The 57,671-nt window shown below is 72.0% G+C and carries 40 protein-coding genes, 8 tRNA genes and 1 riboswitch (1 of these 49 running past the window's edge); of the genes, 23 read left to right on the top strand and 25 right to left on the bottom strand.

The window, feature by feature from the left end; genetic code table 11:
• Nucleotides 1–418 precede the first annotated feature (418 nt).
• On the bottom strand, nt 419–973 hold the full coding sequence (locus tag ACIG0D_RS17330; protein ID WP_166000162.1) for a MarR family winged helix-turn-helix transcriptional regulator: 555 nt from the start codon (nt 971–973) through the stop codon (nt 419–421).
• 122 nt (nt 974–1,095) lie between these two features.
• Here ACIG0D_RS17330 and ACIG0D_RS17335 point away from each other — a divergent pair, with 122 nt between their 5' ends.
• On the top strand, nt 1,096–2,370 hold the full coding sequence (locus tag ACIG0D_RS17335; protein ID WP_399801953.1) for an MFS transporter: 1,275 nt from the start codon (nt 1,096–1,098) through the stop codon (nt 2,368–2,370).
• A 61-nt stretch (nt 2,371–2,431) separates the two neighbouring features.
• Here ACIG0D_RS17335 and ACIG0D_RS17340 read toward each other — a convergent pair whose 3' ends face one another.
• Together ACIG0D_RS17340 and ACIG0D_RS17345 are read right to left on the bottom strand one after the other, a co-directional pair.
• Nucleotides 2,432–4,093, bottom strand: coding sequence for a SpoIIE family protein phosphatase (locus ACIG0D_RS17340; protein WP_399801284.1), 1,662 nt, complete (start codon nt 4,091–4,093; stop codon nt 2,432–2,434).
• Nucleotides 4,094–4,337: 244 nt separating this feature from the next.
• Complete coding sequence (locus ACIG0D_RS17345) at nt 4,338–5,705, bottom strand: NAD(P)/FAD-dependent oxidoreductase (RefSeq protein ID WP_399801287.1); 1,368 nt, start codon at nt 5,703–5,705, stop codon at nt 4,338–4,340.
• A 400-nt stretch (nt 5,706–6,105) separates the two neighbouring features.
• Here ACIG0D_RS17345 and ACIG0D_RS17350 point away from each other — a divergent pair, with 400 nt between their 5' ends.
• Together ACIG0D_RS17350 and ACIG0D_RS17355 are read left to right on the top strand one after the other, a co-directional pair.
• The gene (locus ACIG0D_RS17350; RefSeq protein ID WP_399801290.1) at nt 6,106–6,846 is read left to right on the top strand and encodes a TetR/AcrR family transcriptional regulator; all 741 of its coding nucleotides are present in this window, start codon (nt 6,106–6,108) and stop codon (nt 6,844–6,846) included.
• Between the two features lie 340 nt (nt 6,847–7,186).
• Nucleotides 7,187–9,163 carry a sigma-70 family RNA polymerase sigma factor gene (locus tag ACIG0D_RS17355; protein WP_399801293.1) on the top strand — a complete coding sequence of 659 codons (1,977 nt, stop codon included), beginning with the start codon at nt 7,187–7,189 and terminating at the stop codon, nt 9,161–9,163.
• 58 nt (nt 9,164–9,221) lie between these two features.
• Here ACIG0D_RS17355 and ACIG0D_RS17360 read toward each other — a convergent pair whose 3' ends face one another.
• Nucleotides 9,222–12,491: a BTAD domain-containing putative transcriptional regulator gene (locus ACIG0D_RS17360; RefSeq protein ID WP_399801295.1), complete on the bottom strand. Its 3,270-nt coding sequence runs from the start codon at nt 12,489–12,491 to the stop codon at nt 9,222–9,224.
• A gap of 359 nt (nt 12,492–12,850) precedes the next feature.
• Nucleotides 12,851–14,950 carry an asparagine synthase-related protein gene (locus ACIG0D_RS17365; RefSeq protein ID WP_399801298.1) on the bottom strand — a complete coding sequence of 700 codons (2,100 nt, stop codon included), beginning with the start codon at nt 14,948–14,950 and terminating at the stop codon, nt 12,851–12,853.
• Between the two features lie 812 nt (nt 14,951–15,762).
• Here ACIG0D_RS17365 and ACIG0D_RS17370 point away from each other — a divergent pair.
• The 4 genes from ACIG0D_RS17370 to ACIG0D_RS17385 are packed head-to-tail and all read left to right on the top strand — an operon-like array spanning nt 15,763 to nt 20,760.
• A complete protein-coding gene (locus tag ACIG0D_RS17370; protein WP_399801301.1) occupies nt 15,763–17,187 on the top strand; it encodes an MFS transporter in 1,425 nt (474 codons plus the stop codon).
• A gap of 54 nt (nt 17,188–17,241) precedes the next feature.
• A complete protein-coding gene (lhgO, locus tag ACIG0D_RS17375; protein WP_399801304.1) occupies nt 17,242–18,480 on the top strand; it encodes an L-2-hydroxyglutarate oxidase in 1,239 nt (412 codons plus the stop codon).
• A gap of 47 nt (nt 18,481–18,527) precedes the next feature.
• Nucleotides 18,528–19,334, top strand: a complete 807-nt coding sequence (gene trmB, locus ACIG0D_RS17380; RefSeq protein ID WP_365761643.1) for a tRNA (guanosine(46)-N7)-methyltransferase TrmB — start codon at nt 18,528–18,530, stop codon at nt 19,332–19,334.
• A gap of 40 nt (nt 19,335–19,374) precedes the next feature.
• Nucleotides 19,375–20,760 (top strand): PrsW family intramembrane metalloprotease, encoded by a 1,386-nt coding sequence (locus tag ACIG0D_RS17385; RefSeq protein WP_399801306.1) that lies wholly within the window; start codon nt 19,375–19,377, stop codon nt 20,758–20,760.
• A 116-nt stretch (nt 20,761–20,876) separates the two neighbouring features.
• On the opposite strand, the gene ACIG0D_RS17390 is transcribed toward ACIG0D_RS17385, so the two are convergent.
• Both ACIG0D_RS17390 and ACIG0D_RS17395 read right to left on the bottom strand, forming a co-directional pair.
• Entirely contained in the window at nt 20,877–21,920 is a 1,044-nt protein-coding gene (locus ACIG0D_RS17390; RefSeq protein WP_399801309.1) for a M23 family metallopeptidase, read from the bottom strand.
• An 11-nt stretch (nt 21,921–21,931) separates the two neighbouring features.
• A riboswitch (cyclic di-AMP (ydaO/yuaA leader) is annotated at nt 21,932–22,113 on the bottom strand.
• Nucleotides 22,114–22,440: 327 nt separating this feature from the next.
• A tRNA-Met gene (locus ACIG0D_RS17395) sits at nt 22,441–22,514 on the bottom strand.
• Between the two features lie 100 nt (nt 22,515–22,614).
• Between ACIG0D_RS17395 and ACIG0D_RS17400 the strand changes: the two genes are divergently transcribed.
• A complete protein-coding gene (locus tag ACIG0D_RS17400; RefSeq protein ID WP_399801312.1) occupies nt 22,615–23,751 on the top strand; it encodes a dihydrofolate reductase family protein in 1,137 nt (378 codons plus the stop codon).
• Between the two features lie 42 nt (nt 23,752–23,793).
• On the opposite strand, the gene ACIG0D_RS17405 is transcribed toward ACIG0D_RS17400, so the two are convergent.
• From ACIG0D_RS17405 to ACIG0D_RS17435, 7 genes are all read right to left on the bottom strand, one after another.
• Entirely contained in the window at nt 23,794–27,291 is a 3,498-nt protein-coding gene (locus ACIG0D_RS17405) for a M48 family metalloprotease (protein WP_399801314.1), read from the bottom strand.
• Nucleotides 27,288–27,893, bottom strand: a complete 606-nt coding sequence (locus ACIG0D_RS17410; RefSeq protein ID WP_399801316.1) for a hypothetical protein — start codon at nt 27,891–27,893, stop codon at nt 27,288–27,290. The genes ACIG0D_RS17405 and ACIG0D_RS17410 overlap by 4 nt, the downstream gene beginning before the upstream one ends.
• 225 nt (nt 27,894–28,118) lie before the next feature.
• A tRNA-Lys gene (locus tag ACIG0D_RS17415) sits at nt 28,119–28,191 on the bottom strand.
• A gap of 167 nt (nt 28,192–28,358) precedes the next feature.
• The gene (locus ACIG0D_RS17420; protein WP_399801319.1) at nt 28,359–29,861 is read right to left on the bottom strand and encodes an amino acid permease; all 1,503 of its coding nucleotides are present in this window, start codon (nt 29,859–29,861) and stop codon (nt 28,359–28,361) included.
• Between the two features lie 151 nt (nt 29,862–30,012).
• The gene (locus ACIG0D_RS17425; protein WP_399801322.1) at nt 30,013–32,262 is read right to left on the bottom strand and encodes a DEAD/DEAH box helicase; all 2,250 of its coding nucleotides are present in this window, start codon (nt 32,260–32,262) and stop codon (nt 30,013–30,015) included.
• 286 nt (nt 32,263–32,548) lie between these two features.
• A complete protein-coding gene (locus tag ACIG0D_RS17430) occupies nt 32,549–33,103 on the bottom strand; it encodes a hypothetical protein (protein ID WP_399801325.1) in 555 nt (184 codons plus the stop codon).
• A gap of 162 nt (nt 33,104–33,265) precedes the next feature.
• Entirely contained in the window at nt 33,266–33,616 is a 351-nt protein-coding gene (locus ACIG0D_RS17435) for a metallopeptidase family protein (RefSeq protein WP_189696131.1), read from the bottom strand.
• A gap of 106 nt (nt 33,617–33,722) precedes the next feature.
• Between ACIG0D_RS17435 and ACIG0D_RS17440 the strand changes: the two genes are divergently transcribed.
• The 5 genes from ACIG0D_RS17440 (at nt 33,723) to ACIG0D_RS17460 (ending at nt 36,692) form a co-directional block, all read left to right on the top strand.
• Complete coding sequence (locus ACIG0D_RS17440; RefSeq protein ID WP_399801327.1) at nt 33,723–35,318, top strand: metallophosphoesterase; 1,596 nt, start codon at nt 33,723–33,725, stop codon at nt 35,316–35,318.
• A gap of 80 nt (nt 35,319–35,398) precedes the next feature.
• A tRNA-Glu gene (locus tag ACIG0D_RS17445) sits at nt 35,399–35,471 on the top strand.
• 53 nt (nt 35,472–35,524) lie between these two features.
• Nucleotides 35,525–35,599, top strand: a tRNA-Asp gene (locus ACIG0D_RS17450).
• Nucleotides 35,600–35,628: 29 nt separating this feature from the next.
• Nucleotides 35,629–35,702, top strand: a tRNA-Phe gene (locus tag ACIG0D_RS17455).
• A gap of 510 nt (nt 35,703–36,212) precedes the next feature.
• Nucleotides 36,213–36,692, top strand: coding sequence for a hypothetical protein (locus tag ACIG0D_RS17460; RefSeq protein WP_399801329.1), 480 nt, complete (start codon nt 36,213–36,215; stop codon nt 36,690–36,692).
• A 600-nt stretch (nt 36,693–37,292) separates the two neighbouring features.
• Here the strand turns inward: ACIG0D_RS17460 and ACIG0D_RS17465 are convergent.
• On the bottom strand, nt 37,293–37,577 hold the full coding sequence (locus tag ACIG0D_RS17465) for a hypothetical protein (protein WP_399801331.1): 285 nt from the start codon (nt 37,575–37,577) through the stop codon (nt 37,293–37,295).
• A gap of 618 nt (nt 37,578–38,195) precedes the next feature.
• Here ACIG0D_RS17465 and ACIG0D_RS17470 point away from each other — a divergent pair.
• The 4 genes from ACIG0D_RS17470 (at nt 38,196) to ACIG0D_RS17485 (ending at nt 43,078) form a co-directional block, all read left to right on the top strand.
• Nucleotides 38,196–38,429 (top strand): hypothetical protein, encoded by a 234-nt coding sequence (locus ACIG0D_RS17470; protein ID WP_399801333.1) that lies wholly within the window; start codon nt 38,196–38,198, stop codon nt 38,427–38,429.
• 84 nt (nt 38,430–38,513) lie between these two features.
• Nucleotides 38,514–42,458, top strand: a complete 3,945-nt coding sequence (gene hrpA / locus ACIG0D_RS17475; protein ID WP_399801336.1) for an ATP-dependent RNA helicase HrpA — start codon at nt 38,514–38,516, stop codon at nt 42,456–42,458.
• A 93-nt stretch (nt 42,459–42,551) separates the two neighbouring features.
• Nucleotides 42,552–42,626: transfer RNA gene (locus tag ACIG0D_RS17480), tRNA-Asp, on the top strand.
• Nucleotides 42,627–42,889: 263 nt separating this feature from the next.
• The gene (locus tag ACIG0D_RS17485) at nt 42,890–43,078 is read left to right on the top strand and encodes a DUF6274 family protein (RefSeq protein WP_399801338.1); all 189 of its coding nucleotides are present in this window, start codon (nt 42,890–42,892) and stop codon (nt 43,076–43,078) included.
• 449 nt (nt 43,079–43,527) lie between these two features.
• On the opposite strand, the gene bldC is transcribed toward ACIG0D_RS17485, so the two are convergent.
• The gene (bldC, locus tag ACIG0D_RS17490; protein WP_003949541.1) at nt 43,528–43,734 is read right to left on the bottom strand and encodes a developmental transcriptional regulator BldC; all 207 of its coding nucleotides are present in this window, start codon (nt 43,732–43,734) and stop codon (nt 43,528–43,530) included.
• Nucleotides 43,735–44,250: 516 nt separating this feature from the next.
• On the bottom strand, nt 44,251–45,105 hold the full coding sequence (locus ACIG0D_RS17495; RefSeq protein ID WP_399801341.1) for a hypothetical protein: 855 nt from the start codon (nt 45,103–45,105) through the stop codon (nt 44,251–44,253).
• Between the two features lie 224 nt (nt 45,106–45,329).
• On the opposite strand from ACIG0D_RS17495, the gene ACIG0D_RS17500 reads away from it, so the two are divergent.
• A complete protein-coding gene (locus ACIG0D_RS17500) occupies nt 45,330–46,421 on the top strand; it encodes a Leu/Phe/Val dehydrogenase (protein ID WP_399801344.1) in 1,092 nt (363 codons plus the stop codon).
• Between the two features lie 315 nt (nt 46,422–46,736).
• Entirely contained in the window at nt 46,737–46,982 is a 246-nt protein-coding gene (locus ACIG0D_RS17505) for a DUF3073 domain-containing protein (RefSeq protein WP_166000202.1), read from the top strand.
• 69 nt (nt 46,983–47,051) lie between these two features.
• On the opposite strand, the gene purM is transcribed toward ACIG0D_RS17505, so the two are convergent.
• The 8 genes from purM to purS all read right to left on the bottom strand — a co-directional run bounded on the left by purM (nt 47,052) and on the right by purS (nt 55,968).
• A complete protein-coding gene (purM, locus tag ACIG0D_RS17510; protein WP_399801347.1) occupies nt 47,052–48,119 on the bottom strand; it encodes a phosphoribosylformylglycinamidine cyclo-ligase in 1,068 nt (355 codons plus the stop codon).
• Nucleotides 48,120–48,163: 44 nt separating this feature from the next.
• Nucleotides 48,164–49,693: an amidophosphoribosyltransferase gene (gene purF / locus ACIG0D_RS17515; protein WP_399801350.1), complete on the bottom strand. Its 1,530-nt coding sequence runs from the start codon at nt 49,691–49,693 to the stop codon at nt 48,164–48,166.
• A 61-nt stretch (nt 49,694–49,754) separates the two neighbouring features.
• Nucleotides 49,755–50,555 carry an META domain-containing protein gene (locus tag ACIG0D_RS17520; RefSeq protein WP_399801353.1) on the bottom strand — a complete coding sequence of 267 codons (801 nt, stop codon included), beginning with the start codon at nt 50,553–50,555 and terminating at the stop codon, nt 49,755–49,757.
• A 54-nt stretch (nt 50,556–50,609) separates the two neighbouring features.
• Nucleotides 50,610–51,407, bottom strand: a complete 798-nt coding sequence (locus tag ACIG0D_RS17525) for a sterol carrier family protein (protein ID WP_399801356.1) — start codon at nt 51,405–51,407, stop codon at nt 50,610–50,612.
• A gap of 10 nt (nt 51,408–51,417) precedes the next feature.
• Nucleotides 51,418–52,659, bottom strand: coding sequence for a hypothetical protein (locus ACIG0D_RS17530; protein WP_399801359.1), 1,242 nt, complete (start codon nt 52,657–52,659; stop codon nt 51,418–51,420).
• Between the two features lie 113 nt (nt 52,660–52,772).
• Nucleotides 52,773–55,031 carry a phosphoribosylformylglycinamidine synthase subunit PurL gene (purL, locus tag ACIG0D_RS17535; protein WP_399801361.1) on the bottom strand — a complete coding sequence of 753 codons (2,259 nt, stop codon included), beginning with the start codon at nt 55,029–55,031 and terminating at the stop codon, nt 52,773–52,775.
• On the bottom strand, nt 55,028–55,708 hold the full coding sequence (purQ, locus tag ACIG0D_RS17540) for a phosphoribosylformylglycinamidine synthase subunit PurQ (protein WP_365761683.1): 681 nt from the start codon (nt 55,706–55,708) through the stop codon (nt 55,028–55,030). Before purQ ends, purL begins: the two co-directional genes overlap by 4 nt.
• On the bottom strand, nt 55,705–55,968 hold the full coding sequence (purS, locus tag ACIG0D_RS17545) for a phosphoribosylformylglycinamidine synthase subunit PurS (protein WP_030251612.1): 264 nt from the start codon (nt 55,966–55,968) through the stop codon (nt 55,705–55,707). Before purS ends, purQ begins: the two co-directional genes overlap by 4 nt.
• A 311-nt stretch (nt 55,969–56,279) precedes the next feature.
• Between purS and ACIG0D_RS17550 the strand changes: the two genes are divergently transcribed.
• From ACIG0D_RS17550 to ACIG0D_RS17565, 4 genes are all read left to right on the top strand, one after another.
• The gene (locus tag ACIG0D_RS17550; protein ID WP_399801366.1) at nt 56,280–56,597 is read left to right on the top strand and encodes an Lsr2 family protein; all 318 of its coding nucleotides are present in this window, start codon (nt 56,280–56,282) and stop codon (nt 56,595–56,597) included.
• Nucleotides 56,598–56,750: 153 nt separating this feature from the next.
• Nucleotides 56,751–56,822, top strand: a tRNA-Gly gene (locus ACIG0D_RS17555).
• An 80-nt stretch (nt 56,823–56,902) separates the two neighbouring features.
• Nucleotides 56,903–56,978: transfer RNA gene (locus tag ACIG0D_RS17560), tRNA-Gly, on the top strand.
• Nucleotides 56,979–57,147: 169 nt separating this feature from the next.
• Nucleotides 57,148–57,671, top strand: the 5' portion of a protein-coding gene (locus ACIG0D_RS17565) for an ABC transporter ATP-binding protein (protein WP_399801368.1). It continues 448 nt past the right edge of the window; only the first 524 of its 972 coding nucleotides appear in the window; the start codon lies at nt 57,148–57,150; its stop codon lies off the right edge, out of view.

Below are 57,671 nucleotides of genomic sequence, written 5' to 3' on the forward strand. Positions count from 1 at the left end.
TGCGTTTCCGACTCTATCAGATCTTTTCTCGATCCGATTTCCTCGGTGCTTTCCAGGTTCCCGCTCTCGCGTTTCCCTTTCCGGCGGTTCCGACTCTATCAGATCCTTTCGGGCCTGACTCCCAGTCAGAGGGGGATTGCCTTCCCGGCTGTTGGGCCGTTCCGACGTCTCAAACTTTAGCGGATCCGTCCGGCGATTCCCAATCGGGCCGCCGAGTCCCTATTCGAATTGAATTCGGGCACGCCGAAATCGACCCCGTCGGGAGATCCTGCCTGTGTTTGAGGGTGCCGCTCTCGCGGCGGAAGTGTCGTCGCAGAACCGTTCCGGCTCCCTGACAACCCGAAGAACCTTACGGATCGGCCAGGGGGGTGTCAAGTACCCCCTGTCAAGATCTTTTCCGACCTCGGCGGTGGCCGCGTCAGTCCAGGTCGGAGAGGCGTCCGCCGGCGTCCGGCTGGGCGTGCTCGACCCGGCGCAGGAGCCGGGTCAGGACCTCGCCGAGGGCGGTTCGCTCGGCGGGGGTGAGGTCCTGCAGCAGGTCTTCCTCGAAGACCGTGGCGAGGCGCATGGCCTCCAGCCACTTCTCGCGGCCCTCGGGGGTCAGCTCGACGATCACCCGGACGCGGTTGTTCTCGTCCCGCTCCCGGGTGACCAGACCCTCGGCGACCATGCGGTCGATCCGGTGGGTCATGGCGGCCGGGGTGAGGCCGAGGCGCTTGGCGAGGTCGCCGGGGCCCATGCGGTACGGGGCGCCGGAGAGGACGAGGGCCTTCAGGACCTCCCACTCGGCGTTGCTGATGCCGAGAGCGGCGGTCTGCCGGCCGTAGGCGACGTTCATGCGGCGGTTCAGCCGGGAGAGAGCCGAAACGATCTTCTCGACCTGGGGGTCGAGGTCCTGGAACTCGCGCTGGTACGCGGCGATCTGTTCTTCGAGTGTCGGCTCGGCGCCGAGTGTGCCGGGGATGTCGCCCATGGGCGCAGTATCGCACGACGTTGCTTTGCCTTGAAGTCCTTCGATGTGTACTCTTTAGCTTCGAAGTTTAGTTTCGAAGTCTTCACGTCTAACTAGTGAGAGAGGTGAACGTGACCAGGGCGATGGGCGCTGCGATGCGCCGGATCCATGTGGGCAACGCACTCAGCGCGTTCGGGCTCGGCTTCACCGTCCCCTACCTGTACGTCTATGTGGCGCAGGTGCGGGGGCTCGGTGCTGTGACGGCGGGGCTGGTCCTCGCCGTGTTCGCCGTGGCCGCGCTGATCGTGCTGCCGTTCGCCGGGCGGGCGATCGTGCGGCAGGGCCCGCTTCCGGTGCTGCAGACCGCCCTGGTCACGGCCGCCGTCGGTGCGCTGGGCCTCGGGCTCGCGGGTGGCGCGGCGAGCGTGCTCGCGGCGGCTGCGCTGCTGGGGGCCGGGCAGGCCGTGATGCAGCCGGCGCTGGCCACGATGATCGTGGACTGCTCGTCGGCGGAGACGCGGTCGCGGGCGTTCGCGACGCAGTTCTTCCTGCAGAACCTGGGCCTGGGTGTCGGTGGTCTGATCGGCGGGCACCTCGTCGACACCACGCGCGTCTCCTCTTTCACCCTGCTGTTCGCGATCGAGGCGGCGATGTTCCTGCTGCTGGTCGTGGTGATGGCGACGGTGCGGATGCCGCACTCGCCGCGGATCGAGAGCGCGCCGAAGCAGACCGGCAAGGGCAGCTGGCGGCAGCTGCTCGGGAACCGGGCGATGGTGCAGCTCTGTGTGCTCGGGTTCGTGCTGTTCTTCGCCTGCTACGGGCAGTTCGAGTCGGGTCTGAGCGCCTACGGTGTCGAGGCCGCCGGGATCTCCACGTCTGCGCTGGGCACCGCGCTCGCGGCGAACACCGGGATGATCGTGGTCGCGCAGTTCCTGGTGCTGCGGTTCGTCGAGCGGCGCCGGCGGTCGCGGGTGATCGCGGCCGTGGGTCTGATCTGGGCCGTGGCGTGGCTGGCGGCCGGGTACGCGGGGCTGGGGCACGGCAGCCAGGAGATGGCGACGGCCGCCTTCGTCTCGACGTACGCGCTGTTCGGGCTGGGTGAGGCGATGCTGTCGCCGACCGTCGCGCCGCTGGTCGCGGATCTGGCGCCGGAGGGCCTGGCCGGGCAGTACAACTCGGCGTTCGCCCTGGTGAAGCAGCTGGCCCTGGCGGTCGGCCCGGCGGTGGGCGGCCCTATGGGAGCCTCCCTGCACGCGCCGTACATCGTGACCTTCCTGCTGTTCTCGCTCGGCATCAGCGTGCTGGCGATCCGTCTGGGACGGCGGCTCACCGAGGCGCAGGACCAGCCGTGGCTGGTCCGGAACCGGGTGGTCGCGCGCGGCGGGTCGGCGGCGGAGCCGGTGTCCGCGGAGGCGTGAAAGTAAGAGTGCGGTCGGGGCGCCGGCCGGGTGCGTGGGGCACCCGGCCGGCGTTTCGCTGTCAGGGGGTGCGGGGCAGGGCGAACTCGCACCAGACCGCCTTGCCCCCGCCCGGGGTCCGGCGACAGCCCCAGCTGGAGGCGATGGTCGCGACGATCGCGATGCCACGGCCGGACTCGTCTCCGGGTTCCGCGCGGCGGCGGCGCGGGAGGTGGTCGTCGCCGTCCGTCACCTCGATGATCAGGCGGCGGTCGGTGCGGCGCAGCCGCAGGCGCATGGGTGGGGTGCCGTGCTGGAGGGAGTTCGCCACCAGCTCGCTCGCGGCCAGGACGCCGAGGTCGTGCAGATCGGCCGGGAAGCGCCAGCTGGTGAGGACGCCGGAGGCGAAGGCACGCGCGCGGGGGGCCGCTTCGACGCCACCGAGGAGTTCCAGGGCGGCGTTGCGGAAGAGTTCGGCGTCGGGGCCGGTGCGGGCCGGGTGCTGGAGGACGAGGACGGCGACGTCGTCGTCGTGGTCGGCGGTGACGCCCGCGGTGCGGACCAGGCGGTCGCAGACGACCTGGGGGGTGCCGGTGGCGCCGGCGAGGGCGCGTTCCAGGGCGGCGATGCCCTCGTCGAGGTCGGCGTCGCGGCGTTCGACCAGGCCGTCGGTGTAGAGGACGGCGGTGGAACCGGGGCCCAGGGCGATCGAGCCGGAGGAGTGCATCCAGCCGCCGGTGCCGAGCGGTGGGCCGGTGGGTTCGTCGGTGCGCTGGACGGTGCCGCTCTCGTCGCGGACCAGGATCGGCAGGTGGCCGGCGGAGGCGTACACCAGCCGTCCCTCGTTGGGGTCGTGGATGGCGTAGACGCAGGTGGCGATCTGGTTGGCGTCGATCTCGGTGGCGAGGCCGTCGAGGAGTTGCAGGACCTCGTGCGGAGGGAGGTCGAGGCGGGCGTAGGCGCGTACGGCGGTGCGGAGCTGGCCCATGACGGCCGCCGCTCGGACGCCGCGGCCCATGACGTCGCCGATGACGAGGGCGGTGCGGCCGCCGCCGAGGGTGATCACGTCGTACCAGTCGCCGCCGACGGCCGCCTCCGTGCCGCCGGGGTGGTAGGTCGCGGCGATCCGCAGGTCGTCCGGTTGTTCGAGTTCCTGGGGGAGCAGGGAGCGCTGGAGGGTGACGGCGGTCTCGCGCTGGCGGCGTTCGCTGGCGCGCAGGCGTTCGGCGGCCTCGGCGTGGTCGGTGACGTCGGTGGCGAAGACGAGGACGCCGCCGCCGCTGCTGTCGCCTTCGCGGACCGGGGTGCAGGTGAACGTGTACGAGCGGCCGTCGGGGGCCTTGCGGGACTTCAGGGTGCGGGGCTTGCCGCTGCGCAGGACCTGGTCCAGGAGGGGCAGCAGGCCCAGTTCGCGCAGTTCGGGCAGGGCCTCGCGGGCGGGTTCGCCGGGCGGGCGGGTGCCGAAGGCGGTGGCGTACGCCTCGTTGACGTACGCCAGGCGGTGGTCGGCGCCGTGGACGAGGGCGACCAGGGCGGGGACGCGGTCGAGGACCTCGCGCACCGGCAGTTCGTCGACGGCGGGGACGGAGAGGGACTCGTCGGTGAGGTGTTCGGCGCGGGCCGCGGGGACGGAGCCCTCGCCTCGGCCCTCGCCCCACCGGTCCGGGGTGACCGTGGGTTCGGTCCGCGCTGCGGCGCGGCGCTGCGTTCCGGGGAGCCGGGCGCTCCAGCGCGTGAAGTTCACGAATCCTTGCCTCGTGTAGTCGTCGTCGGCCGGCTCCGGACCCGGCCCGGTCCTCCGGGGGCGGCACGGTGGTGACCGCGGGGGGACACCGCCCCTGGGAAGTGCAGCACTGGGAAAGCCTCGTGGGTTCGGCGGGCAGGGCGGGCGGCGGCCCGCTCTGTCGGCGTGGACCAGTCTGGCAGTGTGGCCGACCGGACCGACATCCGTCAGACGCCTGGGCCGCCGCGGGAGTTCCTCGCTGCGGTCAGGACGACCCCTTCGGGTCGTGGGGACGTTTTCCCCCGGCCGCGAGTTCGAACTCCGCACGGGGATGTTCGAGTGATCCGAGGGAGACGATCTCCCGTTTGAAGAGGCCGGCGAGGGTCCATTCGGCGAGGACGCGCGCCTTGCGGTTGAAGGTGGGCACGCGGCTGAGGTGGTAGGCGCGGTGCATGAACCACGCGGGATAGCCCTTCAGCTTGCGTCCGTAGACATGGGCGACGCCCTTGTGCAGGCCGAGGGAGGCGACGGAGCCGACGTACTTGTGGGAGTACGTCTCGAGGGGTTCGCCGCGCAGGGACCGCACGAGGTTGTCGCCGAGGACGCGGGCCTGGCGGACGGCGTGCTGGGCGTTGGGGGCGCACTCGGCGCCGGGGTCGGCGGCGGTGACGTCGGGGACGGCGGCGGCGTCGCCCGCGGCCCACGCGTGCGCGTGCCCGTCGACGGCCAGCTCGGCGGTGCACTTCAGGCGGCCCCGCGTGGTGCGCGGAAGGTCGGTGGCGGCGAGCAGGGGGTGGGGTTTGACGCCGGCCGTCCAGACGACCGTACGGGTGGGGAAACGGCTGCCGTCGCTGAGGACGGCGATCCGGTCGGCGCAGGACTCCAGGCGGGTGCCGAGGAGGACCTGGATGTTGCGGCGGCGCAGTTCGGTGACCGCGTAGCGGCCCATCTCCTCGCCGACCTCGGGGAGGATGCGGTCCGAGGCCTCGACGAGGATCCACTTCATGTCCTCGGGGCGGATGTTGTGGTAGTACCGCGCGGCGTAGCGGGCCATGTCCTCCAGCTCGCCGAGCGCCTCCACGCCGGCGAAGCCGCCGCCGACGAAGACGAAGGTGAGGGCCGCGTCGCGGATCGCGGGGTCGCGGGTGGAGGAGGCGATGTCCATCTGTTCGAGGACGTGGTTGCGCAGGCCGATGGCCTCCTCGACGGTCTTGAAACCGATGCCGTGGTCGGCGAGACCGGGGATGGGGAGGGTGCGCGAGACGGAGCCGGGGGCGAGGACCAGTTCGTCGTAGTGCAGTTCCTCGGGGGGTGCGGCCCGCTCCTCGGTGGCGAGCGTGGTGAGGGTCGCGGTGCGCTCGGCGTGCCGGACGGACCGGGCCTCGCCGACGACGACGCGGCAGTGGGGCAGGACGCGGCGCAGGGGTACGACGACATGGCGCGGGGAGATGGCGCCGGCGGCCGCCTCCGGGAGGAACGGCTGGTACGTCATGTACGGGTCCGGGGTGAGGACGGTGATCTCCGCCTCGCCCCGCTTCAGTTCGTGTCTCAGCTTCCGCTGGAGGCGCAGGGCCGTGTACATCCCGACGTAGCCGCCGCCGACAACGAGAATGCGCGCACGTTCCTTCACCATCCCATGACGCACCCGGCGCCTGCGTTTGTCCACAGGCCCGGCAATTTGTGTGACAGGGCACGCGGCGGGCCCCGGGTTGGCCGAATCACCCGCGTGCGGGGCAGCCGCGCAGGTCAGGGGGTGTGAGCCGGGGACGGTAGGGGGGTGGAACCGGGACGTATACGGCCCGTACTCCGATCGGGGGGCGCTCTGTGCGGAACCTGCCCCTTCTGAATTGACTGTCTCTCAACTATGTTCGTCTCTCGACGGGGTGTAGGGGGAAGCCTCTCGTGTCCGCGACGGGCGGGCTCGACGGGCGGGCTCGACCGGCCGGCTCGATGGTTCGGGCGGTTCCACTCGCTCCGGCATCCAATGGCGGGGAGAGTCTCCGGGGGGAGACGTCATTACCGGGGGATTTCTTATGCACATTCAGGACTCTCGTTGGTCTTCCGCGTCGGCCGTCGCATCCGGCGGCGCGGTGAGCGCGGCGATGGGCGGCGGACGCGCGGACGGCGCGCGCACGACACCGCTGCGCGTGGACGCACAGCGCAACCTGGAGCACGTACTGCGCGCGGCACGTGAGGTCTTCGGCGAGCTGGGGTACGGCGCGCCGATGGAGGACGTGGCGCGGCGCGCACGCGTCGGTGTGGGCACGGTCTACCGGCGCTTCCCGAGCAAGGACGTCCTGGTCCGGCGGATAGCCGAGGAGGAGACCGCGCGGCTGACCGATCAGGCGCGGGCGGCACTCGGGCAGGAGGACGAACCGTGGTCGGCGCTGTCCCGCTTCCTGCGGACGTCGGTGGCGTCGGGCGCGGGGCGGCTGTTGCCGCCGCAGATCCTGCGGGTCGGGGTCGCGGACGAGGCGGACGAGGCGCGGGTGCCGCAGCAGCGGTCTCAGCCCGGCGGTGGTGAGCTGCGGCTGGTGCCGGAGCAGCCGGCGGCCGAGGACGACGCGGGCGCGGCGGCGCTGCTCGCCGTGGTGGGCCAGCTCGTGGAGCGGGCCCGCGCGGCGGGTGAGCTGCGGCCGGACGTGTCCGTGTCGGACGTGCTGCTGGTGATCGCCACGGCGGCACCGTCCCTGCCGGACGCGGCCCAGCAGGCGGCGGCTTCGGCACGGCTGCTGGACATCCTGCTGGAAGGGTTGCGGTCGCGGCCGGCGTGACGGTCGTCCCGGTGGGTGACCGAGCGGGCCGCCCCGGGTGACTCGACGAGGTGACAGGGGCGTGGGTGCCGTGCCGCCCGCGCCCCTCACCGGCCACCTGGACAATCGGCGCATTCGGGGCACTGGGTGCGTCCTCGCGTCCGGGAACGTCCAGAGACGTCCAGAGTCGTCCAGAGACGCCCAGGGAGCATTCCCCGAATGGGTGACCGTCAGTACCGATCCGGTGCAAGTGCGCTCGGACGAGTGGATGACGTCTCCCGCCAGGGATGGGCCGAAATCCGGTATGGCACGCTGACGCGGTGGCCGGGACGGGTCGGGCAGGCGGCGGGGGCTTTCCGCGATGAGTGTTGACGGGCGGGACGGGTCGCTGGGTGGCGACGATCCCGAGGACGGCGGGCCGCTTCCGCCCCAGGTGCCCAGCCAGGGCGGGGGCGCGAGACTTCCGTCGGCGGGCCGCCCCGCGGAGGGGACCGTACCGGCGCAGCGGGACCGGCGCGACGGCGGCGGCATCCTGCCGCCGCCGCGGGAACTGCCGCCCTCCGACGCCGAGCTGATCGACCGTATGCGGTCCGGTGACGACACGGCGTACGAGGAGCTGTACCGGCGCCACGCGGACGCCGTACGCCGTTACGCGCGCACCTGCTGCCGCGACGCCCACACCGCCGACGACCTCACCGCCGAGGTCTTCGCCCGGATGCTCCAGGCGGTGCGCGGCGGCTCCGGCCCCGAGCACGCCGTACGCGCCTATCTGCTGACCAGTGTCCGGCGCGTCGCCGCGAACTGGACCGACTCCGCCAAGCGGGAGCAGCTCGTCGACGACTTCGCCGTGTTCGCCGCGCAGGCCGCGCGGGTCTCGGAGATGTCCGGCACGACGGCCTCCCCCGGCTCCTTCGGTGCCGGTCTCGACCTGGGCGCCGACGTGCGGGCGATGCACGAGGCCGAGCAGTCGCTCGCCATGCGGGCCTTCCACTCGCTGCCCGAGCGCTGGCAGGCCGTGCTGTGGCACACCGAGGTCGAGGACGAGTCGCCGAGCGAGGTCGCCACCCTCTTCGGGCTCGACGCCAACGGCACCCGCGTGCTCGCCAGCCGCGCCCGCGAGGGCCTCAAGCAGGCCTACCTCCAGGCCCATGTCTCCGCCACCCTCACCGCCGACGAGGAGTGCGCCCGCTACGCCGACCAGCTCGGCACCTACGCCCGCCGCAAACTGCGCACCCGCGCGGAACGGGGCCTGCGCAAGCACCTGGAGGAGTGCGCCAAGTGCCGGGTGGCGGCCGGCCAGATCGAAGAGGTCGCCGGCGGCATCCCGGCCGTCGTGCCGGTGGCCGTCATCGGCTGGTTCGGCGCCGCCGGGTACGCCAAGGCGGCCGGACTCGTCGCGGGCGGCGCCGGAGCCGGCGCGGCGGGGGCCGCGGGCGCGGCCGCGGCGGCTGGGGGCTCGTCCGGCGGGGCGGGCGCCGTGGGCTCTTCCGGCGGGGCGGGCGCCGTGGGCGGCGCGGCAGCCGAGGGCGTGGGTGCCCCGGTGAAGGCCGGTGTCGCGGCCGGTGTGGTCGCGGTGGCCGCCGCGGCCGTCACGCTCGTGCTCGTGGGCGACGACAGCACGCCCAAGAAGCCGGTGGCGAAGCCGCCCGTGTCCGCGCCGGCGCCCCAGCCGGAGCCGCCGTCCCCGGCCCCGCCGAAGAGGCCCGCACCGCGGCCCACGGTCATCGCGCCCGTGGCCGCCCCGTCACCGGTGCCGAGCCCCACCCCGACGCCCATGCCAACGCCGACCCCCACGCCCGAGTCGAGCCCGACACCCACCGCGAGCTCGACTCCCCCGCCCACCCCGAGCCCGACTCCCCCGCCCACGCCCAGCCCGACTCCGACGCCCACTCCGCCGCCCGCGCCGGTGGTCTACCAGTGGAACGAGCTGGCGTACGACGTCAGCGGCGACGGCACCGGGCCCGAGATGCGGATCGGCGAGAGCGGCTGGGTGTGGCAGCGGCAGGGCCTGTCGATCGGCGGTACGACGTACGCGCGCGGGGTGACCGTCCACAGCCGGTCCTCCGTCACCATCGACCTCAACCGTGACTGCTCCTCCTACGAGGCGCTGGTCGGCGTCGACGACATGACGCTGAAGCTCGGCAAGGTGTACTTCTCCGTCTACGCCGACGGCGTACCGCTGTGGAGGTCCGGGATGGTCAAGGGCGGTGACCCGGCCGTCCCGGTGTGGGTGAACCTGGCCGGGCGGGACACCGTACGGCTGGTGGTCGAGCCGCACGCCCCCCTGGACCACGTGGCGGTCGCGGACTGGGCGGAGTCGAAGTTCACCTGCTTGTAGAAGTTCACCGGCTCGTAGAAGTTCACCGGCTCGTAGAAGTTCACCGGCTCGTAGAGGTTCACCGGCTCGGAGGGGTCCGCGCGGGGCGGGTGGCGGTGGCCTCGTCGAGTTCGCCGGCGATCTGCTCCAGGGTGAGGGCGGCGCCCCGGGCGCATTCGGAGGCGTAACGCTCCGGGCCGAGCGCGGCGCGGGCCGCGGCCTCGGTCCGGTCGGTCTCCGCGCCCTCCGGCCGCGGGCGGGGCAGGCCGCCGCGCAGCCGCTCGCCGGCCGCGAGAAAGCGGGCCGTGCGCGGGTGGTCGCCGAGCCGTCCCAGCAGGTTCGCCGCCTCGTCGACGATGCTCCCCGTGACCGTCTCGGCGCAGTGCTCGGCCACCGCGCGGCGCAGGGCGCGGGCCAGCTTCGGCAGTGCGCTCTCCGGGCCCTCCTCGGCGGCCGTGATCATCGCGTCCAGCAGGTGCAGCGCCGCGATGAACTGGGGCGGGGGCGTACCTCGGGAGATCTGCTCGCGGATCGTCCCGCACAGCTCGCGCGCGCGGACGGTGTCCCGGTCGTCCAGCGCCATGTAGGCCCGCAGCAGCGACACGAACGCCCGGGCATCCGCCACCCAGTAGCGGTCGGCGGCCTCGTCCGCCTCGGTCAGGGCGGCCTCGGCGGCGCGGCGGTCGCCCGAGCGGTAGGCGATCTCCGCGAGGCGGGCGATGAGGAACGGCGTCTCGGCGTACGCCCCGACCTCGTGGGCGAGGCGCAGCGCCTCCCCGTACTCCTCGCGGGCCGCGGTGAACCGGCCGCGCGCCATGGCCGCCTCGCCCGCCGCACTGCACACCTGCGCCCGCATCCAGCGGTCGCCGACGCGCCGGCTGAGGACGCGCAGCTCGGCCAGGTCCTCGTCCACCCCGCGCAGCCCGCCGGAGGAGTCGACGACGATGTGGGTGCGGAGCATCAGGGCGACGCCCAGCTCCCAGTCGCCGCCGTACTTCCGGCAGTTGGCGACGGTCGCGTCCAGGACCTCGCGCAGGTCCGCGCCGAGTCGCTGGAAGACGGTCAGCGGCCAGACGATGCCGGGCATCCGCGCGGCGTGGGGACCGCCCCGCTCGTAGGCGGCCCGCAGGCGGGCGACATGGCGCTCGTAGCGCGGGGCGGCCGTCCGGTCGCGCGGGTCGGTCTCCGAGGTGAGGAACAGGTGGAACATCCGCAGGTCCATGCGGAGGGCGTGCAGGGAGTGCCGTTCGTCGTCCGGCGGGGCCTCGGCGAAGGCGTCGGCGTCGTCGGGGGTGTCGGGCGGTGTGCTCAGGAGGAGTACGCGGTTCATCCAGTGGGCGCCCTCGTGGCGGTAGTTGCGCAGCCACCAGAACCAGCCCATGGCGAGGGCGATGGCGGCGGCCTCCGCCTCGTCGCCGGCCGTCGTCGCGCGGTGCAGGGCCGCGCGGATGTTGTCCAGCTCGGTCTCCAGGCGGGAGATCCACGGCAGCTGCTCGGCGGAGCGCAGCCGCGGATCGGCCTCCTCGACGAGTGAGCGCACCCACGCGCGGTGCCGGCGCTCGGCGGCGGCGCGCTGCCCGGGGGCCTCGGCGGCGCGCTCGGTGGCGTACTCGTGGATGGTCTCCAGCAGGCGATACCGCATGCCCTCGGCGCCCTGCCGCGCGGCCGGGGCCGCCACGACCAGGGACTTGTCGACGAGCGCACCCAGCAGGTCCACCACCGGGCCGCTGCACACGGCCTCCGCCGCGGCGAGGTCCCAGCCGCCCGCGAAGACGGACAGCTCGCGCAGCACCGTCCGCTCCCGCTCGTCGAGCAGGTCCCAGGACCAGTCGACGACCGCGCGCAGGGTCTGCTGGCGGGGCAGGACCGTGCGACTGCCGGAGGTCAGCAGGCGGAAGCGGTCGTCGAGGCGGTCGGCGATCTGCCGGGGGGTGAGCATCCGCAGCCGGGCGGCGGCCAGCTCGATGGCGAGGGGCAGGCCGTCGAGGCGGTGGCAGATCTCCGTGATGGCCTCCTCGTCGCCCAGCAGCGCGTCGGCGTCGGGACGGACGGCCGCCGCGCGCTCCGCGAAGAGGCGCCGCGCCTGGGCGGGGGCGAGCGGGTCGACCGGGCGCACCGACTCGCCGGGGACGCCCAGGGGTTCGCGGCTGGTGGCGAGGATCGTGAGCCCGGGGCAGTGGGTCAGCAGGGTTTCGGCGAGGTCGGCCGCCGCGCCGATGACGTGTTCGCAGTTGTCGAGGATCAGGAGTCGGCTGCGCGTGGCGCAGTGCTCTACGAGCAGGGCGACCGGGTCGTCCTGCGGGGTCGCCAGGTCGTGCGTCATCAGCGTGGTCTCGCGCAGACCCAGCGCGTTGACCACCGCACCCGGCACCGCCTCCGGCCGGTCGAGCGGGGCCAGCTCGACCAGCCACGCCTGGGGGAGCCCGGCGGCGGCCTCCTCGGCGAGACGGGTCTTTCCGGAGCCGCCCGGTCCGGTGAGGGTGACCAGGCGGGCCCTGTGCAGTTCGGAACGGATCGCGCCGAGTTCGAGTTCCCGGCCCACGAAACTCGTCAGCCGGGGGCGGAGGTTGCCGGTGGGTTCGGGGCGGGGCGGGCTGAGCTGGGGCACGGCCGCGGGCGGCGTCCCGCCGTCTGTGCCTCCCAGCAACTCCTGGTGCAGGGCACGAAGTTCCGGCCCCGGATCCATGCCCAGCCCCTCGGCCAGCGCGCGCCGGGCCGTCTCGTAGGCGGCGAGGGCCTCGGCCCCGCGGCCGGTGTCGCGCAGGCCGCGCAGCAGGAGGGCGTGCAGGGTCTCGTCGTACGGACGGGCCTTGGTCAGCTCGGTCAGCTCGGGTACGACGTCCTGGGCGCGCCCCAGGCGCAGGTCCGCGTCGATCCGCGCGCGGACCGCCTCCAGCCGCAGTGTCTCCGGGCGGGTGGCGGAGGTTCGGTCCGGGAGGTCGGCCAGGGCGGGGCCGCGCCACAGGGCGAGCGCGTCGGCCAGGTCGTGGGCGGCGGCGGCCGGATCACCACGATCGAGGGCGTTCGTGCCCTGCCGGACCAGCCGTTCGAACACGAACAGGTCGACGTCGTCCCGGTCGGCGGCGAGGCGGTACCCGCCCGGCTCGGACACCACGGCACCCTTGCCCACGGCGCGGCGCAGCCGCCCGACCAGGGCCTGGAGAGCGGCCTGGGCATCCTGCGGCGGATCGTCCGCCCAGACCTCGTCGATCAGGGTCTCCGGCGTGACCACCCGCCCGGCCCGCGCGGCAAGCGCGGCGAGCAGGGCACGCACGCGTGGGCCCCCGACGGGTACGACGTCACCGTGGTCGTCCTCCGCCTGGGTGACGCCCAGGATTCTGTACCGCACCGGATCATTGTCGCCGGGGGGCGGGGGCGGGGCATCGGGATTCGAGCGGGAGCGCGTGCCGCGGGGGCGGGAGGTTCGCCTGGCGGCGGGCCTGTGGGGGAGCGGCGCTTCGCTCAGCAGCCCGCCTGTGGGGGCGCGGCGGCGTGCCTCTGTGATGCGACGGAGCGGGCCGGCTTGCCCGACGGGCTGAGAAGGTTGCCGTGTGGCAGTCAGGCACGACGGCCTGTTCACGCGCCCAACCGACACCCCGGCACAGCGCCCACGCGCGCGTGCCGCCCCACTGCCTCAGCAGGAAGCCGCGCGCCGCCCCACTGCCTCAGCCAGGAAGTGCGCTCGCCCGCAAGTCGGTCGTCCGCCGCTCAGGCCCGCCGCCCCGTCGCCCCCGCCCCCAATGCCCCCCGCTGCGGGACGATGCCCGCCGGGACCGCGCGGGCGCGGGCCGGGGTGCCGGTCCAGCAGGTGCCGCGGCGGGCGAGGAGGCGGCGGAGCCAGAGTTCCAGGGAGACGAGGTCGGCGAGGCCGTCGAGGGGCAGGGGCTCGCCCTCGGCGGCGCGGCGCAGGGCCTTGCGGACCACGCGGGCCTCGACCAGGCCCGCCTGGGCCAGCAGGGGGGTGTCGAAGAGGTTCATCAGGGAGTCCGCGGCGACGCGCAGCCCGGTGCGGGCGGCGGCCGCCGCCGGGGCCTGGGAGGTGGCGCCCCAGCCGGGCGGCAGCTCGGCGACCCCGGCCCCGGTCAGGACGGAGCGCAGGATCGCGGCGCGCGCCCCCGGCTGTACGCGCAGCGCCTCGGGCAGTTCGCGGCACGCGCGGACGACCTGGTTGTCGAGGAAGGGTGTGTGCAGGCGCTGGAAGCGGACCTCGGCGGCCTGTTCCAGGACGCGGACGTCGGCGGCGGTGCGGGCGAGGGCCGCGCGGGCGCGGAAGTCCCCGGGGCGCAGACCGGGTCCGACGGCGGAGCGCTGGAGCACGCCCTGGAGGCGAACCGATACTTCGGCCAGTGCCTCGCCGGTCAGCCAGCGCGCCGCGGGGCCGGGTCTGGCCCAGGTGAGCGCGGCGAGGGACGCCTCGGCGGCACCTCCGGGGTCGTCGAAGCACCGCTCCATGAGCCGTTCGGCGAGTCCTTCGACGCCCGCGCGGTAGGGCGTACGGGCGAGGCGGCGGGCCGCGGCGTACACGCGCGCGGGGACCAGCACCGAACCGTCCGCCTTCGCGAGGGCGGCCACCGGGCGCACCAGGTGCCGGCGGCGGCGGTCCATCAGGAGGTCGGCGAGGCGCGCGGGATGGGCGTCGAGGACCTGGCGGGCGCCGTAGCCGGTGAGATGGTCCGCGCTGCCCGCGGCGAGCCGGGCGCGGTGCCGGGCTGCCGACACCAGGCAGGAGCTGGGCTCGTCGGTCAGCGGGCCGTCCAGTTCGGCGTACGGCAGGGTCTCCTCGCCGCCGGTCACCACCACGTGGTGCAGCCGGGGCCCGGCGGCGAGCGCACCGGCCCGCTCCAGCTCGGCTTCCCGTCCGCTCACGGTCAGGTCGTTGAAGGTGACGGCCAGCAGCCGCTCCCCGGCTCCGGTGCCGTGCCCGAGGACGGTGCCGGGCATGCCGGGCAGGCCGGCCGCGAGCAGGGCGAGGGTCGCGGAGGCGGGCCCGCCGGAGAGGTCCGCGCCGATGCCGGGCACGGGCATGCCCCGCGCGGCGCGCCGTTCCGCGGGGCCCATGCCGGGCACGGGCCCGGGGTCGATGTCGGCGCCGGGCACGTGCCGCGGCGCGGAGAGCCTGGCGCGCACCGCCTCGACCAGGGCGTCGCGGACGGCGTCCACCGCGCGGTCGGGATCGGCCGGGGGCGCGGCCACCGCGAGGGAGGCGACCGGCTCGTACCCGGCGATCTCACGCGCACCGGCGCGCAGGATGAGCGCATGCCCCGGCGGAATGCGCCGCACGCCGTCGTACGGCGTGGACTCCTGCACCGCGGCCGGTACGTCGGGGGCCGCCAGCAGCGCGGCGAGGTGCCCGAAGTCGAGGTTGGCCTCGACGAGGTCGGCGAGCGGCAGCGCGGCGGTGGCGTAGGCGGTGCCGCCGGCCCAGGGGGTGTGGAAGACGGGGCGGGCGCCCGCGAGGTCGCCGCAGACGGTGATGCGGCGCCCGACCTGGACGACCGCCGTGTAACTGCCCGGCCAGGCGGTCAGATGCCGCAGGGCGCCGCCGCGCGCGGCGAAGAGTCCGACCCGCAGCTGCTCGTCGGTGGCGCCGCAGGTGCCGAGGACGGCGATACGGGTCTGCGGGTCTGCGGTGACCACCCGCACCTCGTCGGGGCGCCAGTCGCCGACCGCCCAGAGCGGATCCGGGTCGCCCCACAGGAGTTGGGAGCCGACCGGGTGCAGGGTCTCGCCGTCGTACCCGGTGGCGCCCGCCGTGCCGGTCGCGGCGGCGCCCGCGGCGGTGCTGCTCCAACCCACCAACCACCGCATCGACGCCTCCACAGGCTGTGGACAACCAGTGCACCGCAGGAACCGGTTCACCATGCTGCCACGAAGGACGCGCCGGGGAGCGACGGCGGAGCCGCTTGCGATCCCCTGAATGCGCCCCACGCGCCCTGGCATGCGCCGCGGGAACGTGCCCAGGCCTCATCCCGACGACCGGGCTCCCCAGGGAGGTTGGCACCCGCGCAGGAAGCGCTCGGGACGCACCGGCAGAGGGAGACCCCGACGGGCTGCACACGCGGCCTTGTTGGACCGGCGAGGAGATCACGACCCCGGCGGCGCGAATGCGCCCCCGATACGCCCCCCACAAACCCTCAACGCGCCCTCAAACCACATGGTCGTTGCAGGGATCATCGCTCTTACGAGGGGTCGAATTTCGGCCATTCCAAGACCACGAAACTCTCTCGGCCCGCGCGCCGTGCACGCTCCGTACAGGCTCTGCGCATTGCCGGGTGGGCGCACGGCCCGGGAAACGGAACTCGCCCCCGGGCCGGACCGCCGCCCGCGGGGATGTGAGGCGGCGGTGTCCCCCAGCCCACTGGTCAGTACAGCGGGCCGACCCACGCAGGAGCCATGGAACCGCTCCCGAGATGGCCGGAGAAGAGCGCACGGACGGGCGCACGGCCACACACCGGGAGCACGTCGCAACGGTGCGTACAGGGCCCGCACTTCCGTACGGACCACAATCCCGCCATCCGGAAGAATGCCCCTTAACGCTTGGGATGCGGCGAACTACGCTGGGTTTACGAATGCCGCGTGGTTATGCCATCGCGGCAGCCGTCTGTGTCGAGGGGTGGCGCATGTCCAGGGAGCAACGCGGGCCGAACGAAAAGCTCGGCGCCGTTCTCGCCCTCGCGGGAATCAGCAACGCGGGACTCGCCCGCCGCGTCAACGACCTTGGCGCACAACGCGGGTTGACGCTTCGGTACGACAAGACGTCGGTGGCCCGCTGGGTGTCCAAGGGCATGGTCCCGCAGGGTGCCGCACCGCACCTCATCGCGGCCGCCATCGGCCAGAAGCTCGGCCGCCCGGTGCCGTTGCACGAGATCGGCCTGGCGGACGCGGACCCCGCGCCCGAGGTCGGCCTCGCCTTCCCCCGGGACGTCGGCCAGGCGGTGAAGTCCGCGACCGAGCTGTACCGCCTCGACCTCGCCGGCCGCCGCGCCGGCTCCGGCGGCATCTGGCAGTCGCTGGCGGGCTCCTTCGCGGTGAGCGCCTACGCGACGCCCGCCTCGCGGTGGCTGATAACCCCGGCCGACAGCTCGGTGGCGCGCGAGGCGAACCCCGCGGAGGGCTCCGGCGCACCGATCAAAGTCGGCCACAGCGATGTGCGGAAACTGCGCGAGGCCGCCGAGGACGCCCGCCGCTGGGACTCCAAGTACGGCGGCGGCGACTGGCGTTCCTCCATGGTCCCCGAGTGCTTACGCGTGGAGGCCGCCCCGCTCCTGCTGGGCTCCTACTCCGACGAGGTCGGCCGCGCCCTGTTCGGCGCCGCCGCCGAACTCACCCGTCTCGCGGGCTGGATGGCCTTCGACACCGGCCAGCAGGAGGCAGCCCAGCGGTACTACATCCAGGCCCTGCGCCTGGCCCGCGCGGCGGCCGACGTCCCCCTCGGGGGATACGTCCTGGCGTCGATGTCGTTGCAGGCCACCTACCGCGGCTTCGGTGACGAGGGCGTGGACCTCGCCCAGGCGGCCCTGGAGCGCAACCGCGGTCTGGCCACCGCCCGCACCATGAGCTTCTTCCGCCTCGTCGAAGCCCGCGCCCACGCCCGCGCGGGAGACGCCCAGGCGGCCGGCGCGGCCCTGAAGGCGGCGGAGAGCTGGCTGGAGCGCGCCCGCCCCGGCGACCACGACCCGTCCTGGCTGGCCTTCTACTCCTACGACCGCTTCGCCGCCGACGCGGCCGAGTGCTACCGCGATCTGAAGGCCCCCCGCCAGGTCCGCCGCTTCACCGAGCAGGCCCTGTCGAAACCCACCGAGGAGTTCGTGCGCTCGCACGGCCTGCGGCTGATCGTCGGCGCGGTCGCCGAACTGGAGTCCGGCAACCTGGACGCGGCCTGCGCCCAGGGCGTCCGGGCGGTCGAGGTCGCCGGGCGGATATCGTCCGCGCGGACCACGGAGTACGTGAAGGACCTCCTGCACCGCCTGGAGCCGTACGGCGACGAGCCGCGCGTCGTGGAGCTGCGCGAGCGGGCCCGCCCGCTGCTCATGGCCCCGGCGTGAGACCGGTCGCACAGCGGCCCGCCTCCCGGGTTTGAGGGCATTGTCAGTGGCGCAGTGCACTATCGAAGCCGGGAGGTGGAGCAGGTGCGGAAGATCGCCTACGACTGTGACGTGCTGGTGATCGGCGGCGGGATCGTCGGCCTGTCGACGGCGTACGCGATCACGCGCCGGGCGCCGGGCACGCGGGTCATGGTGCTGGAGAAGGAGGCGGGCCCGGCCCGGCACCAGACGGGCCGCAACAGCGGCGTCATCCACAGCGGCATCTACTACCGCCCCGGCTCCCTCAAGGCGCGGTACGCGGTCCGCGGCGCCGCCGAGCTGGTCAAGTTCTGCGCCGAGTACGACATCGCGCACGCCGTCACCGGCAAGCTGATCGTCGCCACCGACCGCGCCGAGCTGCCCCGCCTGCACGCCCTCGTGCAGCGCGGCCGGGAGAACGGCATCCCCGTGCGGGAGCTGGGCGCGTCCCAGATCGCGGAGTTCGAGCCGGAGGTGCGCGGCCTCGCCGCCATACACGTCGGCACGACCGGCATCTGCGACTTCACCGGCGTCGCCCACCGGCTGGCCACCGCGTCCGGCGCGGAGATCCGGTACGGCGCGAGGGTCGTCCGGGTGGACCGCCGCCCGGAGCTGGGCGTGGCCGTGGAGACCGCCGACGGCGCGGTCGTGCGGGCCCGCGTCCTGGTCAACTGCGCCGGGCTGCACTGCGACGAGATCGCCCGGCTGGCCGGGGACGACCCACAAATGCGGATCATCCCGTTCCGCGGCGAGTACTACGACCTGCGCCGGCCCGAGCTGGTGCGCGGGCTGGTCTATCCCGTGCCCGACCCCGCCTTCCCCTTCCTCGGCGTCCACCTCACCCGCGGTATCGACGGCAGCGTCCACATCGGCCCCAACGCGGTCCCCGCCCTGGCCCGCGAGGGGTACGGCTGGGGCGTCGTCCGGCCCCGCGAGCTGGGCACCACCCTGGCCTGGCCCGGAGCCTGGCAGCTGGCCCGCCGCCACTGGCGGTACGGGGCGGGGGAGCTGCACCGGTCGGTGTCCAAGGCGGCGTTCACCGAGGCCGTCCGCAGACTGCTGCCCGCCGTCACCGAGGCGGACCTCGCGCCGGCGGCGGCGGGCGTGCGCGCGCAGGCGGTGCTGCGCGACGGGACGCTGGTCGACGACTTCCTCATCCAGGAGGCCCCCCGCACGGTGCACGTCCTCAACGCCCCCTCCCCCGCCGCGACGGCGTCCCTGCCCATCGGCCGGGAGGTCGCCCGCCGGGCCCTGGCAGCCCTGGAGGAGCGCTGAGCACCACACCGGTTCCGGCCACCCGACCCCGTAGACTCGATGCCACTGTGTCTGACTCCCTGAACGCCGCCCCCGCCCCCCGCCGCCCCAAGGGTGCGCCCCGGTTCCCCGAGGGTCCCCAGGCGGACCCCGCCGGCTCGCACTTCGAGCGGCGCATCCGGAGCTTCCAGCCGAGGCGGAGCCGGGTGACCGCGGGGCAGGCGGACGCGCTGAGGCGGCTGTGGCCGAAGTGGGGATTCGACATCGACGGCAGCCGGGTCCTCGACCTCGCCGAGCTGTTCGGGAACGACAACCCCGTCGTCCTGGAGATCGGCTTCGGCATGGGCGAGGCCACCGCGCAGATGGCCGCCGCCGACCCCGGCACCAACATCCTCGCGGTCGATGTGCACACCCCCGGCCAGGGCAACCTCCTCGGCCTCGCCGACCGGGGCGGCCTGACCAACATCCGCGTGGGCAACGGCGACGCCATCATCCTGCTGCGCGAGATGCTGGCCCCCGACTCCCTCGACGGTCTGCGCGTCTACTTCCCCGACCCGTGGCCCAAGAAGCGCCACCACAAGCGGCGGCTCATCCAGCCGGCGTTCCTGAGCCTCGCCGCGACCCGGCTGAAGCCCGGCGCGATCCTGCACTGCGCCACCGACTGGGAGCCGTACGCGGAACAGATGCTCGAGGTGCTCACCGCGCACCCGGACTTCGAGAACACCCAGGCCGACGGCGGTTTCGCGCCCCGCCCGGAGTTCCGTCCGCTCACCCGTTTCGAGGGTCAGGGACTGGACAAGGGTCATGTCGTGAACGACCTGCTCTTCCGCCGCGTACCACACACAACGTCAGCTCAGCCTCCCGCCGACGCCTGATCCACCGCGGGCGGCTCCGTCCCTCGTAAGGGTCAATGCCGTGGCCAGCAGTCCCCCGTACCCCACGCCCCCCGGTGCCTCCGTCCCCGTCGCGGGGGCGCCCCGGCCCGCGCACTGGTGGCAGCGCCCCTGGGTGCGCTACGGCGCGCTCATCACCCTGCTCGCGCTGTCCGGGCTCGTCATCCTCGCCCTGGTGCGCGAGGAGACCGGCACCGAGGGGTTCCTGGTCGGTCTGGGCCTGGCGGTCCTGCCCGTCCCGCTCCTCATAGCCGCGTTCCGCTGGCTGGACCGGGTGGAGCCGGGCCCCTGGCGGAACCTGATCTTCGCGTTCGCCTGGGGTGCCTGCGCCGCGGCGCTGATCGCGATCGTCGCCAACAGTTTCGCGACCCAGTGGATAGCGACGGCGACCGCCGACCCGGCCGGCGCGGACACCCTCGGGGCGACCGTGATAGCGCCGGTCGTGGAGGAGTCCGCGAAGGCCGCCGCGATCCTGCTGCTCTTCCTCTTCCGCAGGCGGGACTTCACCGGGATCGTCGACGGCGTGGTCATAGCCGGGGTGACCGCGACCGGGTTCGCGTTCACCGAGAACATCCTCTACCTCGGCACCGCCTTCGGCACCGACCAGCTCTCCGGCGACAGCGGCATCGCCTCCGTCACCGCCGCCACCTTCTTCGTGCGCGTCGTGATGTCCCCGTTCGCGCATCCCCTGTTCACCGTCTTCACCGGCATCGGCTTCGGTATCGCCGCCCTGTCCGGGCCCCGCCAGCGGATGCGCCGCCTGCTGCTGCCGCCGTGCGGCCTGCTGCTCGCGATGGGCATGCACGCGCTGTGGAACGGCTCGGCGAGCTTCGGCGGCTACGCGTTCCTCGCGGTGTACGCCGCGTTCATGGTGCCCGCGTTCGGGCTGCTGACCTGGCTCGTGATCTGGACCCGGCAGCGGGAGCTGCGCACCGTGCGCGACGAGCTGCCCGCGTATGTGGCCGCCGGCTGGCTGGGCCCGGCGGAGCCCTTCGCGCTCGGCTCGATGCGCGCCCGCCACCTGGCCCGCGACTACGCCCGGCACCACCTCGGCAAACCGGCGGCCCGCGCGGTCACCGAGTACGAGTCGTACGCGACGTCGCTGGCGTTCCTGCGGCACCGGGGGCGCAGCGGCCGGGCCGGCGCGGACTTCGTCCTGCGGGAGCGGGAGCTGCTGCACGAGCTGTGGCGGCGCCGCGAGGTGGCCCGCCCGGCGCTGGAGTACGCGGCGCGCGTGACGGCCCCGCCGGTGCCGGTGATGATGCCGTGGCCGATGCCGGGCCCCGCGGGTCCGTACCCGGGGCACCGGCCGCCGTACCCGCAGTACCGCCCGCCGCATCCCGTGCAGCGGACGCCGCACACCGCGCACCCGGCGCCGTACCCGGCCTACAACCCGTACCGGACGTGACCGGTCGGCATGCCGACCGGCAGCCCTGACGTCGGGGGGTTGCCGTCAGGACCGCCGGGGACCGGAAGAGGAACCGGGGTTCGGAAGAGAAAGAAGGAGAGGGAGCGGGCGTCCGCTCAGGGCGTGAGGCCCTTGCTCCGCAGCCAGGCCATCGGGTCGAGCGCGCCACCGGCCCCGGTGTGGACCTCCATGTGCAGATGCGCGCCGCTGACGTTGCCCGTGGCGCCCACGCGGCCGATGACCTCGCCCGTGGTGACCTTCTGGCCCACGCTGACGCCGATCGACGACTGGTGGGCGTAGAGGATCTCGGTGCCGTCCTCCAGGGTGAGGACGGTCTTGTAGCCGTACGGCCCGTCCCAGCCGGCTTCGGTGATGGTGCCGGAGTGCACGGCCTTGATGAGGGTGCCGGTGGGCGCGGCGAAGTCGAGGCCGGTGTGGTAGCCGGAGGACCACATGGCGCCGGCCTGGCCGTAGCTGGCGGTGAGGACGTAGGAGGAGGTCGGCAGCGTGTACTGCTTGGCCAGCTCGGCCAGGCGCTCCGCCTCGGCCTTCTTGCGGGCCTCTTCCTCGGCGGCCTTCTTCGCGGCGGCGGCCTTGGCCTCCGCCTCCTTCTCCGCCTTGGCGGCGGCCTCGGCGGCCTCCTTCTCGGCGGCGGCCAGCGCCTCGGCGGCGGCCTTGGACTCGACCTGGTCCTGCTGCTGCTCGGCCTGCGCCATGATGCGGGCGCGCAGCGCCTCGCCGGCGTCGGTGGTGCCCTGCCCGGAGTCGGCGGCGGTGACCCCGATGCTGCTGAGCGGGGTGGCGGCGGCCTCGGGGGCCTCGGCCTCGGTGTCGTCGGAGATGAGCGAGCCGACGTTCGGCAGGTCGGGCATCGAGATGGACACCGGCGGCTTGCCGGTCTGCGCGGTGGCCATGCCGCCCGCGCCGACGGCGGCTATGACACCGACGCCCAGGACGGTGGAGCTGCGGGCGAGTCCGCCGCGCTGCTTGGTGACGCGATGCCGGCCGCGTACGGGGCGAATGGATTCCGCAGTGGGGTTCCATTCCTCCCACGGGCCCTCGTCGGTGCGCTGATCGCCGTACACGAAGGTGTCGGCGGGGTCGGCGGTGCGCTGGCCGGGCACGAACGGGGCCCCGGGGGCAGGCCGGTTGGACGCCACGTGGGCGTACTCCTTTCCTTCCTTCTCGCCTACCGGGTTAGCTGACGGGTTCGGAGCAGGAAGGTCTCCTACGCGCGTAAACAAGCCGTGCCCTGAGCGGTTTTCAGCCGCGTGTGGACTCGACCCCTTACGCCCGATTCACCCCAAGGTGGTGGTTCCCCGGTTCCCTCACGGGATTCGGCGCGTGCGCACGGAGCCGCCTCTTGTGACGGCTGGGACGACCGCGCTGCGTTATCGGACGTTAATAGAACCAGGGGGTGATTTCCAAGCCGTTCCGCTTGATCATTACGGTTCGCCGGGTGGACGTAGTGCCCACGAGCGGCGAAAACCGGGCGAGTTGACCCTCACTCAGAATCACTTCAGCAGCGTTCTCGTTTTTGATGGTGACTCAGATGTTATGCGGAGTGGGGTTGCTCGTTTACTCCCGGTGACAGCGGAGGGCCGCCGTACGGCGAGCAGGGCCGCCGAAAACACTCAGGGCCGGAACCCATCTTCATGGATTCCGGCCCTGAGCCTTCAGTAGCGGGGACAGGATTTGAACCTGCGACCTCTGGGTTATGAGCCCAGCGAGCTACCGAGCTGCTCCACCCCGCGTCGTTGACACCAGTGTACGCCATGCGCGGGACCCCTCGCGCCAGAGGTAGTTTCCCTGGAAAGCGAACCAGGATCCCGCCGTCTCCAGATGGGTGCGCCGATGCCCTACCCGTACGTCCTGCTCTCCGCCGCCGTCTCCCTGGACGGCTGTCTGGACGACACCGGCCCCGAGCGTCTGCTGCTGTCCGGCCCCGCCGACTTCGACCGGGTCGACGAGGTCCGCGCGTCCGTCGACGCGATCCTGGTGGGCGCCGGCACGATCCGCGCCGACAACCCTCGGCTGCTGGTCTACTCCGCCGAGCGCCGCGCGGCCCGGACGGCGGCCGGGAAGCCGGAGTACCCGCTGAAGGTCACGGTCAGCGGCTCGGGCGACCTGGACCCGCAGGCGCGGTTCTGGCACACCGGCGGGGAGAAGATCGTCTACACCACCCCGGAGGGCGCGGAACGCCTGCGGGCGTCGGGCATCACGGACACGGCGTACGTCGTGCCGCTGGACGGCGACTGGGACTGGCGCACGGTCCTCGCGGACCTGCACGACGTCCGCGGCGTACGGCGGCTGATGGTCGAGGGCGGCGGGACGGTCCACACCCAACTCCTCCAGCAGGGCCTGGCAGACGAGCTCCAGCTCGCCCTCGCGCCCCTCTTCGTCGGCGATCCGGAGGCGCCCCGTCTGTTCGGCCCCGGCCCCTACCAGCCGGGCCGGCTGCGTCTGGTGGAGACCCGCCCGGTCGGTGACGTGGTCCTGGTGCGCTACCAGCCGACCGCTCCCGGCACGGGCACGACGGCGGTGGCCGCGGACCACCACTGGCTGGCCCAGGCCTGCGCCCTGGCGGCGCAGTGCCCGCCCTCCGCGTCCGCCTTCAGCGTCGGCGCGATCGTCGTCGCCGCGGACGGCACGGAACTAGCCCGCGGCCACTCCCGGGAGGGCGACGACCCGGTCGTCCACGCGGAGGAGGCCGCCCTGGCGAAGATCGACCCCGCGGACCCGCGGCTGCCCACCGCCACCGTCTACAGCAGCCTGGAGCCCTGCACCCGCCGCGCCTCCCGGCCCCGCCCCTGCGCCGGTCTGATCCTGGACGCCGGCGTCCGCAGGGTCGTCACGGCGTGGCGGGAGCCCGACACCTTCGTGGCGGACGCCGACGGCGTCGGGGCGCTCACGGCGCGGGGCGTGGACGTCGTGGTGCTCCCCGAGTACGCCGAGACGGCCCAGGCGCCGAACCGCCATCTGCTGAGCTGACCCGACCCGCGGACCGTCACCGCGCCCGGTCAGCACGCCCGGTCACGAGCCCGCCCCCTCCTTCCCCTTCCCTCCGGGACGGAGGACGTCGTACAGCGCCAGCGACAGCGCCATGTACCGGTCCGCCGCCGTGGCCAGCTCGCTGAGGCCGCGCTCGGTGACCGGGTCCGATCCGGCGGCCAGGCCGCTGCGGCAGATGCCGCCGCCGCGCTGGGCGAGTTCGGCGATCGCCGCCCAGTCGGCCGCCTCGGGGACGTCGACCGGCGGAGCGGGCAGGCGCGCGGCCTGTGCCCCGTCCACGGACCAGAAGGCGCACACCGGGGCGTACACATCCTGGGGATAACCCCGCGCGGGCGGATGCCGGGCCAGCGCGTCCCGCAGGGCGCGGTAGTCGGCCGCGTACGCGTTCATCGCGGTCTGGCCGCCCCGCTCCAGCCAGTCCCGCAGCCGCTCCCGCTGCCGCGCCTTCTCCCGCGCCTGGGCGCCCTGCCTGCCCTGCGCGGTCGACGGGTCCGCGAACGCCTCCAGCTCCCGCTGGCCGCTGAGCAGCAGCACCGGTGCCAGGCAGGCCACGACGACGTACGCCCGCCGCAGCGCCAGGCGCCGCCTCCGGACCCGGGGCGGCAGCGGCGGCAGCGCCCGCAGCGCGAGCACGACCGGCACCGTCAGCGCGGCGGCGGGTACGGCCAGGGCCGACAGCCGGGGCAGCAGCATCAACCGGGTCAGGTCCCACACGGGCCCCGGTCGCGGCTCGCAGCCGGCCCACAGCGTGGTCAGACCGGGCACACAGCCCTCGGCCGCGGTGAGTGCCGTCGCCGTGAGGGTTCCGGCGAGCAGGCTCAGCGCCGCCGCGCCGACGGCCCGCGCGGGCCACCAGCCGCCCCGGGCCCGCAACGCCACCACCACGGCCGTGACCGCCGCCGCCGTGACCAGCGCCACCGCCGTCCAGAGCATCACCTCCGGCAGCCAGCCACCGCGCAGCGCCTCGGCCTTCGACGGCCGCACCCCCGACAGCACCGCCCGGCACACCACGACCGCGACGACCGCGCCCCCGGCGCACACGGCGGCGGCCGGCAGCCGGCGCCGCGCGGGCCTCACCCGTTCCCCGGGTACGGACGCGCGGCGGCCGTACGACCGTTTCCGCCGGCCCCACCGGATCCGCACCGGACGCCGGCTCACCGCCGCCATCAGCAGCGCGGTGACCGTCACGGCGTAGAAGCCGAGGCCGAGTCCGTGCGGGCCGAGGTGGAGATGGACCATGAGCCATCCGGCCCGGCTCTCCCACACGCAGGTCGAGACCACCGCCTGCGCGCCCGGCACGCAGCCGTCGGCGGAGGCGAGGACGAAGGCCGCGGCCAGGCCGGTCATCAGCACCGAGCCGCCGACCGTCAGGGCCAGCGCCAGCCGGAGCCGCCGCGTCGTCGCGTACACCGCGCCGGTCGTGACCGCGACCGCCGTCAGGACGGCGAGGAGGCTGAGCGCCGACACCTGGGTGATCCAGGCCGCGCCCCGGTACCCCGCGGGCGGCCGGGTGTGGTGCAGCCACATCCGGGTGCCGAGCAGCACCAGGACGGTCAGGGCGCCGCCCACCGCCACCCGGGTCAGCAGCCACCGCATCGCGGGGACGGTCCCGTCGAGGCCGGGCCACGGGCCCCGCGGCCGGGCCCGCCGCAGCCACGGCGCCGGGCCGGAGCCCTGCGGGCGGGCCCAGACGACGAGCGGGAACAACCAGAGGACGGTGCCGCCGACGTGGACCATCGGCGACGAGGTCGCGGGCGGCACGTACGCCAGCCACTTCAGCACGGTGAGATACGGCATCTGCTCGGGCGGCGTCCCGGGATACATCCGGCCGAGCAGGCCGTCCCAGTCGACCCCGGCGAGGAAGTCGCCGCCCACGAAGAGATGGCCCCGGGAGGCCCACCAGGTGAACCAGCCGCCGTAGACCACCAGCAGCGCGGCCGTGCCGATCAGATGGCTGGGCACCAGGGAACGGCCCCGGCAGGTCGTCACCCACAGCTCGGCGCACTGTGCGGCCCACCACAGCAGGACGGCCGACCCGGCGACCAGGACGAGCAGCACCTGGGGCGCGGGCGGCAGCCAGCCCGTGCCCGCGTGCTGGAAGGTCAGCAGCTCGCCGAGGCCCAGCCCGAGCCCCAGCCACAGACCGGCCCGCAGCCCCGACGGCACGCGCAGCCCGCAGGCCACCGCGTACGCCACCGCCCGCCATACGGCGACCCCGGCGATCCCGGTGACGAGCGCGGCGGCCGTCCACTCGGGCAGGTCCGAGGCCCACGACGTCCCGGACCCCGCCAGCTCGTGGACGGCCACGTCGAGACCGACGGCCACCTGCGCGGTCACCACACCGGACAGGAACATCGTCGAGGCGCGGACACCGAACATCGGGCCGGGGTCCAGCAGCGAGACCGCCCGCTCCGACCACGCGGGATGCGTCCGCCAGAGGTCCCGCAGCCGCCCCCGCCGACGGCCGCCACCGGGTCGTCCCGCTCCGGGCGTGGGCAACCGGCGGGCGGCCTCGTTCCAGCGGGCGGCGTCGATGTCGGCGTACAGCTCCCGGGTGCGCATCACGTCTCCCCGGGCCAGCAGGATCAGCGCGGCCACGAAGGCGACGCGGAACAGCCCGCGCAGCGCCGGCGACCAGTGTGCGCGCCACAGGTCCAGCACCTCGGCCGGTGAGTGGGCCCAGGGCCTCGGATAGAGGGCGAGCACGGTGCAGGGGAGGAGGACGAGGACGGCGACCGCGCGCCACAGCGCCTCGGTGGCGTAGGCGACACCGACATCGCGGTTGCGGAGGTGGGCCAGCTCGTGCAGGACGACGAACCGGAACCCCTCGGGGTCGTCGGCCCGCCGGGCCAGCAGACCCGCGTTCAGGCTGACGGTGCGCGAGCGCCGGTGCCCGAACGCCGAGGCGCTCGCCGTCACGGCCGACGGGGCCAACCGGAAGGCGGGGGGCGGGGCGACGCCGGCCCGCTCGGCCAACCGGGTCAGCTCGGCGCGGAGTTCCGCGTCGCGGATCTCGACGAGTCCGGCGCGGCGCCGCGTCCAGGCCGGTGCGAGCGCGTACAGCAGGCTGGCGACGCCCAGCGTGATGACGGTGCCGGCGACCGTCCACAGCCACTTCGCGTCCGCCCGCTGCGGGACACCGGCGGAGATCAGATTGACCGACGCCGACACGATCATGACGACCAGCAGGGCGAAGCGGAGGTTGGTGCCTGCGGCGAGGACGCGGCGGTCGAGGTCGGCGGCGGGGGCGGGCTCTTCTGTGGTGCCGGGGCCGGCGGTGGGGGCGGTCCCTTGGGCTGTGCCGGGGCCGGTGACGGGCTCTTGGGTGGTGACGGTGTCGGCGGCCGGGGAGGGCCCTTGGAGTGTGCCGGGGCCGGTGACGGGCTCTTGGGTGGTGACGGTGTCGGCGGCCGGGGCGGGCTCATGGGCTGTGCCGGGGCCGGCGACGGGGCCGGGCTCGGGGGTGATGCCGGGTCCAGCGGCGGTCGGCTCGTCGGAGTGGCCGGGGCCGGCGCTCACCTGGGCTCCCGGCCGCCGTCATCCCCGTCCGGGGTCACGTCGCGGCCTGCCGACTCGCCCTGCCCTAAGGACTCGTCGCGCCCTGAGGACTCCTCCCGACCCGAGGACTCCTCCCGGCCCGAGGACTCCTCCCGCCCAGCCGACGTGGACAGCTCGTAGAACACGGCGTTGGCGATCGCCGTGGCGCGGGCCGTGCTCAACCCGGTCTCCACGCACTGCGTGAGCACCGTGTCGCGCACCATGCCCAGCTGTTCCGCCGACAGCGGCAGCGTGATCTCGGGCTCGCCCTCCGGCTCCCGGCCCCGGCCCCGGAACCGCCGCCAGCGGGACCGTGCCGCCTGCGCCGAGGCCCGCACCGCCGTGGCCGCCGTCTCCCGGGCCGCTTCGGTGAGCACCAGCCACAGCACCGGTGTCACCAGCGGCACGACGACCTCGAGCCCGAAGTCGACGGTGGAAGGCTCCTGGCGCCGCTCCCGGCTCGTCTCCAGGTGCCGCCGTCTGTCCCGCGGCGTCATCCGCTCGACCGCGTCCAGCAGTTCCCGCTCCTGGGGTGCGTGCTCGGTGACCACCTGACGGACGACGCGGCTGACGGGAACACCCATGGATTTCCCCCGAGTTGGCGCGATGAAGCGTGGGGAGTGTACAAGAGGCGACAGGGGCGCAACGGGCGCTTCCACAGGGCCTCCACGGGCGTACCGGCCCCGCTTCCCCGGCCCCGTTTCCCTGCGGCGCGCCGACGCCCGCCCGAACGACGAAGCGCCCCGACCGCTCTGTTCCCGGTCGGGGCGCTTCGGCGGCTCGGAGGCCAGGCCTCCGTCCGCGAACCGTAGGCCGTGTGGGACTCGAACCCACAACCAATGGATTAAAAGTCCACTGCTCTGCCAATTGAGCTAACGGCCCCTGGCGATGTTCGCCACCCCGAGCATAGCCGGATCGGGCCGCGTCTCCGATCGGGTATCGGTGACACGGCGCGGCCCGGCGGTCCACCGGCGGTCCGTCAGTGGTCCAGCGGCGACCGGTCGGCGATCGCGCGGACGGCCGGGGCGGCGAACGAAATGCACCGGAGGCTACGAATCGGCGGTTTCCGCCACGGCCGGCCGGTCCGCCGGTGTCCTGAGGAACCAGTGCCGCGCCGAGACCGCCCACCAGGTCGCGGCGAAGCCGAGCACCACGAGCACGGCGACCGGCGCGTAGTTGAAGGTCTCGGCGGTGACCGGGGAGACCTGCGGCAGCATGAACAGGACGGTGATCACGCCGACCCAGCCCACCGCCACCACCCCGACCGCGCGCGAGAAGCGCCCCAGATGCCAGGGCCCGCGTTCGAACGCGTCGCCCTTGCGCAGCCGCAGCAGGGTGGGGATGACGTAGGCGATGTAGAGCCCGATCACGGCGATCGAGGTCACCGCGGCGTACGCCGTGACGTTGATCAGATACGGCAGCCCCAGCGCCAGGGCGCCGCCCGCGGCCAGCCACACCGCCGCGACCGGCGTACGGGTGCGCGGGCTGACCGTGTGCCAGACGCGGGAGAAGGGCAGCGCGCCGTCGCGGGAGAAGGCGTAGATCATGCGGCTGTTGGCGGTGACCGACGCCATGCCGCAGAAGAGCTGCGCCCCGATCACCACGAGCAGCAGCAGCTTCCCCGCGGTCACGCCCAGGGCGTCGAGCAGGATCTGCGCGGGCGGCGCGCCGGTCGGGGAGGTGAGGGCGCCCTCGTAGGACTGGATGGCGAAGGTGAAGCCGAGCAGGAGGACGAACCCGGCGATCCAGGAGGTCCAGATCGACCGGACGATGCCCTTCGGGCCGGCCGTCGACGCGTCGTGGGTCTCCTCGGTCATATGGGCGGAGGCGTCGTAGCCGGTGAAGGTGTACTGCGCCATCAGCAGCCCCAGCAGCACCACATACGCCCCGCTGCCCCACCCGGTGTTGTTCACGAACTCGCCGAAGACGAAGGACGCGGGCTGGTGGTGGTCCGGCACGAGGGCCAGCGCGCCGACGATCACCGCCACGCCGAGCACGTGCCACCACACGCTGACGCTGTTGAGGAGGGCGACGATCCGCACGCCGAAGGTGTTCAGCAGGCCGTGCAGCAGCAGGATCGCCGCGAAGAGAAGGATCGTGCGGCCGGGGGTGACCTCCCAGCCGAACTCCAGGTTCAGATAGGCGCCCAGGAAGGACGCCGCACCGAAGTCGATCCCGGCGGTCACCGCGACCTGCCCCAGCACGTTGAACCAGCCCGTGAACCAGGCCCAGGCCGCCGCGCTGCGCTCCGGGGCCAGCCGGTGCGCCCAGAAGTACAGTCCCGCCGAGGTCGGGTAGGCGGAGCAGATCTCCGCCATCGCCAGGCCGACGAACAGCGTCATCAGGCCCACGGCCACCCAGCCCCAGGTCATCACGGCGGGCCCGCCGGTGTTCATGCCGAACAGGTAGAGGGTCAGGCAGCCCGACAGCACCGAGATGATGGTGAAGGAGACCGCGTAGTTGGAGAACGCCGACATCCGGCGGGCGAGAACCTGCGTATAGCCGAGCTGGGCCAGCCGCTCTTCGTCCGACAGCCTCGCGTTGTTTGTCATGCCCCCAGCGATTCCCACGCGGAGTGCGTGACACACGTCACAGCTCGATATGCGCCGAGGGCCCGTACGACCGGAGTCGTACGGGCCCTCGGGGTGCCTCGGAGGCGATCGGCGTCAGCCGCCGCTCACTCGGCTGATGTCAGCCGGTGTGTCAGCCGTTGCGCTTCCAGCGCGGCTTGTCCTCGCGGCGGCCGAAGGAGCCGCCGGTGCGGTGGTCGTCACGACGGCCGTAGGGGCGCTCGTGGCCGCCGGTGCGGAAACCGGGGCGGTCACCCTGGCGGTCGCGGTTGAACGGGCGGTCGCTGCCACGGTGACCGGAGCGGTCGTCCCGGCGGAAGCCGCCGCGCTCGCCGTCCCGGCGCTCGAAGGAACGGCCACCACGGTCGTCACGGCGCTCGAAACCACGGTCGTCGCGGCGCTCGAAGGAACGGCCACCACGGTCCCGGTCACGGTCGCGGTCGAAGGGGCGACGGTCGTCACGGCGGTCGTCCCGGCGGAAGCCACCACGCTCACCGTCCCGGCGCTCGAAGGAACGGCCACCACGGTCCCGGTCCCGGTCACGGTCGAACGGGCGACGGTCGTCACGGCGGTCGTCCCGGCGGAAGCCACCACGCTCACCGTCACGACGCTCGAAGGAACGGCCACCACGGTCGTCACGGCGCTCGAAACCACGGTCACGGTTGCGGTCACCACGGTCGAAACCACGGTCCCGGTCCCGGTCCCGGTCGAACGGACGGCGGTCGTCGCGACGGTCGTCCCGGCGGTCCTCGCGGCGGAAGCCGCCACGGTCGCCGCCCCGGTCGCCGTCCCGGCGCTCCGCGCGCTCCGCCCGGTCCACGTCCTGCGCCACCGGCTGCTCCGGCACCGCGACGGTCTCCACGCGGGCCTCGGCGGCCGGCGTCTCGGCGGCGGCGTTGGCCTCGGCGACCGCGGCCTCCGGGTCCTCGCCCCGCTCGCGCGCCATACGGGCGACCAGGCGGTCGGCCTCCTCGCGCAGCTCGGCGGCCCGGCGCTGGGCGCGCTCCAGCTGCTTGGCGAGCTGGGCGACCTCGCGCTCGGCCTGCTGCGCGGCGTGACCCGCGGACTCGGCCTGCACCTCGGTCATGGACCGGGCGCCGGTGATCTCGGCGACCTCGGGGTCGAAGGCGCCGCCGCCCTGGATGATGTGGCGCGAGGCGTCGACGCCCGCGTCCTCCATCAGCCGGAAGATCTGGCGCCGCTGGTGCGGCAGGGCCAGCGAGACGACGGTGCCGGTACGGCCCGCGCGGGCGGTACGGCCGGCCCGGTGCAGGTAGTCCTTGTGGTCACCGGCGGGGTCGACGTTCAGCACGAGGTCGATGCCGTCGACGTGGATGCCGCGCGCGGCGACGTCCGTGGCGACGAGCACGTTGACGTACCCGTCCTTGAAGTCCGCCAGGGTCCGGGTCCGGGCGCCCTGGGTCATGCCGCCGTGCAGCGCCTCGGCCTTGGCGCCGGCGTCGCGCAGCTGCTCGGCGACGCGGTCGGCGCCCAGCTGGGTGCGGACGAAGACGATGGTGCGGCCCTTGCGGGAGGCGATCGCGGCGGTGACCGGCGCCTTGTCCTTGGGCTTCACGATCAGGATGTGGTGCGACATGGTCGTCACCGCGCCCTGCGCCGCGTCCACCTCGTGCAGCACGGGCTCGGTCAGGTAGCGGTCGACGAGCGTCTTGATCTCGTTCTCCATCGTGGCGGAGAAGAGCATGCGCTGGCCGCCGGCCGGCACCTGGTCGAGCAGCTCGGTGACCTCGGGCAGGAAGCCCAGGTCGGACATCTGGTCGGCCTCGTCGAGGACGGAGATCTGCACGTCCTCGAGGGAGCAGGCGCCGCGGTTGATGATGTCGCGCAGGCGGCCCGGGGTGGCGACGAGGATGTCGACGCCCTTCTCCAGGGCGTAGATCTGGTTGCCCATGGACGTACCGCCGCAGACGACCTTCATCCGCAGGCCGAGCACGTCGCCGTACGGCTGGAGGGCGTCGGCGACCTGCATGGCCAGCTCACGCGTGGGGGTGAGGATGACGGCGCGCGGGCGCTTCTTCTCGGTGCGGCCGCCGGCCAGCCGGGCCAGCGTCGGCAGACCGAAGGAGAGGGTCTTGCCGGAGCCGGTGCGGCCCCGGCCGAGGATGTCCTTGCCGGCCAGGGCGTCCGGGATGGTCGCGGCCTGGATCGGGAAGGGGCTGACCACGCCGTTCTGCGCGAGCTTGCGCACGACGCCCTCGGGGAGGCCGAGGTCGGCGAAGGTGATCTCGGGGGTGGTGTCCTCGGCGGACTCGGCCGACTCGATCGAGTCGGCCGCCTCGGTCGGCTGGACCGCCTCGGCGGCGGCCTCCGTCACGACCTCGTCCTCGGACACGACGGCATGGTCAGAACTGATGATGGACATACGTCTGCGAAACCTTCCGGAGTCTCATCGGCACGCGCCCGTCAACTCCGTGATTCGCACACGACCGCCTCGATGCGGTCCGCCACGGCAAAGGAGAGTACGCGCCACACGGCGCGCTCTGCGTTGGCGCCGGGCAAATGGGATCAAACGATCTACCACCATACGCACTCCCCACCCCCGAAGGCAAACCGCGAGCCCAGCGGCGTACACCACACCCGGCCAGACCACGTCGGCGCCCCCAGCCGGCCACCGCCGAAGCCCCCAGCCGCCCTTGCCGCCCAGCCGCCTACGCCGGCGCCCCCGCCTCCGGTGCCGGCTCGCGTTCCGCGAGCTGCGGTCCCGGCTCCGGGTGGGCGGACGACGACGGCTCCGCGGCCGTCGGCTGCGGGGAGGGCGGCGGCTGCGTCGACGGCGGGGGCGGCTCGGGCGCCTGCGTGGTGCGGGTGGGCGTCGGCTGGACCGGGGTGGGCCGGGGGCCGCCGCCCCCGGGTTTGGCGGTCTGACCGGGTCCGGGCGCCGGCGAGGCGGACGCGCCGCCGCGGCCCGGCGCGGAGGCCGACGGTGCCGCGGACTCCCCCGGCTCGTCGTCGCCCTTCTTGCCCTTCTCCTTGCCCCGGCCCTTGCCGCCCGCGCGCTCCGCGTCACCGGCCGCCACACCCTCGTACCCGGCGCCGCCGGACACCGCCGGGCCCCCGTCGGGCGCCTCGCCGCCCTCGGGCCCGGCCGAGTGGGACGGCCTGGCCCGGCCTGCGTCGTCGTCACCCACGCTCATGCAGCCGGTGGCGGCGGCGACGGCCACGACGGTGGCGGCCAGGCGGACGGGTACGTACAAGGGGCGCACGAGCAGCCACCTCCGGGGGCCGGTGAAGAGTCAATGTGCCCAACTCCCGCCGCCCGCAAGAGGACACGCGCGGACCCGTTCGAAACCGCGCGGATCCCCGCCGCGCCCGACCCGCCTCCCGCAACCGGCCTCGCTCACCCGGCCCGGCTCACCCCGGCCCGCTCACCCGTACCCGAGCGCGTGCAGCCGGGCGTCGTCGATCCCGAAGTGATGGGCGATCTCGTGCACCACCGTGATCTCGGTCTCCGCGACGACGTCCTCCCGGCTCTCGCAGATCCGCAGCGTGGGCCCCCGGTAGATGGTGATCCGGTCCGGCAGCACCCCGGCGTACCACTCGCCGCGCTCGGTCAGCGGAGTCCCCTCGTAGAGCCCGAGCAGCTCGGGATCGTCGGCGGGCGGTTCGTCCTCGACGAACACCGCGACGTTGTCCATCAGCCGCGTCAGCTCCGGCGGGATCCGGTCCAGCGCCTCGGCGACCAGTTCCTCGAACTCCTCGCGCGTCATCTCCAGCACAGGCCCATTGTCCGGTACGCCCACGCCGTACGAGAGGCCCCGGCGCCGCTTCCGTGCCCCGCGCGCCTCCGGCATAGCCACCCGCGCACCTGGGCACAAGGCCCCAATGGCCCGCGTCCTCGCCGCAGTCCTGAACGTCCTGAACCGCATGCGCACGCCGTCCCGTACCCGTCGCCCCTCGCCCGAACAACCCTCGCTCGAACTCGCCGGCCGGTCCCGCCCCTGGGCCCGCGCGCTCGGTCTGGTCGCGGTGGTGCTGTTCGGCGGCTGGCTGGGGCTGCTGGCCGTCGGGCAGGTGCGGGTCCCGGTCGGGCCGATGGACACGACGATGACCCTGCGCCCGTCCTTCACCGGCGGCACGAAGATCAACGTCTCGCCGCTGGGCGCACTGCACCTGGACAGCCACATCGCCCCGGTCCGCCTGGACGTCAACGTCGACCAGCTCGACCCGGTCCGCTCCCAGGCCCTGGTCGACCACCCCGAACGCATCTCCGGCCTCCAGGACGAGATCACCCGCGACGTCGGCGACGGCACCCTCGACCTGGCCGTCCGCTCCGGCGTCGCCGTGGTCGCCGGAGCCACCGCCCTCGGTCTCGCCGTCTACCGCCGCCCGCGCCGCGCCCTCGCCGCGGGCGGCCTCGCCCTGACGCTGCTCGCGGCGTCCGGGGTGACGGCGTGGGCGACCTGGAACCCCAAGTCCGTCCTGGAGCCCCGCTTCTCCGGGCTGCTCAGTTCCGCGCCCTCCCTGGTCGGGGATGCCCGCAGCATCGTCACCGAATTCGACGTGTACCAGAAGGAGTTGGCCCGTCTGGTGACGAACGTGACCAAGCTGTACGACGCCACGTCGACGCTCCCGGCCTACGCGCCCGACCCGACCACCATCCGCGTGCTGCACGTCTCGGACATCCACCTCAACCCGGCGAGCTGGAAGATCATCGCGTCCCTGGTGGAGCAGTACGAGGTGAACGTGATCGTCGACTCCGGCGACACGATGGACCACGGCACGGCGGCGGAGAACGGCTTCCTCGACCCCGTCGAGGACCTGGGCGCCCCGTACGTCTGGGTCCGGGGCAACCACGACTCCCGGCTCACCCAGCGCTACCTGGGGGGCCTGGAGAACGTCCACGTCCTGGACGACGGCAGCGCCGTGTCCGTCGGGGGTCTGCGGTTCGCGGGCATCGGCGACCCCCAGTTCACCCCCGACCGCACCGAGAAGCCGGGGGCCGAGCAGTCCCAGGAACTGGCGGGCGCCCGGCTGGCCTCCGCGCTGCGCGACCAGCGGGCGGCCGGCACACCGGTGGACGTCGCCATCGCCCACGAGCCGGCCGCGGCCCGCCAGACGGACGGCGAGGTGCCCCTGGTGCTGGCCGGCCATGTCCACCACCAGGAGATGGAGGTCATGAAGTACGGAACCCGGCTGCGCATCGAGGGCTCGACCGGCGGCAGCGGACTGCGGGCCGTGGAAGGCAAGTACCCGGACCCGATCGAGGCGTCGATCCTCTACTTCGACCGCGACACCCGCCGCCTCCAGGCCTGGGACGCCATCCGGCTGGGCGGCCTCGGCCAGACGACGGCGGAGGTCAGCCGCCATCTGGTGGAGGAGAACACCCCGGGCGCGACCCCCTCGCCGACGGCCTCCCCGACCGGCCCCGGCACCCCGCCGACCGGCCCGGCGAGCCCGTCCCCGCGACCCGTTCCGTAAACCGTTTTGGCGATCCCTCCCGCCATCCCATATGCTTCTCACGTCCCCGACGCGCTGAGAAGCGCCCAGGCGGGCCGATAGCCCTCATCGTCTAGCGGCCTAGGACGCCGCCCTTTCAAGGCGGTAGCACGGGTTCGAATCCCGTTGGGGGCACGCAGTACGGTGTGCGACACTTACCTACGTTGGTTCGCACACAACCCACACCTGGTCCTGTGGAGCAGTTTGGAGTGCTCGCCACCCTGTCAAGGTGGAGGCCGCGGGTTCAAATCCCGTCAGGACCGCTGAGGTTTCATTTCACGTGAAACCTCGTGGCTGGGTAGCTCAGTTGGTACGAGCGTCCGCCTGAAAAGCGGAAGGTCGCCGGTTCGACCCCGGCCCCAGCCACAACCGCCCTGTCAGGGCATACACCCCCTCCGGGATTTTCCCGCAGGGGGTGTTTTCATGTCGGCTACGCCAGCCGGTACACCAACGCCCTCAGGCTCCGATGTCGCTGTGACCCACGATCTGCCGCACGATGTGCGGGGGCACCCCCGGTCGAGCAGGAACGAGACGGCGGAGTGACGGAGATCATGGAAGCGGATCTCCAGACGCAGTCAGAGTCTCGCGATCGAGATCCACCGCGTCCCAGCAGAGCCCCAACAGCTCTCTGGAGGGCGTTCGGCAGTACCGCATGGATGGACTGCACCATGCGGCGGGACAGGAGGGTCTGGCAGCACTTCCCCGCCGCGCAGCACTGCGGCTCGCGTAGAGCAGTTCGAACGTCCGTGCGGGCGACACCTTTCGGCTCTGAACGTCCCCCGGAAGCGTGCGAGCCAGACGGGTGAGGAAAACAGAACCATATGGTCGTTGCCGCGTTGCTAAAGCGTCCGTGGATACACCCTGGGCAACGACTACATGGAGGCTCACATGCGCTTTGGCCCAAAAGCCGCCCTACTCGGCGCCGCGATCAGCGTGCTGACGGTCTCGGGCGCCGGCAGCGCCTACGCCGACGATCACCAGCCCGCCCACATGCGAGAGCCCCACTCCGGAAAGGACCACTCCTCCGACGCCGAAGATCTCTTCCTCTTCGCAAAGTCTCACCGGGCGAAGTACGCCAGGTTTGACGACGAAAGCAGCCCCGCTCCCCTCGCCGCTGTACCGGCGGGCCCACTGTGCACCCAATCCATCACCGCCACCGGCGGTGACGCGGACGCTGGGGGTGGAACCGCGACGGGCGGGGCAGCCACTGCTTCGGGGAACGCCCAGACCCAGACGTGCAATATCACGGTCAACCTGCCGGTCGGGTCCGGCGACCAAACCGTCAGGAGGACCAGCAGGGTGTTCGCCTTCGAGGAGGACCGCAAAAAGGTAGTCGTCAAGCACCAGCGCGGCTGACAACAGCACAGCGAAGGGCAGCGCGGCTTTTTCACCGACCCTCTGCTGGACCGCCCCAACCTGCGCGGCTCCGGTCAACAGCAAGAAAACCCCGGGGGGTTCAAGGTCATCGCGATGGATCTGCTGCTCGGCCCCGCCCCGGCACAACGCTGACAGAGCCCTGAGGGCGACTACCGGCCCAGACCACGACCACACGAAGCGGGCGGCCCCAACCGGGTGCCGCCCGCTTCTGCGTTCCGGCTCGCCCGTCGGGCGGCTTGGCGGGCGGGACGCAACGCGATGCGTGCCAGGTCGGTCTCTTCCGGGACGGACTGCCGTGACGGCTGATGGGTCACCCTCTTCTCCCGACGTCGATAGCGTGCAGTCAGCCTGACCCGGCAAGCCCGCAGCGGCGGCACCTGCGCCTGTACAGCGTGGTATGGAGACGGCCTTGATCACGCGGTCTTCTGCATCACTTTCAGAGGACTGAGCGTCGACGTCGGAACAGTTCTTGCGTTTCGGGCCTCGCGCGCCTCGAAACCAGATGTTTCTGCGAGCACGAAAGGAGCCAGGCTTCGCGCATTCTGCGCAAGCCTGGCTCCTCGTCACCATGCCGCGGAATCAGTCGCTGACAGGCCCGACCACCGTGCAGAAGTTCCCGATCAGCTGGGTGTTGTCGCCGGTCCCCGTAGTCTGAATGGGCGCAAAGGCAGCGCCGGCGTTGAAGTCCTGGTCGCAGTCGACGGCCTGCAGGTTGCCGACGAGGAGGTAGTCCTTGATGTCGTACTCGTATACGTGCTTGTAGTCGTCCATGTAGTCGCCGTCACCGGCGTGGGCAACTCCGCCACCGAGAGCCATGCCGCCGACCATGACTGCTACAGCCGTGACCTTCTTGAACTTGCTCATCACTTCTCCGGTCTCTTCTCGCACGTGCATCCATCACGGAACGTGATCGGACGGCTACAGAAGATACCACGGAGATCAATCGAGGACGCAATTCCCCGATACGCCATATGAGGCTAATAATTGGCGCAGAGCCGGCACGGCAGAGGAATCTCGATAAGGCGGGAGAAGCAAGCGTCAAATGCCTTGATCACTGCACCCAATACGAAAAAAGAGTCGGGCCTCGCACGAACGCGCGTGGCCCGACTCTCTATAACGCCGCGCGAAGAACTCGGAGAAGCCCACAAGTCCGTTCGGCGTAATCCGGTTACCACGACTGGGAAAAGGCGGAGCAAACTTTAATCACTACGCCCACGCCCATTACGGAAGTGTTCGGACAGCTACAGAAGATAACACGCAGGTAGCTCAACGCGGCATTACCTGATGCGCCATGTGGGGGGTGATGGGTCGGTCGCCAGCCGCCCCCGCCCCGAATTCGGCATCAGGCACTACTGCAAAGGGATGAATCGCCGTGTTGATGTACGTCTTGGTGGTGTCGGTGATGAAGTCGCTGCCGCTTGTCAGGGATGAGGGGCCTGGGGCTGGAGCTGGTCGTACGGCCGGACGATCACCGTGAAGGGCGTGCTCCAGGAGCGCCCGCCCGGCACGACGACCTGGAAGGCATACGGCGGCAAGAAGGTGCAGATCCTCTTCCACAGATCCTTCGGCAAGGGCTGCACCGCGCACGAGGACGGCACCTGGGTGCCCGTCTTCCCGGAGCCGGACGGCAGGCACTTCGTCGGCAGCGGCGCGGAGGATTACGTCGACGTGCGGTGCCGCCCGCCGGGAAGGCGAGCGGTGACACAAGGCGGGTGAGGAGGGCGGGCGCGGGGATGTGAGCAGGGGCGGACGCAAAAGAGTTCGCTCCTTCTTTCCCCGGGATGCGATCCTGGACTGCGTATGTCTACGCATCCCGCCCCCGCCCTCGGCACCCTCGCCCCCCGCCTGACCGAGCTGTCCCTGCGCGACGCGCACCGGCTCGGGCGCAGGCTCGAAGGCGCACGCAAGATCCGTAAGCCGGAGGCCAGGGCCGCCGTTCTCGCCGAGATCGATGCGGAGGTCGCCAAGGCCGAGGACCGAATGGCCGAGCGGCGCCTCCGCGTCCCCGCCGTGACCTACCCCGAGCAGCTGCCGGTCAGCCAGAAGAAGGCCGAGATCGCGGCCGCCATCCGTGATCACCAGGTGGTGATCGTGGCCGGTGAGACCGGGTCCGGCAAGACCACCCAGATCCCGAAGATCTGTCTCGAGCTGGGCCGTGGCGTCCGCGGCATGATCGGGCACACCCAGCCCCGCCGGATCGCGGCCCGCACGGTCGCCGAGCGGGTGGCCGAGGAGCTGAGGACTCCGCTGGGCGAGGCCGTCGGCTGGAAGGTCCGCTTCACCGACCAGGTGAACCCGGACGCCACCTTCATCAAGCTGATGACGGACGGCATCCTGCTCGCCGAGATCCAGACCGACCGCGAGCTGCGCGCCTACGACACGATCATCATCGACGAGGCCCACGAGCGGTCCCTCAACATCGACTTCCTGCTGGGCTACCTGGCCCAGCTGCTGCCCAAGCGCCCCGACCTCAAGGTCGTCATCACCTCGGCGACCATCGACCCCGAGCGCTTCTCCCGGCACTTCGGCGACGCGCCGATCATCGAGGTCAGCGGCCGGACGTACCCGGTGGAGGTGCGCTACCGCCCGCTGCTCGAAGAGGACTCCGACGACGCCGACCGCGACCAGATCACCGCGATCACGGACGCCGTCGAGGAGCTGATGGCCGAGGGCCCGGGCGACATCCTGGTCTTCCTGTCCGGCGAGCGGGAGATCCGCGACACCGCGGACGCCCTGACGAAGAAGCAGTACCGGTTCACGGAGGTCCTGCCGCTGTACGCCCGGCTGTCGCACGCCGAGCAGCACCGGGTCTTCCAGCCGCACACGGGCCGCCGGATCGTCCTCGCCACCAACGTCGCCGAGACGTCCCTGACCGTTCCCGGCATCAAGTACGTCATTGACCCCGGCTTCGCCCGGATCTCCCGCTACAGCCACCGCACCAAGGTCCAGCGGCTGCCCATCGAGCCGATCTCGCAGGCCAGCGCCAACCAGCGCAAGGGCCGCTGCGGCCGTACGTCCGACGGCATCTGCATCCGGCTGTACAGCGAGGAGGACTTCCTCGCCCGCCCGGAGTTCACGGACGCGGAGATCCTGCGCACCAACCTGGCCTCCGTCATCCTCCAGATGACCGCGGCCGGTCTCGGCGACATCGAGAAGTTCCCCTTCATCGACCCGCCGGACCACCGCAACATCCGCGACGGTGTGCAGCTCCTCCAGGAGCTGGGCGCGCTCGACCCGCAGCAGAAGGACCCGCGCAAGCGGCTCACCGAGACGGGCCGCAAGCTGGCCCAGCTGCCCGTCGACCCGCGGCTGGCCCGCATGGTGCTGGAGGCGGACAGGAACGGCTGTGTCCGCGAGGTCATGGTCATAGCCGCCGCGCTGTCCATCCAGGACCCGCGCGAGCGCCCGGCCGACAAGCAGACCCAGGCCGACCAGATGCACGCCCGCTTCAAGGACGAGACCAGCGACTTCCTCGCCTATCTCAACCTGTGGCGGTACATCCGCGAGCAGCAGAAGGAGCGCGGCTCCAGCTCCTTCCGCCGCATGTGCAAGCAGGAGTACCTGAACTTCCTGCGCATCCGCGAATGGCAGGACATCTACAGCCAGCTGCGCACGGTCGCCAAGCAGATGGGCATCCACCTCAACGAGGACGACGCCCCCGCCGACCGCGTCCACGTCTCCCTCCTCGCCGGCCTCCTCTCCCACATCGGCATGAAGGACGTGAAGGACGGCAACAAGAACGAGTACCTGGGCGCGCGCAACGCCAAGTTCGCGCTCTTCCCCGGCTCGGCCCTGTTCAAGAAGCAGCCGCGCTTCGTGATGTCCGCCGAGCTGGTGGAGACCAGCCGCCTCTGGGCCCGCGTCAACGCGAAGATCGAACCCGAGTGGGTCGAACCCCTCGCTGGCCACCTCATCAAGCGCACCTACTCCGAGCCGCACTGGGAGAAGGACCAGGCCGCGGTGATGGCGTACGAGAAGGTCACGCTCTACGGCGTCCCGATCGTCGCCCAGCGCAAGGTGAACTACGGCCGGATCGACCCGGAGGTCAGCCGCGAGCTGTTCATCCGCAACGCCCTGGTCGAGGGGGACTGGCGCACCCACCACAAGTTCTTCGCGGACAACCGCAAGCTGCTCAGCGAGGTCGAGGAGCTGGAGCACCGCGCCCGGCGCCGGGACATCGTCGTCGACGACGAGACCCTGTTCGACTTCTACGACCAGCGGGTCCCCGAGCACGTCGTCTCCGGCGCGCACTTCGACTCCTGGTGGAAGCGCAAGCGGCACGAGCAGCCCGACTTCCTGGACTTCGAGCGGGAGATGCTGATCCGGGAGTCGGCGGAGGCGGTCACCAAGGCCGACTATCCCGACACCTGGCGGCAGGGACAGCTGAAGTTCCGCGTCACCTACCAGTTCGAGCCGGGCGCGGACGCGGACGGCGTCACCGTGCACATCCCGCTCCAGGTCCTCAACCAGGTCACCGACGAGGGCTTCGACTGGCAGATCCCGGGCCTGCGGGAGGAGTTGGTGACGGAGCTGATCCGTTCGCTCCCGAAACCGATCCGCCGCAACTACGTGCCCGCGCCGAACTACGCCAAGGCGTTCCTGGAGAAGGCGGTGCCCCTCCAGGAGCCGCTGACCGTCACCATGGCCCGCGAGCTGAAGCGCATGGTCGGCGTGCCCTTCGAGGCGGACGACTTCGACTGGTCGAAGGTGCCGGACCACCTGCGCATCACCTTCCGGATCGTCGACGAGCGGCGCCGCAAGCTGGCCGAGGACAAGGACCTCGAAGCGCTGAAGCTGAAGCTGAAGCCGAAGGCGCGCAAGGCCCTGTCCCAGGCCGCGGCGGCGACCGCCGTACGCCAGGGCGGGGAGTCCCTGGAGCGCACGGGCCTCACCGACTGGACGATCGGTACCCTCACCCGCGTCTTCGAGACCCGCCGCGCCGGCCAGCCGGTCAAGGCGTACCCGGCGCTCGTCGAGGACGGCGACACGGTCTCGGTCCGTCTCTTCGACACCGAGGCCGAGCAGGCCGAGGCGATGTGGAAGGGCACCCGCCGCCTGATCCTGCGCAACATCCCGGTCAACCCGGCGAAGTTCGCTTCCGAGAAGCTGACGAACGCCCAGAAGCTCGCCCTGTCGGCGAATCCGCACGGCTCCATCCAGGCGCTGTTCGACGACTGCGCGATGGCGGCGGCGGACAGGCTGATCGCGGACTTCGGCGGCCCCGCGTGGGACGAGGAGTCGTACCGGAAGCTGTACGACAAGGTCCGCGCGGACATCGTCGACACCACCGTGCGCACGGTCGCCCAGGTGCAGCAGGTGCTGGCGGCCTGGCAGGCCTGCGAGCGCCGTCTGAAGGCCGTGCGCAGCCCCGCGCTGCTGCCGAACCTCCAGGACGTACGCAAGCAGCTGGACGCGCTGGTGAAGCCGGGCTTCGTGACGGAGACCGGGCTGCGGCGCCTGCCGGACCTGATGCGCTATCTGGTGGCGGCGGACCGCCGGCTCCAGCAGATGCCGACGAACGTCCAGCGGGACACCACCCGCATGGAGAAGGTCCGGGAGATGCAGGACGAGTACGCCTGGCTGCTGGAGCAGATGCCGCAGGGCCGCCCGGTCCCGGCGTCCGTCCTCGACATCCGCTGGATGATCGAGGAGCTGCGGGTCAGCTACTTCGCCCACGCGCTGGGCACGGCGTACCCCGTCTCCGACAAGCGGATCGTGAAGGCGATCGACGCGGCGGCGCCGTAACGGCACCCGCACCCAGGGTGAGTTCGACCAGGACGCTCGGCTCCTGTAGAGTCTCTTCTCGCAGCGCAACGCAGAGATCGCGCCGCGAAACCTGGTCCTGTGGAGCAGTTTGGAGTGCTCGCCACCCTGTCAAGGTGGAGGCCGCGGGTTCAAATCCCGTCAGGACCGCATGAAGCAAGAGGGCCCGCCCCGAAAGGGAGCGGGCCCTCTTCGCGTCTCCACCGCTCTCCTAGGGCCGCTTCACCGCCTCCCCACGCGGGCCGAAGGCCCTGAAGGCCCCTCACGCCCCTCGTGAAGCCCCCGGCATCCCAAATCCGCCCCCGGGCCGTATACGGCCGCCCTGATGGCGCCCGCGCCCTTGACGGCGTCACATTCCGTCGGTACCCCAGGAGTCAGGGCACCGTTTCCCGTACGGCCCCCGGAGGTGGCGTATGGCGGCATCGGCGAGGCACGCGACGCGGGCGCTGCTCCGCGCACATCTGTCGGCCGCGTCCTCGTACCGCCATCTGACCCGGCACTGTCCGATCTGCCACCAGCTGCTGCGCCTGGCCATGCAGACGGCCGGCCCAGAGGAGGGCGCCGCCGAGCGGGTCGAGGACGAAAGCCCCTCCCCCGCGTGACGGCCGGTGGCCTCAACACCCTTGTGCCGAGCGGCTTCTGGAACACGCGCTTCCCCTAGCGCACATACGCCGGAGGCAACAAGTAGCCTGGCATGTGACGGGTGTCACCGCATGAGTTTTTGAAACGGCGGTACTTACCCCGCTCCTACAACTGGTCAATTTAATATGTGCAATTGCACTACCCGGAAGGGGTGTCCCACAGCCGTTCCGACACCCCTCCCCAGACTCCGACAAGCCCGCTCACAGGGCCCTCCGACCCTCCTCGTTCCGCGCACAAAAAAGATCGCGCTGGACCCGGCGGAGTCCAGCGCGATCGACGACGCACCCTGGCAGATGTCTCGAACCTCGGGAAAGGGCCCTGTTGGGGCAGGGCCCACGTCGCTTGGAGCTAGGGTTCGGGCTGCCCGGCGGGTTGGGGGACCTGCCGAATTGCCCGGTTATGCAGTTGTTCAGGCCTCGCTGCGCTGCTGCGGGATGCCCGCGAGCAGAGCGCGGACCTCGGCCTCGCGGTAGCGGCGGTGCCCGCCGAGCGTGCGGATCGACGTGAGCTTGCCGGCCTTCGCCCACCGCGTGACCGTCTTCGGGTCGACGCGGAACATGGTGGCGACCTCAGCCGGGGTCAGCAGCGGCTCGGCATCAGGGGTGCGAGCGGTCATGAGCGGCCTCCTCGGGAGAACCGAACCTTCTCGGTTCTTTCCTCTAAATTCTGCACCTTGACCCGCGTTGCCCGAAATGGCGGACGCGAGTCGAGTCGGTTATAGGACGAACGGCTTGTCCTCGGCACTACAACTACACCATCTGTCCAGCCGCGTCGGCCAAACCGATGGAATTGCCCTCCCAGGTGTTCATCACCGACGGAAGCCGATGGACCATGCCATAGCGGACAGTCACGCCGCTGTGACGATCAGTCACAGGGCGATCAGGAGTCACCAGACCCCCCAAAGCGTGCAATGCTGAGATTCCGCCCACAGTGCACCGCACCAGGACGGATGGAGTCCTCCCCGGACTCCTTGTCCTATTTTGGCACGAGGAGGGGCAAGGGACGCAAGGGCGGTGCTACGTGCGGTCCGTCACCCTTGACACACCGTCGCCACATAAGCCCGGATCGGGATCTACGTCCCGAGCTGACGGCCCGTAACGTGTCCCGCGTCACTGCGGCCCCGGTGCACGGCTCAGTTGGCCGAGCGCAGGTCCCGCACCGAACGCCACCGTTCCGCCAGCCGACCGTACGCCTCGCCCGCCGCGGCCCCGTCGCCGTTGCGCAGCGCCTCGATGCCCTCGGCCACGTCGGCCGCCGAGTGGTCGTCCTCCAGGTCGCCGGCCGGCAGGGCGTGCACCAGCCCGCCGTAGTCCAGTTCGACCAGCGAGCGCGGGTGGAACTCCTCCAGCCAGCGGCCCACGTCCACCAGGCCGTCGATGAGCGGGCCCTCGTCCATGGCCTCGCGCAGGGTGCGCAGGGCCCGGGCCACCCGGCGGCGGGCCTGCACCATGGGCGTGCGGTAGCGCAGCACGGGTGCGGTGTCCTCCGGCTCGCCCCCGGTCCCCTTGTCGTACTCCCGCTCCTCGTCGGCGACGAGGACGAACCAGTTCAGCGGCACCTGCCAGGTCGCGGTGCGGATCCAGGGGCGGGCGTCGGGGTTCTCGGCGAGCCAGCGCTCGTAGTCCCGGGTGGCCTGGTGGCGTACGACCGGGGGCAGCACCGCGTCCAGGAGCGTCGCCGGCAGTTCCTCGGCGAGATCACCGAGCGCCTGCCAGCCGCGCAGCCGGGTCCGCCACGGGCAGACGTACACCACCCCGTCGGCCTCCAGCACGAACGCGTCGCCGCTCTCGTGCACCGGCACCGGGACGGGCGGGGTGGGCAGCAGATCGGCGAGCGAACGGCGCAGTTCGTCCTGGTACGAGGGGCGGTCGGGGCGGCGGGCGTAACGCTCCCAGTGCCCGCGCTCCGGCTCCGGGAAGGCGGCCAGCGGCTCGTACACGCGCAGGTAGGCCGCGTACGGGACGATCACCGAGGACACCTTGGGCACGCCTGCTCCCTCCCCCGCCGGGTGCCGGGGAAAACTGCCGAACCCGACGGCGAAGCCGCGGGAAAACCATGCAAATCGTCGCACGGCGGTACTCCGTGAGGAGGTGATCCTGAACACTGTCCTTCCGGTGGGGCTCCCAGGCTCTAATCTCGTGCTCACAGCGCCCGCCACCCGCACGGGATGCTGAATCCCACCCGCCGTTTTCCACCTCAGGAGTCACCACCGTGACCGACGTAACCGACGGCGTCCTGCACACCCTGTTCCACTCGGACCAGGGGGGTCATGAGCAAGTCGTGCTCTGCCAGGACCGCGCCAGCGGCCTCAAGGCCGTGATCGCCATCCACTCCACCGCGCTGGGCCCCGCCCTCGGCGGTACCCGCTTCTACCCGTACGCGACCGAGGAAGAGGCCGTCGCCGACGCGCTGAACCTCGCGCGCGGGATGTCGTACAAGAACGCCATGGCCGGGCTGGACCACGGCGGCGGCAAGGCCGTGATCATCGGTGACCCCGAGAAGATCAAGTCCGAGCAGCTGCTGCTGGCCTACGGCCGTTTCGTCGCCTCCCTCGGTGGCCGCTACGTCACCGCCTGTGACGTCGGCACCTACGTCGCCGACATGGACGTCGTGGCGCGCGAGTGCCGCTGGACGACCGGGCGCTCCCCCGAGAACGGCGGCGCGGGCGACTCCTCCGTGCTCACCGCCTTCGGTGTCTACCAGGGCATGCGTGCCAGCGCCCAGCACCTGTGGGGCGACCCCACGCTGCGGGCCAAGCGGGTCGGCATCGCCGGCGTCGGCAAGGTCGGCCACCACCTGGTCGAGCACCTGGTCGCGGAGGGCGCCGAGGTCTTCGTCACGGACGTGCGCGAGGAGGCCGTGCGCCGGATCACCGAGCGGCACCGGAACGTGCTCGCGGTCAAGGACACCGACGAGCTGATCCGGATCGACGGTCTGGACGTCTACGCGCCCTGCGCGCTCGGCGGCGCGCTGAACGACGACACCGTGCCGGTGCTGACCGCCAAGGTGGTGTGCGGCGCGGCCAACAACCAGCTGGCCCACCCGGGCGTCGAGAAGGACCTCGCCGACCGCGGGATCCTCTACGCGCCGGACTACGTGGTGAACGCCGGCGGGGTCATCCAGGTCGCCGACGAACTGCACGGCTTCGACTTCGAGCGGTGCAAGGCGAAGGCGGCGATGATCTACGACACCACGCTCGCCATATTCGCAGGTGCGAAGACGGACGGGATTCCGCCGGCCGCCGCGGCCGACCGGATCGCCGAGCAGCGGATGGCCGAGGCCGCCGCGGCACGCGGATGGTGACGTTCCGGGAGCGGTCCCGCGGGGTCGTGGCGCGGGTTTGAGCGGTACCTGCCGGTGGGCAGTTAGAGACAACTCTCACTTCCACCGGCGGGTCGTTCGCCAATAAGTGGTTAAAATCGCCACTGACCAGCGAGGACGGGGCGCCTCGAAGGTCCTGGGCGCGGGCACGTCATGCGGGCGACGTACCGTATGGGCGCGGGCTCAGGTACCGTGGAAGCCCTACGGACCGGCCTCTCCGCGGAGAGTCCGTTCCGGATCATGAACGCGTGTCAAGACTCTGGGGCCGTCGAGCCCCGTCGTTGAGGGGGTCGAGCCATGGGGCGCGGCCGGGCCAAGGCCAAGCAGACGAAGGTCGCCCGCCAGCTGAAGTACAACAGCGGTGGGACTGACCTCGCACGCCTGGCCGAGGAGCTGGGCGCATCGACGTCGAACCAGTCGCCGAACGGCGACCGCTTCGAGGACGATGAGCACGACGACGACCTGTACGCAAAGTACGCCGACCTCTACGAGGACGACGAGGACGAGGACGACGACTCCTCGCGCCACCGTCGCGGCGCTTGACCTTGCACTGAGCATCAACCCGGTCGGTGACCTCGGTCACCGACCGGGTTCTGTGCTACCCGCAAGGGCTCAGCTCGCATAGTCACCGATCAGGGCGGCGCCCGTCTCGTGGTCGCCACGCTCGGTGATCTCGCCGGCGATCCAGGCGTCGACCCCGCGGTCGGCCAGCGTCGCCAGGGCCACGTCGGTGGACTCCTCGGGGACGATGGCGATCATGCCCACGCCCATGTTGAGGGTCTTCTCCAGCTCCAGCCGCTCGACCTGACCGGTCCTGCCGACCAGGTCGAAGATCGGGGCCGGGGTCCAGGTGGAGCGGTCGACGATCGCGTGCAGCCCGTCCGGGATGACCCGGGCCAGGTTGGCGGCCAGGCCGCCGCCCGTGATGTGGCTGAAGGCGTGCACCTCGGTGGTGCGGGTGAGGGCCAGGCAGTCCAGCGAGTAGATCTTCGTGGGCTCCAGCAGCTCCTCGCCGAGGGTGCGGCCCAGCTCGTCGATCCGCGCGTCCAGGGACAGCCCCGCCTGGTTCAGCAGCACGTGGCGGACGAGGGAGTACCCGTTCGAGTGAAGACCGGAGGCCGCCATGGCGATCACCGCGTCACCCGTACGGATGCGATCCGCGCCGAGCAGCCGGTCGGCCTCCACGACGCCCGTACCGGCGCCCGCGACGTCGAAGTCGTCCGCACCCAGCAGACCGGGGTGCTCGGCCGTCTCACCGCCCACCAGGGCGCAGCCGGCCAGCACACAGCCCTCCGCGATGCCCTTCACGATGGCGGCGACCCGCTCGGGGTGGACCTTGCCGACGCAGATGTAGTCGGTCATGAACAGCGGCTCGGCGCCGCAGACGACGATGTCGTCCATGACCATCGCGACCAGGTCGTGGCCGATCGTGTCGTACACGCCCAGCTGCCGGGCGATGTCGACCTTCGTGCCCACTCCGTCGGTGGCGGAGGCGAGCAGCGGACGCTCGTAGCGCTTGAGGGCGGAGGCGTCGAAGAGGCCGGCGAAACCGCCGAGGCCGCCGAGGACCTCGGGGCGCTGGGTCTTCTTCACCCACTCCTTCATCAGCTCGACCGCGCGGTCGCCCGCTTCGATGTCGACGCCCGCGGCTGCGTAGCTGGCACCAGTTGTCTCAGACATGGCTATGAGAACCTTCGTGTCGTACGGCAGGTAACGCGGACGGGCTACGGGCGACGGATGGCGTCGGCGGCGGCCGTGGCGGCGGGACCGGCGGCGAGCTCGGTCTCCAGCAGCTGCTTGCCCAGCAGCTCGGGGTCGGGAAGCTCCATCGGGTACTCGCCGTCGAAGCAGGCGCGGCACAGGTTCGGCTTGGCGATCGTGGTCGCCTCGATCATGCCGTCGATGGAGATGTAGGCGAGGGAGTCGGCGCCCAGGCTGGTGCCGATCTCCTCGATGGTCATGCCGTTCGCGATCAGCTCGGCGCGGGTCGCGAAGTCGATGCCGAAGAAGCACGGCCACTTCACGGGCGGCGAGGAGATCCGGATGTGGACCTCGGCGGCGCCCGCCTCGCGCAGCATGCGGACCAGGGCCCGCTGGGTGTTGCCGCGCACGATCGAGTCGTCGACGACGACCAGGCGCTTGCCCTTGATGACTTCCTTCAGCGGGTTCAGCTTCAGGCGGATACCCAGCTGGCGGATGGTCTGCGAGGGCTGGATGAACGTACGTCCGACGTACGCGTTCTTGACCAGGCCGGCGCCGAACGGGATGCCGGAGGCCTCCGCGTAACCGATCGCGGCGGGGGTGCCGGATTCCGGCGTCGCTATGACCAGGTCGGCCTCGACCGGGGCCTCCTTCGCCAGGCGGCGGCCCATCTCCACGCGGGAGAGGTACACGTTCCGGCCGGCGATGTCGGTGTCCGGGCGGGCCAGGTACACGTACTCGAAGACACAGCCCTTGGGCTTCGCTTCCGCGAATCGGGAGGTGCGCAGGCCGTTCTCGTCGATGGCGACGAACTCGCCCGGCTCGATCTCCCGTACGAAGCTCGCGCCGCAGATGTCGAGGGCGGCGGTCTCCGAGGCGACCACCCAGCCGCGCTCCAGGCGGCCGAGGACCAGCGGGCGGATGCCCTGCGGGTCACGGGCGGCGTACAGCGTGTGCTCGTCCATGAAGACGAGGGAGAAAGCGCCACGGACCTTCGGCAGGACCGTGTGGGCGGCTTCCTCGATGGTCAGCGGCTTGCCGTCCTCGTCGACCTGGGCGGCCAGCAGGGCCGTCAGCAGGTCGGTGTCGTTGGTGGCCGCCACCCGCGTCGAGCGGCTGGTGTTGTCGGTCGGCAGGTCGGCGACCATCTCGGCGAGCTGCGCCGTGTTGACCAGGTTGCCGTTGTGACCGAGCGCGATGGAACCGTGCGCGGTGGCGCGGAACGTCGGCTGGGCGTTCTCCCACACGGAGGCGCCGGTGGTCGAGTAGCGGGCGTGTCCGACCGCGATGTGACCCTGGAGCGAACCGAGCGAGGTCTCGTCGAAGACCTGGGAGACCAGGCCCATGTCCTTGAAGACGAGGATCTGGGAGCCGTTGCTGACCGCGATTCCCGCGGATTCCTGGCCCCGATGCTGGAGGGCGTAGAGCCCGAAGTACGTGAGCTTGGCGACCTCTTCGCCCGGAGCCCAGACACCGAAGACGCCACACGCGTCCTGGGGGCCTTTCTCACCGGGGAGCAGGTCGTGGTTGAGTCGTCCGTCACCACGTGGCACGTCTCCGAGTGTAGGCGAGGTCGACCACTGGTCCGAATTGGGGATACGCCGCGGTAAGGGATCACTCGGCCGCCACTGCTGTCACACTCTCGCCGTTTTCGCTGGTCAGCGTGAGGGTGCGGTGATCGAGGCGGTACTCGACCGTGCCGTCAAAGAGGCGCAGGAGCCGCTTTTCCGCAGCCATGAGTGAGGCGTCGCACATCATTCGGGTGGTGGACGGCGTGCCCAGGGTGATATTGCCGTCGCGTACGGTCGCCGTGGACGTCACCTTGTTGCAGCCGAGGCGGCCGGTGACCCTGCCGTCCTCGCCGAAGGTCAGGTGTGCCTCGGCGTCCTCGGGGAGGGACTGGGCGACGCCGTCGGCGCCGAGTGCCGTGACGTTCCAGCGGGTCCCCAGCAGGGACGCGTCCTCGGTCTTGCTCAGCCGCACGGTGTCGCCTCCGTCCGTGGTCAGGGTCAGCCGGTCCTTGTCCACGTGCGCCTTCAGCGCGCCGTCGGCGAGGGTGCGGGCCAGGGTCTCCTCGAACTTCATCGGCTTGTCCTCGCAGCCCATCTCGGTCACCGAGGTGTCGCCGAGGCGGATGCGGTCGCCGTCGAAGGAGGCGCGGGCGTTGAAGTGGTTGCAGCCGTAGTTGCCCTGCGCCTTGCCGTTGTCGTCGATCGTGACGTACGCGCCGGCCGGGGCGTCGTGCTCGGTGCCGTCCACCGTGACGCCGTCCACGGCCCAGTGGACGCCGGTGATCCCGCCGACGTCGGCTCCGGCGGGCCGTGTGCCGGCCTTTTCCGAGCCGCAGGCCGCCGCGAGGGGCAGCAGGGCGAGGACGGCTGCGGTGAAAGTGATGCGGTGCGTCTGCCTGTACATGCCGTTTCGACGGGGCGACCGGGGTGATCGGTTCCACCCGCGGTCGTCGCCGCGCTACGCCAGGATCGGCAGCAGCCCGCCGAGGTCGGCGCGTTCGCCGCTCGCGCTGACCTTGGCGTCCGCCAGTGCATCGGCCCACGCGACCCGCCCGGTCGCCAGCCGGATCCAGGTCAGCGGGTCGGTCTCCACGACGTTGGGCGGGGTGCCGCGGGTGTGCCGGGGGCCCTCCACGCACTGCACGACGGCGTACGGCGGGATCCGCACCTCCGTCGACCCGCCGGGCGCCTTCGCGGCCAGCGCGTCCGCGAGCAGCCGCGTGCAGGCGGCGAGGGCCTGACGGTCGTACGGGATGTCCAGGCCGGGCACGGCGGCGTTCAGGTCGTCGGTGTGGACGACGAGTTCGACGGTGCGGGTGACCAGGAAGTCGGTGAGGGCCATGGCACCGGCCCGCACGTCGAGGAGGCGGGACCCGGGGGCGGCGGCGAGGTGCTCGGTCAGCTCGTCCTCGGTGCGGGCGTACAGCGCGTCGAGGTCGGGGTGGGCGGCGGCGAGCTGCCGGGTGCCGTCGGCGATGGCCTCGGCGAACGGGGCGGTCGCGGACGGGAAGTCGAGCAGCGCCAGGTCCGCCTTCTCCGGCTCGGCACGCTCCAGGGCGCGGCTGACCGCGGCGACGGTCATGGTGATGTGGGCGGCCAGCTCCCGTACGGTCCACTCGTCCAGCCGCGTGGGCAGCGCGAGTTGCTCGGGCGTCAGGGTGCCCACGGCCCGGCGGACCTGCCCGAACTGGGCGGACACCGCGGCCCGGATCTTGACGGGGTCATAGCTGCGAGTGCGCTTCTTGGCCGGGGACATGGCGGTGACCTTAGTCGGCGCGGAAGGTTGCGGGGGCAGGCATGGTCACGTCGGTGCAGCCGCGGCGGTCGGTGACGTCGTCGACGTAGCTCCGGAAGACCTTCTCCAGCTCGGGTGTCACCACCTTGTCGTAGCCGTAGGCGGCGGTCATGGTGTGGATCTGGGCGCGCCCCTCGCAGACGGAGGAGGCCCACCAGGCCGGGTCGCCGCCGCCGCGTCCGGCCTTGCCGGGCTCGGCGCGGGTGCCGGGGTCGGTGGAGCCACCGGTGTGGAGACGGACGTTCTTCGCGTGATCGCCGGAGTAGGTGTGCAGGGAGACGAACCACTGGCCGGGGCGGCTCGGGCTGTCGACGCCCCGCAGAGTGCCGGTGTGACCGAACCACACCGTGTTCGCCCGCGACCGGCTGAGCACGAGCACGCAGCGCTCGTCCCACAGCCTGGCGTCCGTACGGCTCTCGAGAACCTGGTCGGCGAGGTCCCGGTCGCGCGGGAAGCCCGCCTCGCGGTACCAGGCGCAGGTCCCGGCCGCCCGGGAGGCCGGGGTGGGGCCCGGCGTCAGGGCTGGTGTGTCGTCCGGCGGATCGGGCAGGCGGTCAGGGCAGCCCAGCCGGTCGGCGAGGTTGTTGGCGGTGAGGACAGCGGTCTGCGCGAGGACGTTCCGGTCGTGTGCGGTGGGCTGCTCCCGCTCGGTGAACGGCCGTCCGGACATCAGGGTGGCTCTCGCCCAGAGTGTGCTGATCCGCTGCCCGTTCACCTTGCCCGTCGGACAGGGCAGTTCGACGACGACGCCCGAGTCGGTGACCCTTCCCGCGATGCCTCCGCCAAGGGGCTGGTCGGGGTAGGTGTAGTGGCCGAAGGGGTCCTCGATCTGGTCCCACGGGTCCTCGGGGGTCTCCCGCTCGTCAGGGGGCATCACACCCACCGCGCCGGTGAAGAACCACCGCTGACCGCTGTCCGTGCCGGTTTTCTCGCCCGCCTCGGTGCTGAACAGCTCGCAGTCCTGCCCGCTCGCCAGGGACTCCAGCTCGATGGTGCCCTCCTCGGCCTGCCGGGCGGTGATGGTGCCGCCCGCCGGGGAGAGTGCGAGCACCCGGCCGGCCGGGACCAGTCCGGCGCACGCCGCGTCGATCTGCCGTCTGGCGTCCCAGACCTGCCAGATCTCCCGGCCGCCGAAGCCGGTGCCGGCCACGGCGACCACGCACAGCAGCACGTTGAGGGCCTTGCGGACTCCGTCCGAAACCTGAACCTTCACCGCCGCTCCCCCCGGTGCGCCGTCGGATGTGATCGTTCGTCCGAAGGTAGCAACCGGCACTGACAAAGGCCCCGTCCGGCTCGGGAGCCGGACGGGGCCTCGCGGGTCACTGCCTACGCGAGAAGCGCCGGGATGGTGCTCTCGTGGGCCGTGCGCAGCTCCTCCAGGGTGAGGGTGAACTCGCCCTGGACCTCCACCGTGTCGCCGTCGACGACGCCGATGCGGGTGGCCGGGAGACCCCGGGCGCCGCACATGTCGTTGAAGCGGACCTCCTCGGAGCGCGGGACGGCGACGATGGCGCGGCCCGCGGACTCGGAGAAGAGGAAGGTGAAGGCGTCCAGACCGTCGGGGACGATCAGGCGGGCGCCCTTGCCGCCGAGCAGCGCCGACTCGACGACCGCCTGGATCAGACCGCCGTCGGACAGGTCGTGCGCGGAGTCGATCATGCCGTCGCGGGAGGCGGAGATCAGGATCTCGGCCAGCAGCCGCTCGCGCTCCAGGTCGACCTTCGGGGGCAGGCCGCCGAGGTGGTCGTGGATCACCTGGGACCAGGCCGAGCCGCCGAACTCCTCGCGCGTGTCGCCGAGGAGGTAGATCAGCTGGCCCTCCTCCCGGAAGGCGACCGGGGTGCGGCGGGCGACGTCGTCGATCACGCCGAGGACGGCGACGACCGGCGTCGGGTGGATGGCGGCCTCGCCCGTCTGGTTGTAGAGCGAGACGTTGCCGCCGGTCACCGGCGTGCCGAGCTGCTGGCAGGCGTCCGCCAGACCGCGCACGGCCTCCGCGAACTGCCACATGACCGCCGGGTCCTCGGGGGAGCCGAAGTTCAGGCAGTCCGAGACGGCCAGCGGCTTGGCGCCGGTCGTGGCCACGTTGCGGTAGGCCTCGGCGAGGGCCAGCTGCGCGCCCGTGTACGGGTCGAGCTTGGCGTACCGGCCGTTGCCGTCGGTGGCGATGGCGACGCCGAGGCCGGTCTCCTCGTCGATGCGGATCATGCCGGAGTCCTCGGGCTGGGCGAGGACGGTGTTGCCCTGCACGAAGCGGTCGTACTGGGACGTGATCCACTTCTTGGAGGCCTGGTTGGGGGACGCGACCAGCTTCAGGACCTGGTCCTTCAGCTCCTCGCCCGACTGCGGGCGCGGCAGCTTGTTCGCGTCGTCCGCCTGGAGCTCGTCCTGCCACGCCGGGCGGGCGTACGGGCGCTCGTAGGTCGGGCCCTCGTGGGCGACCGTGCGCGGGTCGACGTCGACGATCTTCTCGCCGTGCCAGAAGATCTCCAGGCGGTCGCCGTCGGTCACCTCGCCGATGACGGTGGCGATGACGTCCCACTTGTCGCAGATCTCCAGGAAGCGGTCGACCTTGTCGGGCTCGACGACCGCGCACATGCGCTCCTGCGACTCGCTCATGAGGATTTCCTCCGGCGAGAGCGTGGAGTCGCGCAGGGGGACGTCGTCCAGGGTCACGCGCATGCCGCCCGAGCCGTTCGACGCCAGCTCGCTCGTCGCGCAGGACAGGCCCGCCGCGCCCAGGTCCTGGATGCCGACGACCAGCTTCTCCTTGAACGCCTCCAGGGTGCACTCGATGAGCAGCTTCTCCTGGAAGGGGTCGCCGACCTGGACGGCGGGGCGCTTCGACGGCTTGGCGTCGTCGAAGGTCTCCGAGGCGAGGATCGACGCGCCGCCGATGCCGTCGCCGCCGGTCCGGGCGCCGTACAGGATGACCTTGTTGCCCGGGCCGGACGCCTTCGCGAGGTGGATGTCCTCGTGCCGCATCACACCGATGCAGCCGGCGTTGACCAGCGGGTTGCCCTGGTAGACGGCGTCGAAGACGACCTCGCCGCCGATGTTGGGCAGGCCCAGGCAGTTGCCGTAGCCGCCGATGCCGGCGACGACGCCGGGCAGGACGCGCTTGGTGTCGGGGTGGTCCGCGGCGCCGAAGCGCAGCGGGTCCACGACGGCGACCGGGCGGGCGCCCATCGCGATGATGTCGCGGACGATGCCGCCGACACCCGTGGCCGCGCCCTGGTAGGGCTCGACGTACGACGGGTGGTTGTGCGACTCGACCTTGAAGGTGACCGCGTAGCCCTGGCCGACGTCGACCACGCCGGCGTTCTCGCCGATGCCGACGAGCAGGGCGTCGTTCTGGGGGGCCTTCTCGCCGAACTGGCGGAGGTGGACCTTGGAGGACTTGTACGAGCAGTGCTCGGACCACATGACCGAGTACATGGCCAGCTCCGCGCCGGTGGGGCGGCGGCCGAGGATCTCGACGATCCGCTCGTACTCGTCCTTCTTCAGGCCGAGTTCGGCCCAGGGCAGCTCGACGTCGGGGGTCGCGGCCGCGTGCTCGACCGTGTCCAGAGGCGTCCGGCTCATGCGTTGACCAGCTTCTTGAGGATCGAGGTGAAGAACGGGAGACCGTCGGTGCGGCCGGTGCCGATCAGCGGCTCCACGGCGTGCTCCGGGTGCGGCATCAGGCCGACGACGTTGCCCGCCTCGTTGGTGATGCCGGCGATGTCGCGGAGCGAGCCGTTGGGGTTGAAGTCCAGGTAGCGGAAGGCGACCCGGCCCTCGGCCTCCAGCTTGTCGAGCGTGTACTCGTCGGCGACGTACCGCCCGTCCATGTTCTTGAGCGGGATGTGGATCTCCTGGCCGGCCGTGTAGTCGGTCGTCCAGGCGGTGTCCGCGTTCTCCACCCGCAGCTTCTGGTCACGGCAGATGAAGTGCAGGTGGTCGTTGCCGAGCATCGCGCCGGGCAGCAGGTGGGCCTCGGTGAGGATCTGGAAGCCGTTGCAGATGCCGAGGACCGGCAGGCCGGCCTTCGCCTGGTCGATAATCGTGTCCATCACCGGCGAGAAGCGGGCGATGGCACCGGCGCGCAGATAGTCGCCGTAGGAGAAACCGCCGCACAGCACCACGGCGTCGACCTGCTTGAGGTCCTTGTCCTTGTGCCACAGGGCGACGGGTTCCGCGCCCGCGAGCCGGATCGCACGCTGCGTGTCCCGGTCGTCGAGAGAGCCCGGGAAAGTGACGACGCCAATACGAGCGGTCACTTCACGGCCTCCGCGACTTCCTCGACGCGGACGGTGAAGTCCTCGATCACGGTGTTGGCGAGGAAGGATTCCGCAAGATCGTGGATGCGGGCGAGCGCGGCCTCGTCGACCGGCCCGTCAACTTCCAGTTCGAAACGCTTTCCCTGGCGGACGTCCGAGATCCCGTCGAAACCCAGCCGCGGCAGTGCGCGCTGCACCGCCTGGCCCTGGGGGTCGAGGATCTCCGGCTTGAGCATGACGTCGACTACGACGCGTGCCACTGGCACTCCCGGTGTGTGGTGCTGAGCAGGTTCCTTCAGACTACCCGCACAAAATTTCTACGCGGGTAGAGTTGTAGGAACCTACGGAAGCGCCGTCACGATCCGGCATCGGAGTCACCCCTTCACGAAAAGTTCAGGGAAAGATCCCGGATCGCTCCGCGACAGCTATTGCGCCGAGGACACGCGGAGAGATTTAGTCGGGCTTCCCATTGCTTTGCCGGGCACTGTACAAATGAATTGGCAATAGCCGATACTCGGCACGTCATCGCAGATGAGCTGCATTGAGGTGCCGCACGAAGGGACCGATATTCGTGGCGCAAAAGGTCGTGGTCACCCTCTTTGACGACATCGACGGCTCGGAAGCGGCGGAAACGATCGCCTTCGGACTCGACGGCAAGTCGTACGAGATCGACCTGAATGAAGCCAATGCCAGGAAACTGCGCAAGGCGCTCGCGCCCTACGTGGAGGCCGGCCGCAAGCGGTCGAAGTCGGGCAGGGCCTACAAGCAGACGGAGGTCGCCCCCGACCCGGCGGCGGTGCGCGCCTGGGCGCAGGCCAACAAGATGGACGTCCCCGCGCGCGGTCGCATCCCGAAGAAGGTCTACGAGGCCTTCGCCGCCGCGCAGTGAGGCCCCGCGCGACCCCGGCCACCCGGGTTCGCGACCGGGCCGACGGCCGCTCAGCCGTCCCTCGCGGCAACCGACTTGCGCAGCACCCCCGCTGATCAGCTAGAGTCTGGAGCACGCCGAGGGGCGAGGCCGAAAGGCCCGGCTCATGGACACGCGGGTGTAGTTCAGTAGCAGAACATCCCCCTTCCAGGGGGAAGGCGCAGTGTGCAATTCCTGTCACCCGCTCTGCACCGCCGTACCGACCACTCTTGTGGATCAGGTAGGCTGGTGCTCGCGCCGGTCGGTGAAAGCCGATCGGAGGCAATGCGGACGTAGCTCAGTTGGTAGAGCGCAACCTTGCCAAGGTTGAGGTCGCGAGTTCGAGCCTCGTCGTCCGCTCCAGTTCATCCAAGGCCTCGGTCGTCGACCGGGGCCTTTGGCGTATCTCCACCGCCTTGCCACCGCCGTGCCCACTGCCTCGCTCACCGCCTTTTGCTCTTCTGACATTTGTCATGCCCGCCGGTGACAGCGCGCACTGCCGAACGGCCCCGCCCGCCGGGACGCTGAAGCCATGAACACAAACGGACGCGAGCATGTGATCGAGGTCACCGACCTCACACGTGTCTACGGGGGCGGGTTCGAGGCTGTGCGCGGCATCACGTTCGACGTGGCCCGCGGCGAGGTCTTCGCGCTGCTGGGCACCAACGGCGCCGGGAAGACGTCCACGGTCGAGTTGCTGGAGGGGCTGGCGCCGCCCAGCGCGGGCCGGGTGCGGGTGCTCGGGCACGACCCCTACGGGGAGCGGGACGCCGTACGGCCGCGGACCGGGGTGATGCTTCAGGAGGGCGGGTTCCCGGCGGAGCTGACCGTCGCCGAGACCGTACGGATGTGGGCGGGCTGCACCTCCGGGGCGCGGCCCGTCGGCGAGGCGCTGGAGACCGTCGGGCTCGGGAAGCGGGCCGGGGTGCGGGTCAAGCAGCTCTCCGGCGGGGAGCGGCGGCGCCTCGACCTGGCGCTCGCGCTGCTCGGCGAACCCGAGGTGCTGTTCCTCGACGAGCCGACGACCGGGCTCGACGCCGAGGGCCGCCGCGAGAC

Origin of the sequence: Streptomyces sp. NPDC052773 (assembly GCF_044547145.1) — a bacterium.
Lineage (GTDB): Bacteria > Actinomycetota > Actinomycetes > Streptomycetales > Streptomycetaceae > Streptomyces.

Coding starts and splice junctions, on each gene's coding strand:
- ACIG0D_RS17330 (WP_166000162.1), bottom strand. CDS start 973: ATGGGCGACATCCCCGGCACACTCGGCGCCGAGCCGACACTCGAAGAA.
- ACIG0D_RS17335 (WP_399801953.1), top strand. CDS start 1,096: ATGGGCGCTGCGATGCGCCGGATCCATGTGGGCAACGCACTCAGCGCG.
- ACIG0D_RS17345 (WP_399801287.1), bottom strand. CDS start 5,705: ATGGTGAAGGAACGTGCGCGCATTCTCGTTGTCGGCGGCGGCTACGTC.
- ACIG0D_RS17350 (WP_399801290.1), top strand. CDS start 6,106: ATGCACATTCAGGACTCTCGTTGGTCTTCCGCGTCGGCCGTCGCATCC.
- ACIG0D_RS17355 (WP_399801293.1), top strand. CDS start 7,187: ATGAGTGTTGACGGGCGGGACGGGTCGCTGGGTGGCGACGATCCCGAG.
- ACIG0D_RS17365 (WP_399801298.1), bottom strand. CDS start 14,950: ATGCGGTGGTTGGTGGGTTGGAGCAGCACCGCCGCGGGCGCCGCCGCG.
- ACIG0D_RS17370 (WP_399801301.1), top strand. CDS start 15,763: ATGTCCAGGGAGCAACGCGGGCCGAACGAAAAGCTCGGCGCCGTTCTC.
- ACIG0D_RS17400 (WP_399801312.1), top strand. CDS start 22,615: ATGCCCTACCCGTACGTCCTGCTCTCCGCCGCCGTCTCCCTGGACGGC.
- ACIG0D_RS17410 (WP_399801316.1), bottom strand. CDS start 27,893: ATGGGTGTTCCCGTCAGCCGCGTCGTCCGTCAGGTGGTCACCGAGCAC.
- ACIG0D_RS17420 (WP_399801319.1), bottom strand. CDS start 29,861: ATGACAAACAACGCGAGGCTGTCGGACGAAGAGCGGCTGGCCCAGCTC.
- ACIG0D_RS17425 (WP_399801322.1), bottom strand. CDS start 32,262: ATGTCCATCATCAGTTCTGACCATGCCGTCGTGTCCGAGGACGAGGTC.
- ACIG0D_RS17440 (WP_399801327.1), top strand. CDS start 33,723: ATGGCCCGCGTCCTCGCCGCAGTCCTGAACGTCCTGAACCGCATGCGC.
- ACIG0D_RS17460 (WP_399801329.1), top strand. CDS start 36,213: ATGGAGGCTCACATGCGCTTTGGCCCAAAAGCCGCCCTACTCGGCGCC.
- ACIG0D_RS17465 (WP_399801331.1), bottom strand. CDS start 37,577: ATGAGCAAGTTCAAGAAGGTCACGGCTGTAGCAGTCATGGTCGGCGGC.
- hrpA (WP_399801336.1), top strand. CDS start 38,514: ATGTCTACGCATCCCGCCCCCGCCCTCGGCACCCTCGCCCCCCGCCTG.
- ACIG0D_RS17485 (WP_399801338.1), top strand. CDS start 42,890: ATGGCGGCATCGGCGAGGCACGCGACGCGGGCGCTGCTCCGCGCACAT.
- bldC (WP_003949541.1), bottom strand. CDS start 43,734: ATGACCGCTCGCACCCCTGATGCCGAGCCGCTGCTGACCCCGGCTGAG.
- ACIG0D_RS17505 (WP_166000202.1), top strand. CDS start 46,737: ATGGGGCGCGGCCGGGCCAAGGCCAAGCAGACGAAGGTCGCCCGCCAG.
- purM (WP_399801347.1), bottom strand. CDS start 48,119: ATGTCTGAGACAACTGGTGCCAGCTACGCAGCCGCGGGCGTCGACATC.
- ACIG0D_RS17520 (WP_399801353.1), bottom strand. CDS start 50,555: ATGTACAGGCAGACGCACCGCATCACTTTCACCGCAGCCGTCCTCGCC.
- ACIG0D_RS17525 (WP_399801356.1), bottom strand. CDS start 51,407: ATGTCCCCGGCCAAGAAGCGCACTCGCAGCTATGACCCCGTCAAGATC.
- purL (WP_399801361.1), bottom strand. CDS start 55,031: ATGAGCCGGACGCCTCTGGACACGGTCGAGCACGCGGCCGCGACCCCC.